A 53,758-nucleotide genomic window follows, 5' to 3' on the forward strand; every position below is an offset into this window, starting at 1 on the left:
TGCGCCCAACAACCACTGCGGCGTTCGCCGCGGTTTCCTCCCTCGGGGCTTATGCAACACCTGCCCGCCGGCATCGGTGGCCTGCGACTGCCTGCGCGCTTGGGCAGGTGTCGCACAAGCCTTAGCTATAGCTGTCGGACAGCGCCAATGCCTGAACGACAGAGCTCAGCCGTTCGGAGACACTCGGCGCCAACCACATCGCGCTGTGTATTCCTTCGATGTGCGCGGACAACCGAACTAAACCCAATATGAGTAGCGCCACCTTCTTTGTTCTGGATCTCAAGGACTGGCTTGTCGTGATCGCAACGTTGCTGAGTCCTGTCATTGCTGTTCAGGTCTCGGAGTTCCTGGGGCGCAGGCGGCAGGTACGGGACGAAGAACTCCGGATCTTTCGAACCTTGATGGCGACGCGCGCGTCAACGCTGGACATCGCTCATGTTCAAGCTCTCAACACGATCGATGTGGTCTTCAGCGGAAAGTCGGCAAAGCAAGAGGCCGTGCGTCGGCAGTGGAAGCAATACCTTGATCACCTGAATGACAAGAACTACCCCCGTGAGCACTGGGAGACTCGACGCAAGGAGCTCCTAGTCGAACTCTTGGACACGATGGGGCAGCACCTTGGCTTCAATTTCGACAAGACCCACCTGAAGAACCAGTCTTACTACCCACAAGGCTACGGAGATCTTGAGATCGAGCAAGCGGCTCTGCGTCGCGCCACCTTTGAAGTGGTTTCTGGAAAGCGCCCCCTTCCGATGTGGGTATCTAACCTGCCGCCTCAACAAGGTGAACCAAGCCTGCCTCCAGAGCCCCCGAGCAAAGATCCCGAGTGAGTCCACTTCATTTGCTTGAAAGCACCGTCACGGTGACCTCTGTGGTTCGCGCAGGCTGGAAGACTGCACTGCATCGAAGCTGCCACTCGGTAGGCCGACTTCCAATGGCGGCTCACAGCCTTGAGCAGTCATTGGCGACATCTCCATGCGCATGCGTTTCCGACCGGGTGCGTGAGGTGACGCCGCGCCCGAACATCACTTGTGTTGCGCGCACGGGATCGCATTGAGGGCGACTCGGTTGGCGCAGGTGATGGCAAACGCGCGCAGAGAGACTCTCACCCCGAACACCTCTGGGTCGGCCAACCAGCCCATCCCCACCGACGGCCGCCGCCGTCAGTCCCTCATGACCAACACCCAATACACAACCTTGCCGACCTGGCCCCACGCCTATCCGGCCAGCGGCGCCAGCGCCACGCTGAAGCTCTTCAACGAGGACTTCGTCGTCACCGAACTGCCGCTGCAGCTGCCCTCCGGTGCGGGCGAACATGTTTGGGTGGATGTGGAGAAGAACGGCGCCAACACCGTCTTCGTGGCCCAGCAACTGGCCGCGGCGGCGGGCGTGAATGAATGGGATGTGGGCTATGCCGGCCTCAAGGACCGCTACGCCATTACCCGGCAGTGGTTCAGCCTCTATCTGCCGAGCCGCAAAGAGGGTGGCGAGACGCCCGACCTGACGCAGTTGCAGCACCCCGAATTCAAGGTCCTGAGCCAGAGCCGCCACGTGAAGAAGCTGCGCCCCGGCGATCTGCTGGGCAACCGCTTCCGCATCGTGCTGCGCGAGCTGAGCGGCGATCGTGATGCGGTGGAGGCCAATCTGAAGGCCGTGGCCTCACAGGGGGTGCCCAATTACTTCGGCGCGCAGCGCTTCGGGCACGACGGCGGCAATGTCGAGCAGGGCCGGGCCATGCTGGCGCGCGAGATCCGGGTGCGCAATCCGAAGAAGAAGGGCATCTACCTGTCGGCGGTGCGCTCATTCGTCTTCAACGAGGTGCTGGCGCTGCGCATCCGGCAGGGGCTCTGGGGCAAGACCCTGCCCGGTGACGTGCTGGACGAAGCCGGCCGGCCCACCGGGCCGCTCTGGGGCCGGGGCCGCGTGAGCACCACCGATGAAGCGCAGGCGCTGGAAAACGGCGTGGCCGCGCAGCACGCTCTGCTGTGCGACGGCATGGAACACGCCGGCCTGGACCAGGAGCGCCGCGCCCTGGTGGCAAGCCCGGCGGACATGAGCTGGGAATGGCCGCAGGCCGATCAGCTGGTGCTGACGTTTTCCTTGCCTGCCGGCGCTTACGCCACGACCGTGTTGAGCGAGATCCTCGACACCACGGAGCCGGATCGGCAGACCGAGGACGAGCCGGCGGCCGTCGCATAAGGGTGGCCCATTTGCAGGCGCGGAGGTCGGTTCAGTAGCAGTTCAATTGGCTGCTGGCTGCTGGCTGCCGCCCCTATGCGCTGCCGAGAAGCGCAGCTTGGCTGGGCAGCGTGCGCAGCACGCGCTCCCAACAAACTCGGCCCGACTGTCTGAGCGGAGTGAGCGAAGCGAACGCAGCGAGTTTCGGGCCGGCTCAGCCAAGCGAGCATCGCAGGGGACCCCTTGGTGCAGCCAAGGGGCTGCGCATCAGGGCCGTGTTCTTTGCCTACTTTCTTGCACGAGCAAGAAAGTAGGTCGCCTGCCGGGGCGATATCCCGGCGGGGTCTCACGAACGCCCTTAGAGATTCAGCGCGGCCGCTCCCGCACCGGCACGCTCACGCTGCACACATCCACCACCCCATGGCTGTGCACAAACCAACCCTCACGCCAGCGCCGCGCCTGCAGCAGCGCGGTCCAGCTGGCTGAATCGGTTCGCAGCACCTGCAGCGCCGGCCGCTCGGCCTCGGGCAGGTCGGCGGCCAGCCGGACCCGCGTGATCGGCGTGCGCTGCTCGGGCTTCTCGTAAAAGCCCAGCGCCCCGCTGCCACGCGGCAGGGACGAGAGCAGTTCGATGCCCTGCAGCACCCGCCCCACCAGGGGCACATTCAGATCGAGCCCACGGGCCGGGGCGATCATGGCGTAGAGCTCGGCGCCGTTGCTGGAGTCGACCGCCATATCGCGCCCCGCGCCCACCATGCCGTAACAGTGCGAGAGCCAGGCCTGGTTGCGCTTGGGGTCGGCGGCCACCGGAAAGCCATCGATGAAGCCCTGCACCGGCGCCCAGGCGTCGCGCTCGGGCAGGGCTTGCAGCGGCAGGCCTTTGAAGGGGATGGCGAATTCGATGCCGGGCTTGGGCAGGCCGGGCGGCAGGGGCTTGGCGGCGGTGGGGTTCTTCTCGGCCTCGGGGTCGCCCCATTGCGCCACGTAGTTGTCCTGCACGCGCAGCACGGCCAGGCCGTCCCAGTAGCCGGCGCGGGCCAGGGCGCGGATGTTGGCCACGTGGCGGGGCGCAAAGCGCGGCGCCAGTTCGATCAGCACGCGGCCCTGCGGCAGCTCCATCACCAGCAGGTCTTCGGGCTTGGGCTCGCGCCAGTCGGCGGCCGGGGCGGCGGCGATGACTTCGGCGCTGCTGCGCCAGGGCTTGGGCGGCGGGGCGGCCAGGGCGGCGGCGCTGCAGGCCAGCAGCAGAGGCAAGGCGAAGAGGCGGGGCATCGGCGGCTTCCGGTGGTGCAGGGCGGCGCAGCATAGGCGCGGCCAGCAATGAAGCCGATACAAGCAGGCCCTAGGCTGCGCGGCCGTGCTCCGCTTGCCTCCGAAGTTCCCATGCGCCCTTCGTCTGCCCTGTTTGCCCTTGTTCTTGCCCTGGCCGCTTGCGCGCAGGGCCCGCAGCGGGCCCAGCCCGATGCGGCACGCGTCGAGGCCTTTCGGGCCCAGGGCTGGGCCGGCGCCAGCCACACCGCCGAGCCCGAGCGCCTGCTGAGCTGGGGCCTGCACGAGGCGGCCTTGCCTTACCGCCTGGCCCTGCCGGCAGCGCCGGGGCCGCGGCCGCTGATCGTCTACCTGCCCGGCCTGGGCGAGGGCCCCGAGGCCGGGCAGCGCTGGCGCGAGGCATGGGTGCGGGCGGGTTACGCGGTGCTGTCCGTGCAGGCCCTGGCCGAGGATGCCGAGGCCTGGCGTTCGCCGCTGGCGCGCCAGGGCGAGTTCGCGGCCCTGGCCGCCCACCACCAGGGCTTGCGTGGCGCACGGCTGAAGCGGCTGCGCGCCTTTCTGGCGGCCCTGCCCACGGCCTTGCCGGCCGAATTGGCCGGGCGCTTGGATCTGCAGCATGCCGGCCTGGCGGGCTACGACCTGGGGGCCGACGCCGCCCTGCACTTGAGCGCGGCGCCGGCCGACGGTCTGCACTGGCAGGCCCTGCTGCTGATCAGCCCGCCGGCCGAGGGGCCACTGCCGGCACCGGGCCTGCCGCTGCTGGGCATCAGCGGGCCGGGTGACGGCGACGCGCTGCGCGGTTTGGACGACGGCCGCCGCGCCGGGCGCGAGGCCCTGTTCCATGCGGCGCCGCTGCTCTGGCTGCGCCAGCTCAGCCATCTGCAGTTCAGCGGCAGCGCGGAGGCGGAACGCGCGCAATCCGAGGGCCGCTCACACGGCGGTGGCGAGCATGGGGCCGCTTCTGGCGGGCGCGGGCGCCGCGGTGGTGGCGGTGGGGGAGGTGGCGGCATGCCCGCCAAGACGGGCCGCGCGGGCGGCGACGGGCGGGACGGTCGCGACGGACCCCTGGCCCCTGTGCCGCCCGGCCTGAACGCGCAGCAGCTGACCCTGCTGAGCCAGGAGCGCCTGGCGCTGCAGGCCGTCAGCACCGCCTTCTGGGACGCCAGCCTGCGCGGCGATGCGGCCGCGCGGCGCTGGCTGCGCGAGCAGGCGCCGGCCTGGCTGGCGCCGGTGGGCCAGCTGCGCGGCGCGGCGCTTCAGGACTCCGCTTCCACCAGCCGGTAGCCCACGCCGGGCTCGGTCAACAGGCGCTGCGGCCGGGCTGGCTCGGCCTCCAGCTTGGCGCGCAGCTGGCCCATGTAGAGGCGCAGGTACTGCGTCTGCTCGGTGCACTCGGGGCCCCACACATCGGCCAGCAACTGGCGGTGCGTGACGACCTGGCCGGCGCTGCGCACCAGGCGCGCCAGCAGCTTGAACTCGGTGGGGGTGAGGTGGCAGTCGGCGCCGTGCAGGCGCACGCGGTGGGCGACGAGATCCACTTCGAGGCCGCTGTGCTGGTATCGCGTTTGTGCCGGCTGCACCGCATGGCCGCGGTGGCGTAGCGCCACGCGGATGCGCGCCAGCAGCTCGCCGATGGCGAAGGGCTTGACGAGGTAGTCGTCGGCGCCGGCGTCCAGCAGTTCGATCTTGCCGCTCTCCTGCCCGCGGGCGGAGATCACCAGCAGCGGCAGCTTGCCGCGCCAGGCCTTCAGGAGTTCGCTGCCCTCGCCGTCGGGCAGGCCCAGGTCCAGCAGGGCCAGGGCGAAGGGTTCGTGCAGGCGCTCGGCCGTCTGCCACAGGGCCAGCGCGTCGGCGCAGCTGGCGGCGGCCAGCACCTGGTAGCCCTCCACGCGCAAGGCCTCGGCCAGCAGGGCGCGCAGGGCGGCGTCGTCTTCCACCAGCAGCAGCTTCTTCATGGCGCGGCTTGTTCCGGTACGGGCAACTCCAGCTCGAAGCTGCTGCCGCCATGGCCGCGGGCGCGGTAGCGCAGCTCGCCGCCATGGGCGCGGGCGATGGCGCGGCACAGGGCCAGGCCCACGCCGGTGCCGCGGCCCTGTGCTTGTTCGCCGCGCTGGTAGGGCTCGAAGATGCGTTCGCGCTGGCCCAGGGGCACGCCGGCGCCACGGTCGCGCACGGCCAGCTGCAGGCGGTTGCCGCGCTGGCGCGCGTGCAGCTCCACCGTGCCGCCGCCGCCATGGCGCAAGGCGTTGTCGAGCAGGTTGTCGAGCAGCTGCACCAGCAGCACGGCGTCGCAGCGCAGCAGCGGCAGGTCGGGCGCCAGGTGCAGCTTGATGCGGCGCTGCGGGTCGCGTTCGCGCAGGCGCTGCAGCACGCTGCCCACCAGCTCCTCCACCGATTCCCAGTCCACGCTCAGTGCCAGACCGGGCTGGCCCAGGCGGGCGAGCTGCAGGGCGTTGTCGGTCAGGCGGGCCAGTTGCTCGGCCTCGGCCACGATGCGCTCGGCCAGGCGCTGGCGCTGCGGGGCGTCCAGGCGCTCGGCCTGGTCGCGCAGGCTGGTGGCGGCGCCCAGGATGGTGGCCAGCGGCGTGCGGTGGTCGTGCGCAATCGCCGCCAGCAGGGTGTTGCGCAGGCGCTGGCCGGCAGCCTCTTCATGCGCGGCCTGTGCCTGGGCCAGGGCCTGGGCGCGTTCCAGCGCCAGGCCGAGCTGGTCGCACAGGGCCTGGGCCTGCAGGCGGTCGGCCTCATCGAACTGCACTGGGCGTTCGCCCAGGGGCAGATGGGCGGCGCCATGGCAGCCCTGACGGCCGCGCAGGGGCAGGTACCAGGCGTCCTCGTCTTCGTGGTGGCCGCAGCCGGGGCCGAAGGCCTGGGCCTGCGTCTGGCACAGCGCCAGGCCGGCGGCGGCGCCGGGGCTGGCCTGGCCCAGCAGCTCGCCATCGCCCAGGCGCAGGCTCACCGGGCCCTGCGCCAGGGCTTGCAGATGGGGCAGCAAGGCGGCCGGGCCGGCGCCGTCGCGCAGGCTTTCCGCAAAGGCGCGCAGCTCTTCGCTGCGGCGCGCATGGGCTTGCGCCTCGCCGGCCAGGCGGCGCTGGCGCGCCATCAGGCCGGCCACCAGGGCGCTGGCGCCCAGCAGGGTGGCCAGCAGCAGCAGGTCTTGCGGGCGCTGCACGCGCAGGCTGCCCTGCGGCGGCACGAAGCGCCAGTTGAAGGCGGCCACGGCCAGCACCGCCGCCGGCAGGGCCAGGCGCGGCGGCCACCACAGCCCGGCCAGCAGCGCGCCCAGCACCATCAGCAGGGCCAGATGGGCCAGCTCCAGCTGCGGCGCCAGCACCAGCAGCAGGGTCCAGCACAGGACCCAGGTGGCGGCACCGGCCAGCAGGGGGCGCAGAGAGGGGAAGCGCATGGCGGCACCCTAGCAGGCCGGGCATCAGGATGGCATCAGGGTTGCATGTTGGGATATTGGATCCAATGCATGCGGGCGCGGGCATACTCGCGCCATGAAGCCCATCCCCGCGCTTGACCTTGAAGCCGCCCTGCGCTGGCAGCCCCCCGCAGGCTGGACCTGCATCGAGGCCCTGGACGCCCACACCGCCGGCGAGCCCTTGCGCATCATCCTGGCCGGCTGGCCGGACTTGGGGCCGGGCACGGTGCTGGCACGCCGCCGCCGCGCCCAGGCCGAACTGGAGCCGCTGCGCCGCGCGCTGATGTGGGAGCCGCGCGGCCACGCCGACATGTACGGCTGCGTGCTGCTGCCGCCGGAGCGGCCCGATTCCCATTTCGCCGTGCTCTTCACCCACAACGAGGGCTACAGCAGCATGTGCGGCCACGGCATCGTGGCGGTGGTGACGGCGGCCTTCCAGATCGGCCTGCTGCCGCGCGCGCTAACCACGGTGCGCATCGACAGCCCGGCCGGCTTGATCGAGGCCGAGCCGGTGTGGAGTGCCGACGGCGGCCGCGTGCAGGCGGTGCGCTTTCGCGGCGTGCCTTCCTGGGTGCTGTGCCTGGACGAAGCGGTGGACGTGCCCGGTCTGGGCCGGGTGCGCTACGACATCGCCTACGGCGGCGCCTTCTACGCCTATGTGGAGGCGGCGCCGCTGGGCCTGCGATTGCGCCCCGAACACGCGGGCGAGCTGATCGAGGCCGGCCGGCGCATCAAGCAGGCGGTGGCGGCGGCGCGGCCTATTGCGCACCCCGAGCATGAAGACCTGGGCTTTCTGTACGGCACGATCTTCACCGGAGCGGCCGAGGCGGCCGATGCGCACAGCCGGCAGGTCTGCCTCTTTGCCGACGGTGAGCTGGACCGCAGCCCCACCGGCACCGGCGTGTGCGGCCGCGCCGCGTTGCTGCACGCGCGGGGCGAGCTGGCGCCGGGGCGGGCGGTGGTCATTGAATCCATCCTCGGCACCCGCTTCAGCGTGCAGGCCGGCGCCGAAATGCCGCACCATGGCCGACCTGCGCTGCGGCCGCTGGTGGAAGGCTCGGCCTTCCTGACCGGCCGGCACCGCTTCTTCATCGACCCCGCCGACCCCCTGGGCGCCGGCTTTCTGCTGCGCTGATGCACTTCATCGACCGCTACGCCCTGGAGCAGGCCCTGAGCCTGGACGACGCCCTGGCCAGCCAACGCGAGGCCTTTGCGGCCGACGCGCGCGGCGAGTACGAGCAGCCGCCGCGCAGCCGCTTTGATTGGCCGAGCTTGGGCCAGCGCACCCTGGTGATGCCGGCGCTGCGCCGCGGCCAGCCCTGGCTGACGCTGAAGATCGTGCAGGTCAGCGATGCCGGCGCCGTCACCGGCCAGCTCTGGGTGCTGGACACGCGCAGCCAGCAGCCGCTGGCGCTGATGGACGCCGAGCCCATCACCCTGCTGCGCACCGCCGCGGCCTCGGTGCTCTCGGCCCAGCTCTGGGGCCCGCCGGATGCGCAGACCCTGGCCGTGCTGGGCGCCGGTGCGCAGGCCCTGGCCCATGTGCGGGCGCTGGCCGCCGCCGGCTTGGTGGCGCGGGCGCGCATCTGGGCCCGCCGAGCCGAGCAGGCCGAGGCGGCGGCCACGCAGTTGCGTGCCGAACTGGACCTGGAGGTGCAGGCCGCCCCCAGCCCGGCGGCGGCGCTGGCGGGTGCCGGGCTGGTGTGCACCTGCACGCCCGCACTGGCCCCGCTGTTCGAAGCCGGCGCGCTCGCGCCGGAAGTGCATGTGATGGCCATCGGCGCCTTCCGGCCCGAGATGTGCGAGCTGCCGCCCGCGCTGTTCGTGCAGGCCGGCGTGCTGGTGGACCGCCTGGCTACCGCCCGCAGCGAGGCCGGCGATCTGCTGCAGGCCCAGGCGCGCGGCCTGCTGGATTTCGACATCCAGGTGCATGAGCTGGCCACGCTGCTGCAGCAGGGGCCGCCCGAGCGGCCGGCGCGCACGGTGTTCAAGTCCGTGGGCCTGGCGTTGCAGGACCACGCGCTGGCCTGCCTGGCGCTCAGCCGCCTGGGGCTGCTGCCTTGACGAGGCCTTGCACAAAGGCCCGCGCCAGCGGCCGGAACTCCACGTAGCGCGGCACATGGCAGTCCCCCGGTACCAGTTCCAACCGGGCCGGGCCGCGGAAGGCCTTGTGCAGCGCGCGGGCGTGCGCCACGGGAGTGACGGGGTCCTGCTCGCAATGCAGCAGCAGCACCGGCACGGCCACCTTCGCGGCGGCGCGGTCGGCGCGGTGCGGGTCGCGCATCAGCCAGTCCACCGGCAGCCAGGGGTAGAGGTCGCGGGCGATGGCCAGCGCCGAGTCGAAGCCCGAATCGAGCAGCAGGCCGGCCACCGGCTGCTCGGCGGCCAGCATCACGGCCTGGGCGCTGCCGAGCGATTCACCGAACAGCACGATGCGCGTGGGCGCGATGCCGCGGCGCTTGAGCTCGGCGTAGCCGGCGCGCGCGTCCTCGCGCCAGCCGGCCTCGCTGGGTTCGCCGCTGCTGCCGCCGTAGCCGCGCCAGCTCAGGGCCAGCACGCCGAAGCCGTCTTCATGCAGCGCGGCCAGGCGGGGGCTGCGCGCGTCCAGATTGGCGCCATTGCCGTGCAGGTAGAGCAGCACGGCGGCCTGCTCGTTCGGCGGCGCCAACCACCAGGCCTGCAGGCGCTCGCCGTCGGCGGTTTGCAGGCGCAGGGTCTCGGCGGCTGCCGGGGCCTCGCGCAGGGGGTTGGCGTCGGGGTGGAAGAGCAGGCGGCGCTGACCCGTCCACACGCCCATGCACAGCACCAGGTAGACCAGGGCCGCGGCGGCCAGCAGCACGGCCAGGCTGCGCAGCAGGGTTTTCATCCCAGTGCCGGCCAGCCCTGGGTTTGGCGGTGCTCGTTGTCCACCGCTGCGGGGTCGATGGCGCCGTGGAAGAACAGCAGGCAGGGGGCGTCGGCAAACAGATCGCCATGCAGGCTGCCGGCCGGGGCGAACTGGAAGCCGCCCTCGGGCAGCAGCAGGTCGTCCAGGAACAGCTCGCCCTCGACCATCAGGCATTCCTCGTCCAGGCCATGCGGATGGCCAGGCACGCGGCCGCCAGCGGCAAAGCGCGCCAGCAGCGAGACCGCTGCGCCTTCGCCATGCAGCGGGCAGATCTCCACCCCGGGGCGCAGCGGCTGCCAAGCTTGCGGCGTGTGCAGCTGGGGCACGGCAGGCGCGTGGAAGGGGCCGGCGGCGCCGTGCTCGCGCCAGTACAGGCGCAGCGGGCCCGCGCTGCCCGCGCGCAGGGGCGTGCCGGGGGGCAGCAGGGCGTGGCCGCAGGCGTGCAGGGCCTGGCCGTCCTCCAGATCCAGGCTGCCGGCCAGCACCAGCAGTTCCAGCGCGCCGCTGCCGCGGCCATTCAGGCGGGCACCGGGGGCCAGTTCCAGCAACCAGCTGCCGCCATGCAGGGGGTGGGCCTGCACGCCTTCGGCCCAGGCCTCGGCTTGGCCCTGATGCAGCGGGCGGCGGCGGGTGAGCATGGGGGCATTGGCGGCGCGCTGGCCGCGCACGCGTTCCAGCAGGCGCGCACCCAGGGCGGGGGGCACGGGGCTGCTTTCGCGCAGCGCGGCACCCAGGGCACCCGCGGGCCCGGGTTCGGCGGCGCGGGCATGCGGCAAGGGCAGGGCCTGGCCGAGCGCGTCGAGAACGTCAGGGGTGTGGGCGGGCTTCATGGTGCGTCCCCCAGCAGGGGCTTGAGCGCGCCGAGGGCGCGCCGGATATGGGACTTGACGGTGCCGAGCGGCAGCCCGGTCTGGGCGGCGATTTCGTCGTGCGTAAGTCCCCTGAAAAAGGCCAGCGCGAGCAGCTGGCGCGGCAGCGCGGCGAGCTGCTGCAGCGCGGCGTGCAGGGCGGCGTGGTGGCGGCTGGCTTCGAGCAGGCTGCCGGCGTCCTGCTCGGCGTCCTCGGGCGGCTCGAAGCCGTCTTCCTGCAGCGCGTCGAGCGAAACGGTTTCCTCGCGCTCCTGGCGGCGGGCGCGGTAGGCGTCGAGCGCGCGGCTGCGCGCCAGCGTCAGCACCCAGGCCTCGGCGCAGCCGCGCGCCGGGTCGAAGCGGGCGGCCTGGCGCCAGACCTGCCAAAAGCAGTCTTCCACCGCTTCTTCGGCGGCGGCGCTGTCGCGCAGGATGCGCAGGGCCAGCGCATGCACGCGGCCGGCCAGGGCCTCGTAGAGCTGGGCGAAGGCGGCCTCGGCGGCGGCGTCCTGCTCGGCCACGGCCAGCAGCAGGGTCTGCAGGCGCAGAGAGGCGGCGTCGCGCACGGGCGCGGCGGCGTCGGTGTGCTGCGAAGGCAGGGGCTGCAGGGCGGCGAACTCGTCCATTGAAAAGGCGCCCAGGAGCGCGGGCCAGAAGGGCTGCGCTGCGCGGTGGAGGCCGGTGAGCATGGCGGACTCGCGATTCTGTCAGCGCCCCAGCATCTCGCGATGCAGGGGAGCGAGCTTGGCGAGCATGCGGTTCTGGTCCGCAAAGGCGATGCCGCGCGCCTGCATGGCGGCCTGCAGCACCTCCACCAGGGCGTTGAAGTCGGCCTTCTGCAGCTCCATGCCTTCGTGGGCGCTGGCCATGTCGGGGCCCTCGTACTTGCAGGGGCCGCCGGCCAGCTCGCACAGCTGCTCAGTGAGCTGGCTGGCCAGGTGCTGCGGGTCGGTCATCTTGAAACGGCGGCCGATGCGCTCGTGCTGGGGCAGGCGGGCCACGAAGTCGTCCATGACGGCGCGGATGCCGGGCTTCTCGCCCCAGGCGCGGTAAAGACTGTCATCGGCTTGGGCGGTGGTGCTGAGGGCGAGTAGCAGGGAGATCAGGAGCAGGCGCATGGCGGTCAGAAACTGAGCTGGACAGACAGGTAGGCGCCGCGCTGGCGGCGCGGCTGCAGGGCCGGGGCGATGTGGCCCAGATCCACCGCGGCGGCAGTGAAGCTGAGGTGCTTGTTGGGCGCGAAGGCGAGAAAGGCGTCAAACCAGTCGTCCTCGGCCAGCGCGCCGGTGCCCAGCACGCTCCGGTTCAGCGCATTCGGCTTGGCGCGTGCCTCCACGCCCAACGCCAGCTGCGGCGCCAGCAGCAGCGCTACGGAAAGTTCCGGCTGCAGGCGCCAGCGGCGGTCTTGTGCGCCTCCAAAACCCAGCAGGCCGTTCTGATTGGCCCGGGTGGCGCGCAGCGTCAGGTTGGTGAGCAGGCTGTGCTGCAGCCAGAGCTTGGTGGCGGCGGCGTAGAGCTCGGTGTCGCTGCGGCGCGCGCCCAGCGCTCCGAACAGCGCGGGGGCAAAGGCGCCCACATGGCTGCGCCGGTGCAGGGCGCCCAGGGCGATCTGGGGCATCCAGCGGTCGGCGTCCAGCACGGCGTCGCCGGCGACGCGCCACTTGGCGCCCAGGATGTCCTGCTCCAGCTGCAGCCCGCCCAGGCCCAGCGGGGCGAGGTTCTGGCGCGTGTCGAAGCGCTGGCGTGCGAGCGAAAGCTCCAGGCGTTCGTCCCAGGCGACGGCCGCGCCGGCCACGCGCAGGCCGTAGTCGCTGGTGCGGGCGGCGGTAAGAAAGGCGGTGCCGCCCCATTCGCCCGGGCCGGCGTAGCTGCCGGTCAGGGCCCAGGGCGTGAGGCCGCCGCCGGCAGCGCCATCGATGCTGGACACGCCGCCGGTGAGCAGCAGCTTGCTGCCGGCCGCCTGGGCGGGCAAGCCAAAAGCGGCCAGGCACAGGCCGGCCAGCAGAGGAAAGGGGTGCAGGTTCATGGTGAGCAGGAGGTGTTGCCAGCTGTTACGCAGGGCCTGCCCATTTGGATGCAGGCAATTCAGCTTTTGCCGCGAAATTCGCGCAGGGCTTCCAGATCCAGCACACGCACGCCGCCGTATTCCACGCGGATGGCGTTGGCCTCCTGCAGGTGCTGCAGCGCCAGGTTGACGCGCTGGCGCGAGAGCCCCACCAAGTAGGCCAGCTCCTGCTGGGTGATGCGCAGCAGGCTGCCCACGCCGGGGTAGAGCTGGGGGTGGAAGAGGGCGGCCAGATTGCGCGCCACGCGCAGGTCGGGGTCGGTGCTGCGGTCGGTCTCGCGCGCGGCGATGAACTGGCCCAGGCGTTCGTTCAGCTGGTCCAGCACATAGCGGTTGAAGGCGATGGAGCGGCCCAGCAGGGCCTCGAACTGCTCAAGGGGCAGGCCCGCCACCACCGAGCGGCGCAGGGCCTGGATGTTGTAGCGGTAGGCCTCGCGCTTGAGCAGGGTGCCCTCGCCGAACCAGCCCCCCGGCGGCAGGCCGGCAAAGGTGATGGGCGGCATGCCGGTGGCCTCGTCGTTGCTCATCTTCAACAGGCCGTCCAGCACCCCGAACCAATAGGTGGCGGCCTTGCCCACGCGGCACAGGCGCTCGCCCGGTTCGGCCACCGCCACGTGCAGCTGGGGCGCGATCTCGGCCTGCTCCTCGGGCTTCAGCAGCGGCCACCAGGGAATGGCCGCCAGCTCATCCGGCAGGGGAGGGCGGGCTCGCTGACGCAGGGTGGGGGGGGCGGCGTCCATCCGGCTCATTGAACGCTGCGACACGCTCCGTTGCATTGGGGCGTTCCCGCCCCATTTCCTGGTGGAGAGCCGTGGGGGTAAGTCCTGCCCCGATCAAACCCGCGCTTTGTCGCCAATGCGACACCTGAACGTCAAAGCGGACTCCCAGAATCGCGCACCGCTTTGGAGCTGGCCTTGGGCGCTGATTCCACTTTCCCGCATCTGCTGCTGGCGCATGCCGCCGCGCGCCCGCATGCGCCGGCCTTGCGTGAAAAGCAGCTGGGCATTTGGCAGACCCTGAGCTGGGCCGCGCTGCGCGACCTGGTGGGCGCCCTGGCCCTGGGTCTGGAAGCGGCCGGCCTGCAGCCGGGCCAGCACCTGCTGGTGGTGGGCGAGAACCGCCCGCGCCTGTACGCCGCCATGCTGGCCGCCCAAGTGCTGGGCGCCGTGCCGGTGCCGCTGTACCAGGATGCCGTGGCGGCCGAATACCGCTTCCCCGTCGAGCTGACCGAGGTGCGCCACGCGGTGGTGGAAGACCAGGAGCAGCTGGACAAGCTGCTGGAGCTGCGTGGCGAGTTGGGGAACGGCTTGTTGGCACAGATCTGGGTGGACGACCCGCGGGGTCTGCGCCATTACCGCGACGAAGGCTTCGAGCTGCTGGACGCCCTGCTGGCGTGCGGTCAGGCGCTGTTCGAGGCCAACCCCCTGTGCCTGAGCGGCCTGGTGAACGAGCGCCGGCCCGAGGAAACGGCCGCGCTGTTCTTCACCAGCGGCACCACCGGGGTCCCGAAGGGCGTGGTGCACACCCACGCCAGCCTGCTGGACCGCGCCCGCGCCGGCCAGGCTTTCGACCGCCTGACCGAGCGCGAGGAGGTGCTGGCCTACCTGCCGCCGGCCTGGATCGGCCAGAACATCTTTTCCTTCGCGCAGTGGCTGCAATGCGGCTATGTGGTGAACTGCCCGGAGTCGCCCGCCACGGTGGCGATCGACCTGAAGGAGATCGGCCCAAGCTACTACTTCGCCCCGCCACGCGTGTTCGAGGGCCTGCTCACCAGCGTCAGCATCCGCATGGAAGACGCCAGCGCCCCGAAGCGCTGGCTGTACGCGCGCTGCATGGCATGGGCGCGCGCCATCGGCCCGCGCCGCATGGCGGGTGAGCCGCTGGGCCTGGGCGAGCGCCTGCGCTACGACCTGGGCGAGCTGCTGGTCTACGGGCCCTTGCGCAACGCCCTGGGCCTGAGCCGGGTGCGCGTGGCCTACACGGCCGGCGAGGCCATCGGCCCCGATCTGTTCAGCTTCTTCCGCGCCATCGGTGTGAACCTCAAGCAGCTCTACGGCTCGACCGAGACGGCGGTGTTCGTCTGCCTGCAGCCTGACCACGAGGTGCAGCCCGATACCGTGGGCGTGCCCATCGACGGTGTGGAGATCCAGGTGGCCGAGGGCGGCGAGGTCTGGGTGCGTTCACGCGGGCTGCTGCAGGGCTATTACCGCAATCCCGAGGCCACGGCCGAGGTGCTGACGGCCGAGGGTTGGTATCGCACCGGCGACGCCGGCTTCATCGGCGCCGACGGCCATCTGAAGATCATCGACCGCGCCAAGGATGTCGGCCGCTTGGCCAGCGGTGCGATGTTTGCGCCCAAGTACATCGAGAACAAGCTGAAGTTCTTCCCGCAGATCAAGGAGGCGGTGGCCTTTGGCGACGGGCGCGAGCAGGTCTGCGTGCTGCTGAACATCGACTTCGAGGCCGTGGGCAACTGGGCCGAACGCCGTGGTCTGCCTTATGCCGGCTATGTGGACCTGGCCGGCAAGCCCGAGGTGCTGGAGCTGATGCGCGGCTGCGTGGAGCAGGTGAACGCCGACCTGGCACGCGACGAGCGCCTGGCCGGCTGCCAGGTGGCGCGCTTTCTGGTGCTGCACAAGGAACTGGACGCCGACGACGGGGAGCTGACGCGCACGCGCAAGGTGCGGCGGGGGTTCATTGGCGAGAAGTACGCCGTGCTGGTGGATGCGCTGTATGGGGGTTTGAGTGAGCAGTTTGTGCGGACGCAGGTGCGATTTGAGGATGGGCGGGAGGGCGAGGTTGCCGCCACTTTGAAGATCGTGGATGTGAAGCGGTTCCCGGTTGTGGGGGCGGCGGCATGAAGCTTGGGTTGTTTGTGAGAGCCCGCAGGGGCTTCACCCCTGCACCCGACCTTCTTTCTTTGCTTCGCCAAAGAAAGAAGGCAAAGAAAGGCGACCCCGATGCCTGCGCCGTCCGCCTGCGGCGGCCGGTTCCCTGCGGTGCTCGAAACCCAGGGCGCGGCCCGAAACTCGCTGCGTTCGCTTCGCTCACTCCGCTCAGACAGTCGGGCCGAGTCAGTTCACGAAGCGCGCTGTCGCGCGCCGCCCTGGGCTTCTGTGCTCCTCGGCTTGGCATAGGGGGAACTCCAAACAGCCAACAGCCGAACAGCCCGGACTTCAACCAACGCGCCGTTTCCTGGCTGTTCGGGCTGCTGCCCCTATGTGCTGCCGAGAAGCGCAGCTTGGCTGGGCAGCGTGCGCAGCACGCGTTCCCATCTGACTCGGCCCAACTGTCTGAACGGAGTGAGCGAAGCGAACGCAGTGAGTTTTGGGCCGGCCCAGCCAAGCGAGCATCGCAGGGGACCCCTTGGCGAAGCCAAGGGGCTGCGCATCGGGGCTTGACCTTTTGGTTCCTTTTGGGTCAAGCCAAAAGGAACTCGCCTGCCGGGGCGAGACCCGGCGGGCTCTCACTCAGGACCACCAGCCCATGAGCGAGCAAACAGTCATCCTCGACGTCCAAAACATCTCCCTCTCCTTCGGCGGCGTCAAGGCCCTCACGAACATCAGCTTCGACGTCCGCCAGGGCGAGGTGCGCGGGATCATTGGTCCGAACGGTGCGGGCAAGAGCTCGATGCTGAATTGCATCAACGGCGTCTACCGCCCGCAGCAGGGCGAGATCACGCTGGCCGGTCGACACTTCCATGCGATGAACCCGCGCCAGGTGGCCGAGATGGGCATCGCCCGCACCTTCCAGAACCTGGCCCTGTTCAAGGGCATGAGCGTGCTGGACAACATCATGACCGGCCGCAACCTGCGCATGAAAACCGGCCTGCTGGCCCAGGCCTTCCACTGGGGCCCCGCGCGGCGCGAGGAGATCGCCCAGCGCGAGAAGGTCGAGCAGATCATCGACTTCCTCGAAATCCAGGCCTGGCGCAAGACCCCGGTGGGCCGGCTGCCCTACGGCCTGCAAAAGCGCGTGGACCTGGGGCGTGCGCTGGCCATGGAGCCGCAACTGCTGCTGCTGGACGAACCTATGGCCGGCATGAACCTGGAGGAGAAGCAGGACATGTGCCGCTTCATCCTGGATGTGAACGACGAGTTCGGCACCACCATCGTGCTGATTGAGCACGACATGGGGGTGGTGATGGACCTCTGCGACCGTGTGGTGGTGCTGGACTACGGCAAGAAGATCGGCGACGGCACGCCGGCCGATGTACGCAGCAACCCGGACGTGATTGCGGCTTACCTTGGAGCCGCCCACTGATGGCGTTTTTTCTAGAAGCCCTCTTTGGCGGCCTGATGGCCGGCATGCTCTACGCGCTCATCGCGCTGGGCTTTGTGCTGATCTTCAAGGCCAGCGGCGTGTTCAATTTCGCGCAGGGCGCGATGGTGCTGTTCGCCGCGCTGGCTATGGCACGCCTGTCCGAGTGGATCCCGGGCTGGACCGGGCTCACCGGCAAGCTGGCCGTCAATCTGCTCGCCTTTGCCGGCGCCTTTGCGCTGATGATCGGCGTGGCCTGGGCGATCGAGCGCTTCGTGCTGGCCAAGCTGGTCAACCAGGAGCCCATCGCGCTCTTGATGGCGACCCTGGGCATCGCCTATTTCCTCGATGGCTTCGGCCAGACCCTGTTCGGCTCCGACATCTACAAGATCGATGTCGGCATGCCCAAGGATCCGATCTTCCTGCTCGAAACGGTGTTCGAGGGCGGTGTGCTGATCAGCCAGGAAGACCTGATTGCCGCCGGCATTGCGGCTGCGCTGGTCATCGCCCTGGCCCTGTTCTTCCAGGTCACCGCCACCGGCCGCGCGCTGCGCGCCGTGGCCGACGACCACCAGGCCGCGCAGTCCATCGGCATTCCGCTGGAGCGCATCTGGGTCATCGTCTGGAGCGTGGCCGGTTTCGTCGCCCTGGTGGCGGGCATCGTCTGGGGCAGCAAGCTGGGCGTGCAGTTCTCGCTCTCGCTGGTGGCGCTCAAGGCCTTGCCGGTGGTGATCCTGGGCGGGCTGACTTCGGTGCCGGGCGCCATCGTCGGTGGGCTCTTGATCGGCGTGGGCGAGAAGCTGTCCGAGATCTATCTTGGGCCGTACTTGGGCGGCGGCATCGAGATCTGGTTTGCCTATGTGCTGGCGCTGCTGTTCCTGCTGGTGCGGCCGCAAGGCCTCTTCGGCGAAAAGATCATCGATCGGGTCTGAGCATGTTCTACCGAGAGAACGGCCAGTTCAAAACCTCCTACGCGGCGGATCAGCAGATCCTGCCGATCCGCCAGGACCGCTGGTTCCTGGCTCTGCTTCTGGGCTTCGCGCTCATCGGCGTGCCGCTGTTGGCCGATGAATACCTGCTGCGCGCCATCCTGATCCCTTTCCTGATCCTGAGCCTGGCCGCCCTGGGCCTGAACGTGCTGGTGGGCTATTGCGGGCAGATCAGCCTGGGCTCGGGCGCCTTCATGGCGGTGGGGGCCTACGCGGCCTACAACTTCTTCGCGCGTGTGCCCGAGTTGCCGCTGCTGGCCTCGCTGCTGCTGGGCGGCCTGTGCGCCACCGCCGTGGGCCTGCTGTTCGGCCTGCCCAGCCTGCGCATCAAGGGCCTTTACTTGGCCGTGGCCACGCTGGCGGCGCAGTTCTTTGCGGACTGGGCCTTTCTCCGCATCAAGTGGTTCACGCTGGATTCGGCCTCGGGTTCGGTCAGCGTCGGCGCGCTCACTGTGTTCGGCCTGCCGCTGCAGTCGCCGCAGCAGCGCTACCTCTTCTGCCTGCTGCTGGTGATCCTGTTCGCACTGGCGCTGAAGAACCTGGTGCGCGGCCACATCGGCCGCAGTTGGATGGCGATGCGCGACATGGACGTCGCCGCGGCCGTCATCGGCATCCGCCCCATGCACGCCAAGCTCTCGGCCTTTGCGGTCAGCAGCTTCGTCGTCGGCGTGGCCGGCGCGCTCTGGGGCTTCGTGCACCTGGGCGCCTGGGAGCCGGCGGCCTTCAGCATCGACCGCTCGTTCCAACTGCTCTTCATGGTCATCATCGGCGGCCTGGGTTCCATCCTGGGCGCCTTCCTGGGCGCGGCCTTCATCGTGGTGCTGCCGATCGCGCTGAATCAGCTGCTGCCTTGGGCTGGCCAACTCGCCGGACGCAGCGTGGATACCGCACTGATCAGCCATGTGGAGAGCATGGTGTTCGGCGCCCTGATCGTGTTCTTCCTGATCAAGGAGCCCCATGGCCTGGCGCGGCTTTGGGCGACTGCAAAAGAGAAATTGCGCCTCTGGCCTTTCCCGCACTAGGAGACCCGTGATGAAGCTCAAGACCCTCGCCTTGCTGGCCCTCGCGGCCGGCCTGTCCACCCAGGCCCTGGCCCAGGCCAAGGAACAGTTCTTCCCGGTGCTGGTCTACCGCACCGGTGCCTATGGCCCCAACGGCGGGCCCTGGGCGAATGGCTATCTGGACTACCTGAAGCTGACCAACGCCAACGGCGGCATGAACGGCGTCAAGATCAGCTACGAGGAATGCGAGTTTGGCTACGCCACCGACCGCGGCGTCGAGTGCTATGAGCGCCTCAAGGGCAAGGGTGCCACGGTGTTCCAACCCTTGAGCACCGGCGTGACCTTCGCGCTGACCGAGAAGGCCCCGGCCGACAAGATCCCGCTCATCACCGCCGGCTATGGCCGCAGCGAAAGCCAGGACGGCGGCGTGTTCACCTGGAACTTCCCACTCATCGGCAGCTACTGGATGGCGGCGGATGTGCTGGTGCAGCACATTGCCAAGCAGGCCGGCGGTTACGACAAGCTCAAGGGCAAGAAGTTCACCCTGGTGTTCCACGACAGCCCCTATGGCAAGGAGCCCATCCCCATGCTGACCGAGCGCAGCAAGATGCATGGCTTTGACCTGAACCTGATCCCGGTGGCGCACCCCGGCGTGGAGCAGAAGAGCGCCTGGCTGCAGATCCGCCAGAACCGGCCCGATTACGTGCTGCTCTGGGGCTGGGGCGTGATGAATACCGCCGCGTTGAAGGAAGCCCAGGCCACCGGCTTCCCGCGCGACAAGATGTATGGCGTGTGGTGGGCCGGCGCCGAGCCCGATGTGAAGGACGTGGGCGAGGGCGCCAAGGGCTACCACGCGCTGACCATGCAGCACGGCGTGCACCCGGATGCCAAGGTGGTGCAGGACATCCTGGCCAAGGTGCATGCCAAGGGCCAGGGCACGGGGCCGAAGGACGAAGTGGGCCAGGTGCTCTACATGCGCGGGCTCATCTCCGCCATGTTGGCGGTGGAAGGCGTGAAGCGCGCGCAGGAGCGCTTTGGCAAGGGCAAGGTGATGACGGGCGAACAGACCCGTTGGGGCCTGGAGAACCTGGCGCTGGACCAGAAAAAGCTCGACGCCCTGGGCTTTGCCGGTGTGATGCGGCCGGTCTCCACCAGCTGCCAGGACCACATGGGCTCGGCCTGGGCGCGCGTGCACACCTGGGATGGCAAGAAGTGGGTGTTCTCGTCGGACTGGCTGCAGGCGGACGAGGCGATCTTGAAGCCGATGGTGAAGCAGGCCGCCGACAAGTACGCGGCGGAGAAGAAGCTCACTCGTCGGACTCCGGCTGAGTGTCAGAGCTGATTTAGTGGGTGTTGCTGTGTTTGCGTTGCAGCCCGCAGGGGTCTTCAACCCCAGCACCCCGACCCGCATTTCTTTGTCTTGCCAAAGAAACGCGGGGCAAAGAAAGGCGCCAACCCACACAGTCGCCCTAGGGGCGAACTGTGATGGCGGTGCTTGGGCTCACACTGACACGAGCCCCCATCTGACTCCGACGGTCAGGACAACGAAGGCGCCCGGAGTACCGGTCGTCCCGGGCACCCAGGACCATGGCCTCCAAGCTCCGAAGAACAGACCCCCATCCAGCTTCAGCCCAAGCCAAAACACCCGGTGGGGGTCTGTTCATCGCAGAAAGCCCGCAATGGTTTGCAGTGGTCTAGTCGGCCGGTACTCCGGCCAGCTTAGCGGGCAGGTTTTCGCAGTCCCAGGAGGGGTGTGGGAGCCATGTGAGCCAGCCGTGCAATCGCGGCCGGCCCGAGGCCGGCTGCGTGCATTGGCGCCTTTCTTTGCCCCGCGTTTCTTTGGCAAGACAAAGAAATGCGGGTCGGGGCGTGGGGGTGAGGCCCCCACGGGCTCTCACGCAGGCAGATAGAGCCATGACAGCCATGACAGCCGCAAGCATCCTCCTCGACGTCAACGGCATCGAAGTCATCTACAACCACGTCATCCTGGTCCTCAAGGGCGTGTCCCTGCAGGTTCCGGAAGGCCGCATCGTGGCCCTGCTGGGCGGCAACGGCGCCGGCAAGACGACCACCCTGCGGGCGGTGTCGAACCTGCTGCAGGGCGAGCGCGGCGCAGTGACCAAGGGCCGCATCGAACTGCGCGGCGAGCGCATCGACAACCTCAGCCCCGCTGCCCTGGTGCAGCGCGGCGTCGTGCAGGTCATGGAAGGCCGCCACTGCTTCGCCCACCTGACGATCGAGGAGAACCTGCTGACGGGGGCGTTCTCGCGCAAGGACGGCAAGGCCGCGCTGCGCGAGTCGCTGGAGAAGGTTTATCACTACTTCCCGCGCCTGAAGACCCGCCGCAGCAGCCAGGCCGCCTACACCTCGGGCGGCGAGCAGCAGATGTGTGCCATCGGCCGCGCGCTGATGGCCAAGCCGCGCCTGGTGTTGCTCGATGAACCCAGCATGGGCCTGGCACCGCAGATCGTCGAGGAGGTGTTCGGCATCGTGCAGACGCTGAACCAGCAGGAGGGCGTGAGCTTTTTGGTGGCCGAGCAGAACACCACCGTGGCCCTGCGCGTGGCCGATCACGGCTACATCCTGGAAAGTGGCCGCGTGGTGCTGGACGGCAGCGCCGCCGAGCTGGCCGAAAACCAGGACGTCAAAGAGTTCTACCTGGGTATGGGCGGCGGCGAGCGGCGCAGCTTCCGCGACAGCAAGTCCTACAAACGAAGAAAGCGTTGGCTGGCATGAGCGAAGAAGAATCCTGGGGCTTTGCCCCACCGCCCTTCAAGGCGGCGGAAGCCCTGGTGCAACTGCAGCGCGCGCTGCGCGACCAGGGTCTGAAGGAGCGTGAGCAGGGCTTCGAGCAGGCTGGCAAGCGCGTGCTGGAGTACGAGCTGGGCGAGGGGCAGATCGCCATCCGCCTGGCGCAGCGTCTGCAAACGAATACGCCGAACTGGGACCGCTTCACGCTCAAGAGCGCGGCGGACCAGCGCAAGCTGCTGGACGAAGTGAAGAAGCGCCTGGCGCGCTGGCGCGATGAAGACTGAACCCGGCGCCGGCTTCTTTGACCGGCTGGAGCAGCGCCCGCCCGCCGAGCGCGAGCAGGCGCAGTTTGCGCAAGCGCGCGCGCTGCTGCTGCGCCTGCAGGCCCACACGGCCTACGGGCAGGAGCAACTCGCCGGTTTCGATGCCGCCGCCCTGCAGGGCCCTGCCGACCTGGCCTGCCTGCCCGTGCTGCGCAAGGCCGACATCGCCGCGCGCCAGAACGCGCTGCGTCCCTTCGGCGGCCTGACCCTGCCCGATGCCGCGCCGCGCAAGCTGTTCCAGTCCCCCGGACCGATCTACGAGCCCGAGGGTGCGGGCCCCGACCCCTGGCGCCTGGCGCGGGCGCTGTTCGCGGCCGGCTTTCGCGCCGGTGATGTGGTGCACAACAGCTTCAGCTACCACCTCACGCCAGCCGGCTCCATGCTGGAGGGCGGCGCCCTGGCGCTGGGCTGCTGCGTGCTGCCGGCCGGGGTGGGCCAGACCGAGCTGCAGGTTCAGGCCGCGCGCGAACTGGGCTGCAACGCCTACACCGGCACGCCAAGCTTTCTGCGCATCCTGCTGGAGCGCGCCGGCGACGCGCCGCTGGGCTTGCGCAAGGCCCTGGTGAGCGGCGAGGCCTTTCCGCCCGGCCTGCAGGACTGGGTGGCGGCGCGCGGCGTGCAGGCCTACCAGTGCTACGCCACGGCGGACTGCGGGCTGATCGCCTTTGAAACCTCAGCACGCAGCGGCCTGGTGGTGGACGAAGGGGTGATCGTCGAGATCGTGCGCCCGGGTTCGGGCGAGCCTGTGGCCGAGGGCGAGGTGGGCGAGGTGGTCGTCACCCGGCTGGATGCGGCCTACCCCTTGATCCGCTACGCCACCGGCGACCTGTCGGCCTTTCTGCCCGGTCCCAGCCCCTGCGGGCGCAGCAACCGGCGCCTGCGCGGCTGGCTGGGCCGAGCCGACCAGAGCGCCAAGGTGCGTGGCCTGTTCGTGCATGCCGGCCAAGTGCAGCAACTGCGCGAGCGCTTCCCCGAACTCACCGGCCGCATGCGCTGGGTCATTGAAGGCCAGGACGCGCAGGACCGCTTCACCGTGCTGCTGGAAGCCGCCGAACCCGCCGACGGCTGGGCCGAGCGCCTGCTGCAAGCCGTGCGCGACATCACCAAGCTGCGTGCGGAGTTGCGCTGCGTGCCTGAGTTGCCCAACGACGGCCGGCTTATCGACGACCGGCGCTGAGTAGCATCGGGCGCATGGTGGCAGCAGCGGATGGGTGGATGCGCAGGAGAACGGCATGGCGGGCCTGAACCCGCTGCGCCTGGCGTGCCGCGTCTGGACGCTCGGTCTGACCCTGTTGGCAACCCAGGCGCCGGCTGCCGAGGGGCCGCTGCGCCTGTGCATGGCCGAATCGGCCGCGCTGCCGGCCCGGGTGTGGCAGGAAGCGGGGCTGGACGAGCCCGCGCAGCGCCAGCTCGACGTCTTCACCGCCGCGCTGCTGGCCCGCCAGGCCGAGCGGCCCGTGCTGGCCCTGGTGCTGCCCTGGCGGCGCTGCCTGCTGGAGGTGCAAAGCGGCCGGGTGGATGGCGTGCTGGGCCTGAGCTACACGCCCGAGCGGGCCGAATGGGCCGTGTTTCCGCTGCGCCAGGGCCGGCCGGACGACGCCTTGCGCCTGCGCCGCGACGCCTACCACTGGTACGTCAACACCACCCAACCGCCGCGCTGGGATGGCGCGCGCCTGCAGGGCGACAAGCCCCTGCGCCTGGGCACCGTGGCGGGTTATTCCGTGGTGGCCCTGCTGCACCAGCAGGGCTACGAGTTGGACACCCAGACCGCCAACAGCGCCGCCACCCTGCGCATGCTGGCCCTGGGCCGGCTGGATGCCGCGGCGCTGTTGCCCGGGGAAGTGGAGCCCTGGCTGGCGCGCGAGCCGACCTGGTCCCGCCACATCCAGCGCCTGGATCCGCCACTCGAACAGCGCAGCTACTTCCTGGCCTTCAGTCAGGCCTATGCCCAGCGCGAGCCCGAGCAGCTCGTGCGCATCTGGCAGGCCCTGGCGGTGGTGCGGGATTCAGCCCTGCAGCGCCGCGCGGAAGCGGACGCGGTGGGCGGCTGAGCGCGCTTCAGAACTGCATCGGGATGGTGACCGGCCCGTCGTTCACCAAATGCACCTGCATGTCCGCCGCAAACACGCCGCTGGCCACCTGCGGGTGAAGGGCGCGGGCCTGGCGCAGCAGGTCCTCATAGAGCTCGCGGGCCTGCGCCGGCGGCGCCGCACTGGAAAAGCTCGGGCGGTTGCCGCCGCTGCAGTCGGCCGCCAGCGTGAACTGCGAGACCAGCAGCAGGCCGCCCTGGACATCCACCAGGCTGCGGTTCATCTTGCCTTCGGCGTCGGAAAAGATGCGCAGCTTCAGCAGCTTGGCCAGAAAGCGCGCGCCCGTCTCAGGGGTGTCTGCCGGCTCGGCGCACACCAGCGCCAGCAGGCCCGGGCCGATGGCCCCGACCACCGCGCCGGCCACCTCCACGCGCGCCTCGCGCACCCGTTGCAGAACCACCTTCACAGCGCATTCCTCTCGTCGTCAAAGTGCGCCTCCACATCGGACGGCAGCAATTGGATGGTGGCGCGCAGGCCCGGCACGGCGGCCATCAGGGCCTGCTCCACCGAGCCGCGCAGCGCGGCAGCGCGGCCCAGGGTCCAGCTTGCGGGCATGTGCATGTGCAGGTCGGCGTAGCGCCGGCTGCCGGCGCGGCGGGTGTGCAGATGGTCGAAGCGGATCGTGGGGTGCGCGAATTCGGCCAGGGTGCCGTGGATGCGTTCCACCCATTCGGGCTCCAGCGCGCGGTCCATCAGCCCGTCCACGGCCGCACGCATCAGCTTGAAGCCCTCGCGCCCGATGTGCAGGGCCATCAGCAGGGCGGCGGCGGCGTCCAGCCACAGCCAGCCCGTCAGGTGCACCATCAGCAGGCCCGCCACCACGCCGGCCGAGGTCCAGACATCGGTAATCAGGTGCCGCGCATCGGCTTCCAGCGCAATCGAGTGGTGTTCGCGCGCCGCGCGCAGCATGCCCCAGGCCAGCGCGCCGTTCAGCGCCGAACTCAGCACCGAGAGCAGCAGGCCCAGGCCCAGGTCCTCCAGCGGCTGCGGCTGCAGCAGGCGCTGCACTGCGGCCGCGCCCATGGCCAGTGCGGCGCCCAGGATCAGCAGGCCCTCGAAGCCCCCGCTGAAGTACTCGGCCTTGTGGTGGCCATAGGGGTGCTCCTCGTCCGGCGGCTGGGCGGCCAGGATCACCATGGCCAGGGCGAACAGCGCGCCGGCCAGATTGACCAGGGACTCCAGCGCGTCCGAGAGCAGGCTGATCGACCCCGTGGTCCACCAGGCGCCGGTCTTCAGGGCCATGGTGGCCAGCGCCACCGCCACGGAAAGCTTGAGGTAAGAGCGCGGCTGCATGCTGGCATTGTGGGCGGAGGGCTGATGCACCCGCTTCCTAGAATCCCCCGCAGCTGCACCTTTCTTGATGCCGGTTCAACCTTCCTTCTTTCGCGCACCGCGCCGCTGGGCCCTGGCTCTGCTGCTGGGGGCTGCGGCCGGCCTGGCGCCGGCCGCGCCGCTGCGCGTCTGCATGACCGACGTGCCGCACGCCCCCTGGCGCCTGCCGGACGCCGACGGCCGCGTGCGGGAGGCCGGACTGGACTTCCGGCTGCTGCGCGAGTTCGAGCGCCTGGGTGGCTGGCAGGTGGAGGTGCAGCTGCGCCCCGGCAAGCGCTGCCTGCTCGACCTGCAGCACGGCATGAGCGACGCCACGGTAGGCCTGAGCCACAACAGCGAGCGCGCCGACCTGTTCGTCTACCCGCTGCGCCAGGGCCAGCCCGATGCGCGCCTGGCGCTGCGCTTCGACAGCTACTCGCTCTACCGCCTGCCGCGCACCGAGCTGCACTGGGACGGCCTGCAGCTGGTGCTGCCCAAGGGTGGTGCCATCCTTTCCCAGCCCGGGCATACCTCCTCGCTGTTCCTGCGCGAGCGGGGCGTGGCCGTGGACGAGCGCCTGCGCAGCGCCGAGGCGCTGCTGCGTGCCGTGCTGGCGGGCGAAGCGGCGCTGGCCGCGCTGCACACCACCGAGGCCGAGTCCCTGCGCGCCCAGCACCCCGAACTGGCCGGCCTGGTGCAGGTGCAACCCCGCTTGATTCAGAAACCCTACTTTGTGGTTTTTTCGAAGGCCTTCGCGCAGCGCCATCCCAACCAGCTGGGCGCGCTGTGGCAGCAGTTCCAGCGCGCCGCCCAATTCCCGGACTACCAGCGCGCCGCGCAAGAAGGGGCCGTGCAGGGGGCTCCCTAGAATCGCCCGACCCCTTTCGAGCGAGCGCGCGAGCCCCCCATGAGCAGTTCCGTCCAAGCCCCCGACGTCACCCACATCGCCCCGCGCGAGAAGGCCGAGATCCTCAGCCAGGCGCTGCCCTACATCCAGCGCTTCCACGGCAAGACCGTCGTCATCAAATACGGCGGCAATGCCATGACCGATCCGGAGCTGCAGCAGGACTTCGCCGAGGACGTGGTGCTGCTCAAGCTCGTCGGCCTGAACCCGGTGGTGGTGCACGGCGGCGGCCCGCAGATCGAGAACGCGCTCAACAAGCTCGGCAAGAAGGGCCACTTCATCCAGGGCATGCGCGTCACCGACGACGAGACCATGGAGGTCGTCGAGTGGGTGCTGGCCGGCCAGGTGCAGCAGGACATCGTCGGCCTGATCAACAAGGCCGGTGGCAAGGCCGTGGGCCTGACCGGCCGCGACGGCGGCATGATCCGCGCCAAGAAGCTCAAGATGGTCGACCAGAAGGACCCGACCATCGAGCACGACGTCGGCCTGGTGGGTGACATCGAATCCATCGACCCCTCGGTCGTCAAGGCCCTGCAGGACGACGCCTTCATCCCGGTGATCTCGCCCCTGGGCTTCGGCAAGGACAACGAGAGCTACAACATCAATGCCGATGTGGTGGCCGGCAAGCTGGCCGAGGTTTTGAAGGCCGAGAAGCTGGTGCTGCTGACCAACACGCCGGGTGTGCTGGACAAGGCCGGCAATCTGCTGACCGACCTGACGGCGCGCGAGATCGACGCGCTGTTCGAGGACGGCACGCTCTCCGGAGGCATGCTGCCCAAGATCGCCTCGGCCCTGGATGCCGCGCGTTCGGGCGTGCATGCGGTGCACATCATTGACGGCCGGGTGCCGCATGCCCTGCTGCTGGAGGTGCTGAGTGATCAGGCCTACGGCACCATGATCCGTTCGCACTGAGCCGATCGTGCACCTGGTCCAGCCCGCGCCCGAGCCGGCCAAGCCGGCGCGGCTCAAGCCCGGCGAGCGGCGCGCGCAAATCTTGCGCGTGCTGGCTGCCATGCTGGAAGACCCGCGCGGCGAGCGCGTGACCACGGCGGCGCTGGCCGCGCGCCTGCAGCTTTCCGAAGCGGCGCTGTACCGCCACTTCGCCAGCAAGGCGCAGATGCTGGAGGCGCTGATCCAGCAGGCCGAGGAACAGCTGCTGGCCCAGGCCGAGCAGATCGCCGGCCTGGCACAGCCGGCCGAGGAGCGCGCGCAACGCCTGATGCTGGCCCTGCTGCGCTTCGGCGAAGCCCAGCCCGGCTTGGCTCGTGTGCTGGTGGGCGACGCCCTGGTGGGTGAGCACGAGCGCCTGGCCCAGCGTGTGGAGCAGCTGTTCCAGCGACTTGAGGCCACGCAGCGCCACTGGCTGCGCGAGGGCGACCTGGACAGCGCCCAACCCGGCGCCGATGCCCAGGGCCGCGCCGCCGTGTTGATGGGCTTTGCGCAGGGGCGCCTGCTGCGCTTCGTGCGCTCCGGCTTCAAGCGCGCCCCCACCGAACATTTGGAGCAATGGCGGCGCTGGCTGCCTGGATGAGATGGACCTGATCAGCCCTGCCGACCTGCTGGAGCGCTGCGTGCAGCTGCTCGAGCGCATCTATGCCCGCCAGGCCGGCGGCCTGCTCGAACCCGATTGGGGCGCGGCGCGCGCCTGGCGCCTGCGCCGCCTGGGCACCGCCCTGCAGCTGCAGCCCATCCAGCAGCTCGCGCCCTTGCGCTTTGCTGATTTGTTGGAGATCGAGCCGCAGAAGGCGCGCTTCCAGCGCAATCTGGCCCAGTTCGCGGCCGGTCGCCCGGCCAACCATGTGCTGCTCTCGGGTGCGCGGGGTTGCGGCAAGAGCTCGCTCGTCAAGGCCGCGCTGAACGAATGGCCGGAACTGCGCCTGATCGAGGTGGACAAGGACGATCTGCACGAACTGCCGCTGCTGACCGAAGCGCTGGCGCGCCGCCCTGAGCGCTTTCTGGTGTTCTGTGATGACCTCAGCTTCGAAGCCGGGGAGGGCGGCTACAAGGCCTTGAAGTCCGTGCTGGACGGCACCGTGGCCGCCGGCTCGGAACGCCTGCTGGTAGTGGCTACCAGCAACCGCCGCCACCTGATGCCCGAGCAGATGAAGGACAACCTTGAAGCCCGCGGCCGTGGCCCCGATGGCGAGATACACCCCGGCGAGGCGGTGGAGGAAAAGATCTCGCTGTCCGAGCGCTTCGGCCTCTGGGTCAGCTTCTACCCCTTCAGTCAGGACGAGTACCTGACCATTTGCGCCCAGTGGCTGCAGGGCTTCGGCCTGACGATGAGCGACGAGCTGCGTGCCCAGGCCCTGGTGTGGGCGCTGGAACGCGGCTCGCGCAGCGGCCGTGTGGCCTACCAATTTGCCCGCGATGCCGCGGGCCGCTCGAATGTCTGACGTGAAACAACCGACCGATGTGGCGGTGGGCGTGCTGCTGCGCGCCGCCGACCAGGAATTTCTGCTGACCTCGCGCCCGCCTGGCAAGGTCTACCCCGGCCACTGGGAGTTCCCGGGCGGGAAGTTCGAGCCTGGCGAAGACGCCCATCAGGCCCTGGCGCGCGAGTTGCACGAGGAGCTGGGTATCACCATCGGCGCCAGTGAACCTTGGCGCATCGAGACCATCGCCTACCCGCACGCCACCGTGCGCCTGCACTTCCTCAAGGTGCGCGATTGGCAGGGCGAGCTGCACATGCGCGAGGGCCAGCGCATGGCTTGGCAGCGCCTGCCGACGAGCGTGTGGCCGGTGCTGCCCGGCACCGTGCCGGTGCTGGACTGGCTGGCCGCCGAGCAGGGGCACAAGGGTGCCACCTATTCGAAGGAGTCGCCCACCGCCCCGGCCTGGCTGGACACGGTGCGCTGGGACGAGCGTGGCCTGGTGCCGGTCATCGCTCAGGAGCAGGGCAGCAACGATGTGCTGATGGTGGCCTGGATGAACCGCGAGGCCCTGCTGCAGACCTGGGCGCGTGGCCAGGCCGTGTACTGGAGCCGAAGCCGCAACAAGCTCTGGCACAAGGGCGAGGAAAGCGGCCATGTGCAGACCGTGCACGACATCCGCCTGGACTGCGACCAGGACGTCATCCTGCTCAAGGTGAAGCAGGAGCACGGCATCGCCTGCCATACCGGCCGCCATTCCTGCTTCTATCTCCAGCTCGATGGCGAAGGCTGGCAGGCCGTGGAGCCGGTGCTCTGCGACCCCGAGAGGATCTACCGATGAATGACCAGGTGCTGGCCCGCGTGGCCGACACGATCGAGGCGCGCCGCGCCGCCGCCGACCCCGGCAGCAGCTATGTGGCGAAGCTCGCCGCCAAGGGCCTGGACGCAATGCTGAAGAAGGTTGGCGAAGAGGCCACCGAGTTCGTCATGGCCGCCAAGGATGGCGACGCCCAGAAGTTGACCTACGAAGCCGCCGACCTCTGGTTCCACAGCCTGCTGGCCCTGGCCGAGCTGGGCGTGCGCCCCGAGGCCGTGCTGGCCGAGCTGGCGCGCCGTGAAGGGCTCTCAGGCCTGGCCGAGTTTGCTTCCCGACCCAAGGAGTGAGCGATGAACCCGCAGGAACAAGGCCTCTACAACGTCAGTCTGGTCAGCTATGTGCTGCACGCCATCGTCGCCATTGGTGCGGTGCTGCCGGGCTTCCAGCCCGGCGTGGTGCTGCTGCTGGTGGCGGTGGTGATTGATCTCGTCAAGCGCGGCGAGGCGCAGGGCAGTTGGCTGGAGTCGCATTTCCGCTGGCGATTGCGCTCGGTGCTGTTTGCCGGCCTGGCCTATTTGTTGACGAGCTGGATGTGGTTCTTGCTCATCGTGCCCGGCTGGATCGCCTGGTTCTGCATCTCGCTCTGGTTCCTTTATCGCATCGTCACCGGCTGGAGCGCGCTGCAAGGCCGGCGCCCCATGGCCACTTCCTGAAAGATTCCCCATGAGCCACGACCCGAACTGCATCTTCTGCAAAATCGTTGCCGGCCAGATTCCCTCCAAGAAGGTGTTCGAGGACGAGGACCTGATCGTCTTCCACGACATCCAGCCCTGGGCGCCGGTGCATGTGCTGATCGTGCCCAAGCTGCACATCGTCAGCCACGCCGAACTCGGGCCGGAGCACCAGGGCATGGCGGGCAAGATGATGGTGCTGGCCCCGCAGCTGATGCGCGACTTGGGCGTGAGCGGGGGCTTCCGCACCCTGATCAACACCGGGCGTGATGGTGGGCAGGAGGTGATGCACCTGCACATGCACGTGATGGGCGGGCCGCGTCCTTGGGCCAAAGGCTGAGCAAGGACCGAGCAGAGCCCTGAGGGCTCTGCGACGCCTTGCGAAGGACAGGCCCCGTCATGCGGGGCCTGGCTGGGGCGCTGGGGCAGTCAAAGGAAGCGACGCTACCCACCGCCCCACCCCTGACAAACCTGTCCCCCGTCAAATCCACGCCATACACCGCGACCTAGAATCGCACTCTCTATCTCTGGAGCATGTAATGGGTGGTTTGAGCATTTGGCACTGGCTGATCGTGCTGTTGGTGGTCGTGCTGGTGTTTGGTACCAAGAAGCTCAAGAACGTGGGCTCCGATCTCGGTGCGGCCGTCAAGGGTTTCAAGGACGGCATGAAGGACGGCAGTGCGCCCGCTCCGAACGATCCGCAGCAGCGGGTCGGCCAAGCGAATGACGCCAACACGGTGGACGTGCAGGCGACCGAGAAGAAGACCCATTCCTGAGCGGTTCGCCGCTCCTAGCACGCAAAGGCGCCCATGCTGGACCTGGGTCTGGACAAGCTCGCCATGATCGGCGTGGTGGCGCTCATCGTCATCGGGCCGGAGCGCCTGCCCAAGGTGGCGCGTACGGCGGGCCACCTGCTGGGCAAGGCGCGCCGCTATGTGGCGGACGTCAAGGCCGAGGTGAACCGTTCGATGGAGCTCGATGAGCTCAACAAGATGAAGTCGCAATTCCAGGAGGCCGCGGCGGAAGTCAGCGGCAGCCTGAACGAAGTGCAGACCACCTTCAACGAAACCTGGGCCAGCGGCGAATCCGCCGAACCCAGCTGGAGCCCGGCGCCCTACAAGCCGCCGCGCAAGAACTGGCGCATCCGGCGCTCCAATACGCCGGTCTGGTTCAAGCAGCGCAACGGTGTGCGGCGCCATGTTCAATCCGGCGCCGCGCGCGTGGCCCGCCACCGCCCCCGTCGATGAGCTCCAAACCGCAAGACCCTGACGACGAACTGGCTGGTACCGAGCAGCCCTTCGTCGAGCACCTGATTGAGCTGCGCGACCGCCTGGTGCGCGCGCTGCTGGCCATCGGCCTGGGTTTTGGCCTGCTCTGCCTGTGGCCGGGCCCGGCTGGCTTGTATGACCTGCTGGCCGAGCCGATGACGCGCAGCCTGCCCACGGGCACCAAGCTGCTCGCCACGGGCGTGTTCTCCGGCTTCATGGTGCCGCTGAAGATCACGCTCATGGGCGGCTTCCTGATCGCCTTGCCCTTTGTGCTGTACCAGCTCTGGGCCTTCGTGGCCCCGGGCCTGTACTCACACGAAAAGCGCTTCGTGCTGCCCCTGGTGGTCAGCAGCACGCTGCTCTTCTTCGTCGGCGTGGCGTTCTGCTACTTCATCGTGCTGCCGGCCCTGAGCAAGTTCCTGGTGGCGGTGGCGCCCACGGCGATCCAGGTCGCGCCGGACATCGAACAGTATTTCGGCACCGTGCTCACGCTCTTCCTGGTGTTCGGCATCGCCTTCGAGGTCCCGGTGGCCGTGGTGGTGCTCGCGGCCCTGGGCATCGTGTCGGTGGAAAAGCTCAAGGAGTGGCGCGGCTACTTTGCCGTCGCGTCCATCGTGGTGGCGGCCATCGTCACGCCGCCGGACGTGATCTCGCAGCTGTCGCTCTTCATCCCGATGTGCGTGCTGTACGAGATCGGCATCTGGACCGCAGTGCTGCTGCGCCGCAACAAGAGCGGCGACAAGACTCAGTCCTCGACGTCCGGCTGATCCGGCTGGTCCGCGCGCGGCCGCACGCCCACCTGAACCTGTACATCCAGCGCCTTGCTGCCGCGCAGGAGGCTGAGACGGGCGGGCTTGTCCGGGGCCAGCGCGGCCACACGCTCCAGCAACTGCTCCGGGCTGCGCACCGCCTGACCGGCGACCGCCTGCAGCACATCGCCGGCTTTCACGCCGGCCTGGGCGGCAGGTGCTCCAGCCACCACGCCACTGACCAGCACGCCCTCCGAGCTGCCCAGCTTCAAGGCCTCTACCAGTTCGGGTGTCAACGTGCGGGTCTGCACGCCGATCCAGCCGCGGATGACGCGGCCGTCGCGCTGCAGGGCCAGCAGCACTTCGCGCGCCAACTCGGCTGGGATCGCGAAGCCCACACCCAGGCTGCCACCGCTGCGCGAGTAGATCGCGCTCGGAATGCCGACCAGCCGGCCCTCGCGGTCCACCAGCGCGCCGCCGGAGTTGCCGGGGTTGATGGCCGCATCGGTCTGGATGAAGTTCTCGAACACATTGATGCCGAGCTGGCGGCGTTGCAGCGCGCTCACGATGCCGGCCGTCACGGTCTGGCCGACGCCGAAAGGGTTGCCGATGGCCAGCACCGGGTCGCCCACGCGCAGGTCCTTGGAGTCACCCCAGCGCGCCACCGGCAGGCCGGGCAACCGGATGCGCAGCAGGGCCAGATCGGTCTCGGGGTCGCTGCCCACGCGTGTGGCCTCCGCGCGGCGGCCGTCCTGCAGTTCCACCTCGATGCGGCGCGCGCCCTGCACCACATGGTGATTGGTCAGCACCAGGCCCTGGCCATCGACGATCACCCCGGAGCCCATGCCCGCGCCCTGCTCGCCGCGCTGCTGCTCCACATCGATGGCCACCACGGCCGGTGCGGCCCGCCGTGCGGCCAGGCTCAGCTCGCCGGCGCCGGTGGCAGGTGCCGGTGCCGCGCGTTCGAACCACTGCGGCTTCAGCGTCAGCAACACGAAGCCGGCGGCCAGAAGCACCGTACAGGCCTGGGCGAAAATCAACCACAGCCGCTTCAGCAAGGATCCCCCTCATGGTCGAACGCACGGAACTCGAGCGTTACCTCAGCGACGCCCTGTGCGTGAATCAGTTTAAGGACTACGGACCGAATGGCCTGCAGGTCGAAGGCCGGCCACGGGTGCAGCGCCTGATGGGGGGCGTGACGGCCAGCCGGGCGCTCATCGAGCAGGCGCTGGACTGGCGCGCGGATGCGCTGCTGGTGCACCACGGCCTGTTCTGGCGGGGCCAGGATGGCCGCCTGACCGGCTGGCTGCGCCAGCGCGTCGGGCTGCTGCTCGGGGCGGATCTGAACCTGTTGGCCTATCACCTGCCGTTGGATGCCCACCCCGAATGGGGCAACAACGCCGCCCTTGGGGCGCGCCTGGGCTGGGTGGCGGACCAACGCCTGGGCGAGCAGCAGCTGGTGTTTGCGGGTGCGCTGCCGCAGGCTCTGTCGGCCGAAGGCCTGCAGCAGCAGTTGCAGGCGGCGCTGCAGCGCCCGGTGACCCTGCTGCCTGGCGATGGTCGCCCGCTGCGCCGCGTGGCCTGGTGCACCGGCGGTGCACAGGGCTATTTCGAAGCGGCAATTGAGGCGGGCGCGGATGCCTTCGTCACCGGTGAGATGAGCGAGCCCCAGCTGCACCTGGCACGAGAGACCGGCGTGGCCTTCTATGCCTGTGGCCACCATGCTAGCGAGCGCTACGGCGTGCAGGCCCTGGGGGCGCATCTGGCGCAACGTTTTGCGCTCGACTGGCAGTTCTGCGATCTGGACAACCCGGCATGAAGCCCATCCTCCTGACCCAGGGCGATGCGGCCGGCATCGGCCCGGAGCTGATCGTCAAGGCCTGGGCGCAGCGTCCGCTCGGGCCGGCCACGGTGGTGGGTTCGGCGGCGGTACTGCGCCGCGCGTTGGCCCAATGTGGCTTGCACCGACCCCTGGCCGTGCTGGACACGCCCGACGAGTCACCACCACCCGGTGCGCTGGCGGTCTGGGAGCCGCCCGGCCTGCCGGATTCACTGCTGGCGGGTGAGCAAGGGCAGGTGCGCGCCGATTGCGGTCGGGCCGCGGCGCGCTGCATCGAGGCCGCCGTGGCGGCCATCCAGGGGGGGCAGGGCGGCGGGCTGGTGACTGCCCCCATCCACAAGGAGGCCCTGCACGCCGCGGGGGTGGACTACCCCGGCCACACCGAGATGCTGCAGGCCCTGGCGAGCGTGCCTGAGGTGCGCATGATGCTGGTGAACGAAGAGCTCCGCGTCGTCCTGGTGACCGTGCACGTGGCGCTGCGCGAAGCGGTGAACCTCGTCACCCGTGCGTCGGTGCGAGACACGGTAAAGATGCTGGATGCCGCCCTGCGCGGCCCTTTCGGCCTGGCGGCGCCGCGCATCGCGGTGGCGGGGCTGAACCCGCACGCGGGCGAGGGCGGACTGTTTGGCGACGAGGAACTGCGCGAGATCGCGCCGGCCGTGGCCGACTGCCGCGCCGCGGGAATCAAGGCGCAAGGCCCCTTCGCGCCGGACACCGTGTTCATGCGCGCGCGCGCTGGAGAGTTCGATGCCGTGGTGGCGATGACGCACGACCAGGGCCTGATCCCCATCAAATACCTGGGCCTGGACGAGGGCGTGAACCTGACCCTGGGTCTGCCCTTCGTGCGCACCAGCCCGGACCACGGCACCGCCTTCGACATCGCGGGCCGCGGGCTGGCCGACCCGCGCAGCCTGCTGGCGGCCTGGCGGCTGGCCGCACGCCTGGCGGATCAGCGGGCGGCGCCCGCTTTCGCCGCCGGTAGCAAGGCCGCCAGCTGATTGCGTGCGCGTGCGGTGGCGCGCTCCAGCAGGAAGGCGTTTTCCACTGTGCGCAGACGTTCGGTCTCGCACAGTCGGCGCAGCATGCGCGCGGTCATCGTCACCGTTTTCGGGAACTGCTCGCCCTCGGTAAAGATGAAGAAGCTGCGCTGCGCGCTGATGTGGGTCAGCTTGACCTTCTTCCAGTCCGTACCGGTGTGGATGCGGTAGGCACAGCCCAGTTGCAGATGGTCGAACAGGGCGGTGCCCGAAGTCGGCTCGGGCGCCTCGGCCTCGGGCAGGCCATCGATGCTGATGTCCACCGCCTGCAAGGGTGCCTCGGGCTCGGCGCCCAGGTCGATGTCGACCTGCCCGTTCCAGGCCACCTGCGCCTCGGCCACCAGCCCGACCTGGCTGGCCTCTTCAGGGGCGAAGACCTGTTCGAGGTCGATGTCCAGCGTCGCCGTAGCGCGCAGTGCCTCCGCTTCGCCTGGCACTGCCAGACCGAAGGCCGCCTCGATGCGCTTGACCAGCAGGTTGTGGTCCAGCGGTGAGAGGCTTGGCGTCTTGAGCGACTCGGCATGCACGGGCAGCAGGTCGGCGAACAGCTGCTTGCGGATCGCCTCCGGGCTGCCCACCGTGTCCAGGCCAAGGTTGACGCCACGCACCAGCAGCGGCAGCTGAGCCAGGAAGTCCTTGCGCGCGGGCGAGCCGCCCTTGGGCAGCACCGAGACCGCCAGATCACGGCCCTGGCGGCGCGCCATCAGTTCCTGCGCTTCGCCCTTGGTGGAGGCCTCGACGATCACCGGCCCCCAGTCGCGCGCCAGGAAGCGGCGCAGGAACTCAGGCAGTGGCAGATCGCCCAGCGCCTTTTCCAGCTGCTTCTGATACTGCAGACGCTGACGCGCCAAGGCTTCCTTTCGCTCCAGCAGCGCGGCGGTGTCCTGGCCTTGCGCCTGCAGGGTCTGCTGGGCCTGACCGGCGATGAAGGCGTCGAGCTGGTCGAGCTGGTTCTCGTAGGTCTTGATGCGCTCGAAGTCGCCGCCGGCGATCTCCTCGACCAGCTCGGAGACGCGCTTCAGGAAGCCCAGACCGGGGTCGCGGCTGAAATCCTCGAACGAGCAGGCCAGTGAAGCCAGGCGATTGACGAAGCGGCGCACCGGGTGGTTGCGCTTGGCAAAGAAGCTGGTGTCGCCCAGTGCGGCGCGCAGCACCGGGAGCTGCAGGCGTCCGAGCAGGCGCGCCATCTGGGGCGGCACCTTGGGGTCGGCCAGGATGGCATCGAAAAGGCTCGCCACCACGTCGATCACCATGTGGTCGAGCGGCGTGTGGGTGGCCTGGCGCAGCTCGTCACGGTGCTGGTGGATCAGATTGCCCGGCATGGCCGCCGTGGCACTCGGATCGGCCAGTGCCGCCATGCTGACCGCTGGTGTGGCGACATGCAGGCGCCGCAGCAGGTCCATCACCACCGGTTCGACATAGCCAAGTCCGCCCTGCGCACCTATGGGTGCTGGTGCCACGGCCTGGCCACCGGGGCCGGTCGGCATCGCCGCCCCGGCCGGCCCTCCCATCGGCGCCGCGGGCCCCGCGTTCGCCATGGCAGGCGCGGGCCCGCGGGGGGCAGCGTCGCTGGTCAGCGGGCGCAGATCTTGGGCTTTGAGCCCGCGCTGGCGGAACTGAATGGCCAGATCGGCGTAGCAAAGCTTCATTTGCAGCGACAGGCTGCGGGTGATTTCTTCGCTCAGGGTCTGGCGCAGGCTGGCCTGGTCGGTGAGTTCATCGACCGCATGCATCAGCGCCCGGGCGACGATCTCAGGGCGCACCGGATTGCGGTCCGGGCCCGCGTCGTCGTCGTTCAGCAACGCGCCAACGAAGGACTCGACGTCGCGCAATTCCCACTCGCAACCATGGCCTAGGGCCTTGCCGATGCGGTCCGCCGCCACCAGGGCATCCACAGCGGAATCGTCCATGAGAGACAGCTCACCCCAGGCGGAGGGGCGGTTGCGCACGGGTTCTCCGACTGTTTGCGCTTGCTCCCACTGGTGTCTCAGGCTGTGCTCAAAGTTGCCAATGCACTGCGCGTGCTGCTGCCGCAAAAGTGCCTGGGTGAGCAGCAGCTCGTCGCGTCGCGCGGCTTTGAGCGCCGAGCCGGCCAACTGGCCAGTCACTTCCTGTGTGCGCTCGAGTGCCTGCTCAAAGGCCTGGCCGAGGCGCTGCAAGGCCAACTGCAGATGGGGAGTCAGGGGAGTAGGCATGGTTTGAAACGGCGCGAGAAAGCGAGAGGGCGCCCAGGGGCGCCCATCATGCCGGAAGAGCGGGCCGTTTCAGCGCTTGAGGCTGTCGCGGATCTCGCGCAGCAGCACGATGTCTTCCGTGGTTGGCGCAGGCTCGGCCGGGGCTGCGGCGGGCGCCTCGCGCTTGAGGCGGTTGATCTGCTTGACCATCAGGAAGATCACAAAGGCCAGGATCAGGAAATTCAGGGCCACCGTGATGAAGCTGCCGTAGGCCAGCACGGCGCCGGCCTTCTTGGCCTCGGCCAGCGTGGCGGCCGTCTGGCCGGCCAGCGGGATGAAGTAGTTGCTGAAGTCAAGGCCGCCGAAGATCTGCGAGATCACGGGCATGATGACGTCGCCCACCAGCGAGTCGACGATCTTGCCGAAGGCGCCGCCGATGATGACGCCGACCGCCAGGTCGATCACATTGCCCTTGACGGCGAATTCCTTGAATTCGGAGAAAAAGCTCATGGCCTGGACCTCTTGGATGGGGAGGGGCGCATTGTGAGCATGACCGCGGGGCGGCTTGTGGCGACTTTCCCGAGGGCGCCCCCAGGAAGGCCTTGACCCTGCCGCTAGAATCCGCGCCGCTTTGCGAGCGTGCTTGCCCTTTTGCAGCATGTTCAGTGCGCCTGCCCCCTCGCCCGAGGGGCTCCGGACCCTCCGGAACGGCGTGCCCGAAGAATCAGAAAACCCGCCAGAGGATGCTCATGAGCGATGTGGATAACAGCAAGCGCACGTGGATGATCGCCACGGGATGCGCGGGCGCAGTGGGCGGGGTGGCGGTGGCCGTCCCGTTTGTGAAGACCTTCAGCCCCTCCGAGCGCGCGCTGGCCGCCGGGGCCGCCGTCGAGGTGGACATCGGCGCCATGAAGCCGGGCGAGAAGCTCACGGTGGAATGGCGCGGCAAGCCGGTCTGGATCGTGCGCCGCACGCCCGAACAACTCGAGGCCCTGAAGAAGACCACGCCCCAGGTGGCCGATCCAGATTCCAAGCGCACGGCCTACCCGACGCCGGACTACGCCAAGAACGAGTACCGCTCGATCAAGCCCGAGTACTTCGTGGCCGTGGGCATCTGCTCGCACCTGGGTTGCTCGCCGTCCGACAAGTTCCAGACCGGCGCCCAGCCCTCGCTGCCCGATGACTGGAATGGCGGCTTCCTCTGCCCCTGCCACGGCTCGACCTTCGACATGGCCGGTCGCGTGTTCAAGAACAAGCCGGCGCCGGACAACCTGGAAGTGCCCCCGCACATGTACCTGTCCGACACCAAGCTGCTGATCGGCGAAGACAAGAAGGCATAAGGACCCAACATGGCCGAATTCAAGGAAGCGCCCGCGGGCGCCTCGGTGGGCGTGAAGACCATGACCTGGCTGGAGAACCGGTTCCCGACCGCGTTCGACGCCTACAAGGTCCACATGTCGGAGTACTACGCGCCGAAGAACTTCAACTGGTGGTACATCTTCGGTTCCCTGGCCCTGCTGGTGCTGGTGATCCAGATCGTCACCGGCATCTTCCTGGTGATGCACTACAAACCCGACGCGAATCTGGCCTTCGCCTCGGTCGAGTACATCATGCGCGACGTGCCCTGGGGCTGGCTGGTGCGCTACATGCACTCGACCGGTGCTTCGGCGTTCTTTGTCGTCGTCTACCTGCACATGTACCGCGGCCTGATCTACGGCAGCTACCGCAAGCCGCGTGAGCTGGTTTGGATCTTCGGGTGCGCGATCTTCCTGTGCCTGATGGCCGAGGCCTTCATGGGCTACCTGCTGCCCTGGGGCCAGATGAGCTACTGGGGTGCCCAGGTGATCGTCAACCTGTTCTCGGCCATTCCCTTCGTGGGGCCGGACCTGGCGCTGATGATCCGTGGTGACTTCGTTGTGTCGGACGCCACCCTGAACCGCTTCTTCAGCTTTCACGTGATCGCCGTGCCGCTGGTCCTGCTGGGCCTGGTGGTGGCGCATTTGCTGGCGCTGCATGACGTGGGTTCGAACAACCCGGACGGCGTGGAGATCAAGAAGCACAAGGATGCAAACGGTCGTCCGCTGGATGGCGTGCCCTTCCACCCCTACTACACGGTGCACGACATCTACGCCGTGTCGCTGTTCCTGATGGTGTTCTGCGCCATCGTGTTCTTCTCGCCGGAACTGGGTGGCTACTTCCTGGAGTTCAACAACTTCATCCCGGCCGATCCGCTGAAGACGCCGGCGCACATCGCTCCGGTCTGGTACTTCACGCCCTTCTACTCGATGCTGCGTGCCACCACTTCGGCCTTCATGCCCTTCATGTGGCTGTTCTTCGTGCTCGTGGGCCTGATCTCGGTGCGTCGCTCCAGCCTGCCTGCCTGGTTCAAGAGCGGCTACTGGGGCTTGATGGCGGTGCTGTTCTTCCTGTTCGGCGTGCCGGCGGTGCTGGGCGGCTGGATGGGCATGGAGATCACCAACCCGCTGCTGGCCGGCTTCGACGCCAAGTTCTGGGGCGTGGTGGTGATGGGCGGTACCGTGGTGATCCTCTTCTTTCTGCCCTGGTTCGACAAATCGCCGGTGAAGTCGATCCGCTACCGCCCGGACTGGAACAAGTGGCTCTATGCCGTGTTCGTTGTGGTCTTCCTGATCCTGGGCTATTTGGGCGTGCAGCCGCCGAGCACGGCCGGCACCATCGTGTCGCAGATCGGCACGCTGTTCTACATGGGCTTCTTCCTGCTGATGCCCTGGTGGAGCGTCAAGGGCGAGTTCAAGACTCCGCCCGACCGCGTGACCTTCCACGCCCACTGATCGCCCGGAGACGAACAACCATGAAGAAAATCCTCGCCTCCCTGATGACTGCCCTGAGCCTGAGCGCCTTCGCTGCAGGCGGCGGCGTGGCCTGGGATCGCTTCCCGACGGAGAAGATGAGCGACATGGCGGCGCTGCAAAACGGTGCCAAGCTGTTCGCCAACTACTGCCTGAATTGCCACAGCGCGGCCTACCACCGCTTCAACCGGCTGCAAGAGATTGGCCTGACGACGGAGCAGATCAAGGACAACCTGATGTTCACCACCGACAAGGTGGGGGAGCAGATGAAGTCCGCGATCGATCCGAAAGAAGCCAAGGCCTGGTTTGGCGCCACGCCGCCGGATCTGACCCTGGTCGCCCGTTCGCGGGCCGATGGTGCCAAGGGCACCGGGGCCGACTACCTCTACACCCTGTGGCGCAGCTACTACCGCGACGACACCAAGGCAACGGGCTGGGACAACCTGGTCTTCCCTTCAATCGGCATGCCCCATGTGCTTTGGGAGCTGCAGGGCGAGCGCAAGCCGGTGTTCGAGGAGCGTGAAGAGCATGGCCACAAGGTCCATGTCTTCACCGGCCGTTGGGATGTGGTGAAGCCCGGTCAGATGAGCGCCCAGCAGTACGACAGCGCGGTCGGCGACCTGGTGGCCTATCTGAACTGGATGGCCGAGCCGCAGCAGAAGCAGCGCTTCAGCCTCGGCGTGGGCGTGCTGGTGTTTCTGGGCATCTTTGCCCTGTTCGCCTGGCGCCTGAATGCGGCTTATTGGAAGGATGTGAAGTAAGCCCCTGCGCCTACTTCCCGGCGCAGTGCGGGGCCTCGGTGAGTCCGGCCGCGCACTGCGTCTTTGTTTTTTGATCTGACTTCGGAGTCCAGCACCATGATGGTCCTCTACTCGGGCACGACCTGCCCTTACTCGCACCGCTGCCGCTTCGTCCTGTTCGAGAAGGGCATGGACTTCGAGATCCGCGATGTGGACCTGTTCGCCAAGCCCGAAGACATCGCGCTGATGAACCCGTACAACGACGTGCCCATCCTGGTGGAGCGCGATCTGATCCTGTACGAAAGCAACATCATCAACGAGTACATCGACGAGCGCTTCCCGCACCCGCAGCTGATGCCCGGCGACCCGCTCGCCCGCGCCCGCGTGCGCCTGTTCCTGCTGAACTTCGAAAAGGAACTGTTTGCCTACGTGAACATCCTGGAGAACCGCAGCGGCGGCCCCAAGCCCACCGACAAGCAGCTCGAGAAGGCACGCAGCCAGATCCGCGACCGCCTGACGCAGCTGGCGCCGATCTTCCTGAAGAACAAGTTCATGCTGGGCGATGACTTCTCGATGCTTGACGTCGCCATCGCTCCGCTGCTGTGGCGCCTGGACTACTACGGCATCGACATGAGCAAGAACGCCGCGCCGCTCCTGAAGTACGCCGAGCGCATCTTCTCGCGTCCGGCCTATATCGAGGCGCTGACGCCCTCCGAGAAGGTGATGCGCCGCTGATCGGCCGACGATGCAAGAGACGCCCGACGATCTGCCCTCGACACGGCCCTATCTGATCCGCGCGCTGCACGAGTGGTGCTGCGACAACGGCTTCACGCCCTACCTGGCCGTGCAGCTGGGTGTCGGCGTGCGCGTGCCCATGGAGTTTGTGCGCGATGGGCAGATCACACTGAACGTCGGTCTGGAGGCCACGCAAGGCCTGCAGATCGGCAATGAGTGGATCGAGTTCAAGGCCCGCTTCGGCGGCGTGGCGCGCGAGGTGCAGGTGCCCGTGGGTCAGGTGCTGGCGATCTACGCCCGCGAGAACGGCCAGGGCATGGCCTTTCCGGCGCCAGAAGCGCCCGCGGAGGCCGGCCAGGAACCCGAAGCGCCCGCGCTGCGCTTGGCGCCTCAGCTAAGCAAAGGCGCCGAGAAAAGCGGTGACAATCCGCCGCCCGAAGACCCGGGGCCGCGCCCGACCCTGAAACGGGTCAAGTAAGCGCACCAGGCCTGCCGCGCAGGCCTTAGCCGGCTTAGCTCAGTTGGTAGAGCACCCGCCTTGTAAGCGGAAGGTCGTCCGTTCGATTCGGACAGCCGGCACCACATCACGCCATCACGCGGATGCGCAAGTTCTCTTCAGGCCCGTAGCGCTCCTTGAGCAGCATCTCCAGATGGGGCTTGAGCTGGCGCAGTTTGGCGGCCGCGGCGGCATTGCGCACCAGCAGGCTCCAGCCCTCGGCATCCAATGGGCCGGGCAGCAGGGCGCCATGCAGACTGCGCGGCACGGCGGCCTTTACGCATTCCAACCGGGCTCGCGAGCCGGCCATCAACTCGCCCAGGTGCACGAGCTGGTTGCTGGCGCGCAAGGCCTGACCGACCGTCAACGGGGCCGGAACGCTGGGCTTGACTCGGCGCGGCTGGACCATGGGATCAGTGTAGGGGCCGCTGCTAACATCGCGCGCTTTGCCCGAGCCCCGTGCCGGGTTTGCCGCCCTTGTGAAGCGGCGTTCCGCCCCAAACTGGCGCGGCTTGCCGAACCGGCACCCCTAGAACAGCGATCACCCATGTTGCCCAAGCTCCTCACCTCCATCTTTGGTAGCCGCAATGAGCGCCTGCTGCGTCAGTACCGCAAGACGGTGCAGGCCATCAACGCGCTGGAGCCCCAGATCGAGGCCTTGAGCGACGAGGCGCTGCGTGCCAAGACTGCCGAGTTCAAGCAGCGGGTGGCCGCTGGGGAAAGCCTGGACAACCTGCTGACCGAAGCCTTTGCCGTGTGCCGCGAGGGTAGCAAGCGCGTGCTCAAGATGCGCCACTTCGATGTGCAGCTGATCGGCGGCATGGTGCTCCATGCAGGCAAGATCGCCGAAATGCGCACCGGTGAAGGCAAGACCCTGATGGCCACGCTGCCGGTCTACCTGAATGCGCTGACGGGCAAGGGCGTGCATGTGGTGACGGTGAACGACTACCTCGCCCGTCGCGACGCCGAATGGATGGGCAAGCTGTACAACTTCCTGGGTCTGACGGTCGGCATCAACCAGAGCCATGTGCCGCGCGAGACCAAGCAGGAGGCCTACAACGCCGACATCACCTACGGCACGAACAACGAGTACGGCTTTGACTACCTGCGCGACAACATGGTGCAGATGACCGAGGACCGCGTGCAGCGCGGCCTGGCCTATGCCATCGTGGACGAGGTGGACTCGATCCTGATCGACGAGGCGCGCACGCCGCTGATCATCTCGGGTCAGGCCGACGACCACACCGATGTCTACCTGCGAATCAACGCCATCGCACCGCAGCTGAAAAAGCAGATTGGCGAGGCCGATCCGCGCACCGGCGAAGGCGTCATCGAGCCGGGCGACTTCACGGTGGACGAGAAGTCGCACCAGATCTTCCTGACCGAGGCCGGTCACGAAAGCGCCGAGCGCCTGCTGAACCAAGCCGGGCTGCTGCCCGAGGGCGCGAGCCTCTACGACCCCAGCAACATCTCGCTGGTGCACCACCTGTACGCGTCCTTGCGCGCCCACCATGTGTTCCAGCGCGACACGCATTACGTGGTGCAGAACGGCGAAGTCATCATCGTGGACGAGTTCACCGGCCGCCTGATGACGGGCCGGCGCTGGAGCGACGGCCTGCACCAGGCCGTCGAGGCCAAGGAAGGCGTGGCCATCCAGGCCGAGAACCAGACCCTGGCCTCGATCACCTTCCAGAACTACTTCCGCATGTACGGCAAGCTGGCCGGCATGACGGGCACGGCCGACACCGAGGCCTACGAATTCCAGGAGATCTATGGCCTGGAAACGGTGGTCATCCCGCCCAACAAGCCGACCATCCGCAAGGACGAGCTGGACCTGGTCTACAAGACCACGAAGGAAAAGTACGAGGCGGTCGTCAAGGACATCCGCGCGGCGCACGAGCGGGGCCAGCCGGTGCTGGTGGGCACGACCTCGATCGAGAACTCCGAGATCGTCTCCACCTTGCTGGACAAGGCCAAACTGCCGCACAACGTGCTGAACGCGAAGCAGCACCAGCGCGAGGCCGAGATCATTGCCCAGGCCGGTCGTCCGGGTCAGATCACCATCGCCACCAACATGGCCGGTCGTGGTACCGACATCGTGTTGGGCGGCAACGTCGAGAAGCAGGTGCAGATCCTCGAAGCCGACGAGTCGATCCCCGCCGCCGAGAAGGAAGCGCGCATCCGCAAGCTGCACGACGAATGGCAGGGTCTGCATGAGCAGGTCAAGGCCGCCGGGGGTTTGCGCGTGGTCTCGACCGAGCGCCATGAGAGCCGCCGCATCGACAACCAGCTGCGTGGCCGTTCGGGCCGCCAGGGCGACCCGGGTGCATCGCGCTTCTACCTCTCGCTGGACGATCCGCTGATGCGCATCTTTGCCGGTGAGCGCGTCAAGGCCATCATGGAGCGCCTGAAGATGCCCGATGGCGAGGCCATCGAGGCCGGCATCGTCAGCCGTTCGCTGGAGAGTGCGCAGCGCAAGGTCGAGGCGCGCAACTTCGACATCCGCAAGCAGCTGCTGGAGTACGACGACGTTGCCAATGACCAGCGCAAGGTCATCTACCAGCAGCGCAACGACATCCTCGAAGCCGCCGACCTGATGCCGCAGATCACGCATCTGCGTGAGGGCGCCATCACCGACGTGGTGCGGGCCCATGTGCCGCCCGAGAGCCTGGAAGAGCAGTGGGATCTGCCCGGTCTGCAGCGCGTGCTGAAGGACGAGTGGCAGCTGGACCTGGACCTGCTGGGCATGACCCAGGCCTCGGACTCGATCACCGACGAGGACATCCTCGCCAAGGTCATCCAGACCGCGCATCAGGCCTTCAACGCCAAGGTCGAGGCCATCGGCGCCGATCAGTTCATGCCCTTCGTGCGCATGGTGCTGCTGCAGAGCATCGACCACCGCTGGCGCGAGCACCTGGCGGCGCTGGACTACCTGCGCCAGGGCATCCATCTGCGCGGCTATGCGCAGAAGAACCCCAAACAGGAGTACAAGCGCGAGGCCTTCGAGCTGTTCGCCCAGTTGCTGGATGCCGTGAAGCTGGAAGTGACACGCGTGCTGATGAACGTGCGCATCCAGACCGAGGCCGAGGCCCAGGCCGCTGCTGAGGCCGCGGCCCGTGCGGCGGCCGCCGAAGCGCCGCGCAACATGACCTACACGCATCCGAACGAGGACGGCTCGGTCTCGCAGGAAGCCGAGCCGAACCAGTATGCCGGCGTTGGTCGCAACGATCCCTGCCCCTGCGGCAGCGGGCAGAAGTTCAAGTTCTGCCACGGAAAGCTGGCTTGACCCCCCCCCCCGAAGCGGCCCAAGGGGCCGCCTCCGCCCAGGGGGCGGCACCAGCGGCCCGGCGGAGCCGGTTCCGCGGTGCCACTGGATCTCCTTTGACTTCTTCTGACCTGGCCGCCCGATGGCGGCCTTGTCGTTTCTAGAATCCGCGGCCCCTCAGGAGTCCACCATGCCCGTCGATCTGCAAGCCCCCAATCCTGCCGACCTCTTGCCCGTGCCGGGGGTGCGCATCGGCTCCACCATGGCGGGCATCCGCAAGCCGGGGCGGCGGGATCTGTCGGTGTGGTTGCTGGATGAAGGCGCGGCCGTGGGCGGCGTGTTCACGCAGAACCGCTACTGCGCCGCTCCCGTGCAGCTGTGCCGCGAGCACCTGCAGCGCCCGGGCATCCGGGCCTTTCTGATCAACACCGGTAATGCCAATGCCGGCACCGGTGCCGATGGCTTGGCGCGTGCCAAGCGCAGCTGCGTGGCGCTGGCGGCCCGTTTGGGCGTCCAGCCCGAGCAGGTGCTGCCGTTCTCTACCGGCGTGATCATGGAAACCCTGCCGGTCGAGCGCATCGAGGCCGGGCTGGACGCCGCGATTGCCGCCGCTGCCCCCGCGCAGTGGTTCGAGGCTGCCCAGGCCATCATGACCACGGACACCCTGCCCAAGGCGGCCTCGCGCACGATCGAGATCGAGGGCCGCCCGGTCACCCTGTCCGGCATCGCCAAGGGCGCCGGCATGATCCGTCCCAATATGGCGACCATGCTGGGCTTCATCGCCACCGATGCCTGTGTTGACCCCGGCCTGTTGAACGCGCTGGCGCGCGAGGCGGCCGATGCCAGCTTCAACCGCATCACCGTCGACGGCGACACCAGCACCAACGACAGTTTCGTCGTGGTGGCCACGCAGAAGGCCGGCCATGCGCCCATCACGGACCTGAACAGCCCCGCCGGCCAGGCGCTGCGCACCGCACTGAACGACCTGGCCGTGCAGCTGGCCCAGGCCATCGTGCGCGACGGCGAGGGCGCCACCAAGTTCATCCGCGTGCAGATCGACGGCGGGCGCGACGAAGCCGAGTGCCGCCTGGCGGCCTATGCCATCGCCCACTCGCCCCTGGTCAAGACGGCCTTTTTCGCTTCCGACCCCAACCTTGGCCGCATCCTCGCTGCGGTGGGCTACGCCGGTATTGCCGATCTGGACCAGAACCGCATTGAGATGCACCTGGGCGACGTGCATGTGGTGACCCAGGGCGGCCGCCACCCTGCCTACGTGGAGGCCGAGGCCGCCAAGGTCATGGCCGGCAGCGACATCTTGGTGCGCGTGCACCTCGGCCGTGGCGCGGCCAGCAGCACGGTTTGGACCTGCGACTTCAGCGAAGACTACGTCCGCATCAACGCGGACTATCGGTCCTAAAAGTCCACCGCGCGGGTCTTCCAGCCGCGCGCCACCATGGTGGCGTTGACGATCTGGGCTTCCTCGCGCGTGCCGAAGGGCCAGACCGCGGCGCGCCAGCCTTGCGGGGTCTCAAACACCTCGGCCTGCAGCAGCGCGGCGTCGCTGACGATCGTCCTCACATGGGTGCGCATGCGCTCCAGCTGGGCTTCTGCCTCGGCCTTGTTGGCAAAGCCAGGGCTCACCAGGGCCACTTGCGGGCCGGCCGCGGCACTCTGCAGGCGCAACTGCTCGGGCGTGGCGGCGCCGCGGTAGGGTGCACTGGCGCCAGCAGGCGGGCTGGCTGGGCTGCTGGCGGGTGCGGCGCTCACGGGGTTGCTGGGCGCGTTGGCCTTGCCCTGCAGCACTTCGCGAGGGCTGCGGCGCACGGGCCCAAGGCGCGGCCGGATGTCGGGAATGCCGGAGGCGGCCTCCGAGGCCGGCTCCGAGGCCGCCTCCGGAGCGACGGCCGAGGCGGGCATCGACGCAGCTTCGGCCGGTGCTGCCGCGCTGGCCGATGCCGCACTGGCCGGGGCTGAGGCGGGCAAGGAGGCCGAAGCCGCCGCTGAGGCGGCGCTGGCGGCGGGAGCAGGGGCGGGGGCCTGGGCTGTGCCGGCGGGCCAGAGCAGCCAGGCCAGCGCCAGGGCCGCAAAGGCCGCCAAGGCTCCCGCAATCGCCAGGCGCGGCCGCTCCCAGTGGCGGGTGCTGCCCAGCACGGCCAAGCGGCCCTGGTGCTCGCCCACCAGCACGCGCAGGCGTTCGCCCTGGTGGTCGACGGCGGCGGCCACCAGCCAGCGTTCGGTGGGCCAGGCGCCGGGGCAGGCCTCGGCCAGCGCGCTGTCCACCTCCACGCGGCGCTGCGGCCATTCCGAGCCATCGTCGAGCGGCTGGTGCCAGGCATGCAGGGCGGCAAAGGCGGCCACGCGGCGCGGTTTCAAGCCTTCGATGAAGGTTTCGCTGAACACAGGCCAGGGTCCGCTGCCGCGCGCCTGGCGGCGCGTCCAGTTCGGCAGCTGCCAGCGTGGTCGCGGCTCCACCAGGGTGGGCGCCTCGCTGGCCGCTGCATCGAGCGAGGGCTCCTGCGCCTGCGCGGCCTTCATGAAGGGCAGCGCCACCCAGCCCACGCTGTGCACCGCTTCCGCGCCGATGCGCGCCGCCAGCGGGTGACGGTTGTGCCAGGCGCAGACGGCGGCCTGGATGTCCTCAAGCGGCAAGGGCATGGTGGGCGGCAGGTGGGGAAGGGGGGATGCTACGGCGCGGACAATTCAGCCCATGAGTGAACAGGATCTGGCGCTGGAGCGCTTTTGGCAGTTGTGTGCACCGGCGCTGCACGAGGACGCGGGCTTGGAGCTTCAGCTCAGTGCCCCCACGGCCCAGGCGGGCGACCTGCAGCGCCTGCTGCTGCGCCCGGTGCAGCTGAAGCAGGGCCGAGCGCTGCAGTTGGTGTTCCGCCATGCCACCAAGGACATCACCCGCAACCTCAGCCCCGACGAGGCGCTGGCGGTGCTGCAGGCGCATCTGGGCCCGCTGCTGCGGGCGGCGCGCCTGCAGGGCGCGGCGGGGCATTGGCAGCTGGACTTCAACCGCAAGGGCCGCGCTCGCCTGGTGCAGCACGCGAAAGGTTCTGCGCCGGTCGCCGCGGCGCCCGCCCACAACCGCGAGAAGCCGCGCTGGCTGCACCTGGAAGCGCCCGTCTGGCAGGCCCTGGGCCTGGCGCAGATCGGTCGTGGCGGCGAGGTCGAGCTGGTGCCGGCGATGGCGCGCAAGTGGCGGCAGATCAACCACTTCGTCGAGATCTTCGATGCCGGTCTGCGCGCCGCCGGCCTCCATCCGGGCCAGCCCGTGCGTGTGGCCGACTTCGGCTGCGGCAAGGCCTACCTGACGTTTGCGGTGCACGAGCATCTGCAGCGTGGCGGCTGGCTGCCGCAGGTGCGCGGCGTGGAGCTGCGCCAGGAGCTGGTCGATCAGACCGAGGCCATCGCGCGCCGCTTGGGGCTGGAAGGATTGAGCTTCAGCCAGGGTGACGTAGGCCATGAGCAGGTGCTGCCCCTCGACGTGATGATCGCCCTGCACGCCTGCGACACCGCCACCGACCACGCGCTGCACCACGGCCTGCGTGCCGGAGCGCGCCTGATCCTCAGCGCCCCCTGCTGCCACAAGCAGCTGCGCGGCCAGCTGCAGCCGCCGGGCGTGCTGCGCCCGCTCTTCAAGCACGGTGTGCACCTGGGCCAGGAGGCCGAAATGCTGACTGACGGCCTGCGCGCGCTGCTGCTGGAAAGCCAGGGCTACGACACCCAGGTGTTCGAGTTCATCGCCCTGGAGCACACGCAGAAGAACAAGATGATCCAGGCCGTGCGCCGGGCGCAGCCCAGCCCGGAGCGCCAGCAGCAGGCCGCCGAGCAGGCGCGGGCGCTGAAGGATTTCTGGGGCGTGCGCGAGCAGGCGCTGGAGCGCTTGCTGGTGGGCCAGACCTGAGCAAAACGCTGGCCTGCCCCGGGGATGCGGCCCCGGGGCAAGCACAGCGGCCACCATGGACTCGCCCTTTGACGCGGATGCGTGGGGCTGCGAGACCGGCAGTGGCGCAATCGACGATTGCGGCGTCGATGGACAGACGCAGGCCGGCCCGCGGCGCAGCGCCAGGGCTTGCCGCGGCCCTGCAGAAACCTGCTGGGGGCTGCGCGTCGTCATGGGGCGGCAGTTTCGCGATCGGGCTCGGGCCCCAAGCGCGGAGAACCGCCGCCATGCCGGCGCTACTTACTGGCTGGCTTTCCGCGTGCTTTTTCCAGCGCCTGCAGCTGCGCGCTGCTGGGCTGCCCCAGGGCGAACAGCGGCGTCTGGCCCGGACGCAGCAGCGCCAGATAGGGCGTGATGCCCTTCCACTGCGGGTTCACGGCATGGCGCAGGGCCAGCTCATGGCCCTCGAAGCGCCAGCGGCGCTCGGCCGGCAGCGGGTGGGTCTCCTCGCCGTCGTCCGTCAGCACCAGCCACAGCGGCATGTCGGGGTGCTGGCGGCGCAGGCCGGCCACCACGGCGGGGCAGTTGCCGCAGTAGGTGGCGCTGAAGACCAGCCAGGTGGGGCCCTGCACCTGCTGCTGCAGTTGCTGAAAGGTCTGCGGGCCGAAGGCTTCCTCGGCGGCGGTGCAGGGTAGGGTGGGCAGCGCGAGGGCCAGCGCCAAGAGGAGTGCTTTACGCATGGACTTCAAGGACGCGCACGCCCTGGGTGTCGCGCCACACGGCCCACAGCTGCTCGCCGTGGCGCAGCAGGCGCGGGTGGTCGTTGGGGTGGGGGCTCTGGGCCAGTTCCAGGGCCTGCCAGCGGCGGCCATCATCCTTCGAAACCAGCGCCTGCAGCCGGGTCTGGCGGCCGTCGAACTGGCGCCAGACCAGGGCCACCCGGCGGCCGGCACTGATCAGGTCCGCATGCTCGGCCTCGGGCAGAGCGCGCGGGGTGTCATGTAAGCGGTCGGTCGGGCGCCCTGATTCATCCAGCCGACCCAGGCGCACCGCGGGTTCGCCGGCGCGCTGGCCGTACCAGCAGGCATGCCAGCCGCCATCGGCCGCGGCGGCCAGGCCGGGGCCGTGGTGCGGGCAGGCGTCAATCGCCCAGCGGTCCAGACTGGCGCGCACGGGGGCACTGCCATCCAGCCAGGCAAAGGCGTGGTCGCGCTCATGAGCAAACGAAGGGCCGCTCCCGAGTTTGCTCACCCCCTCGGGGGGCGGACGACGCGCGGCGTCGGCCTGGGGGCGTTCATCGGGCTCGAACACATGGCGCCACAGCGCGGCCAGGCGGCCATCCGCCGCGGGGCTGAAGGCGATGCGGCAGCACTCGCAGGCATGGTCGGCCAGCTTGATGTCCGGGCCGAAGCTGGCGCCGCCGTCCGTGCTGACATTGCGGTACACCGCCGCGCCGCGGTAGGGCTGGCCTGCGGCCTTGGCGGCTTCCAGGTCGCGCTTGTCGATCCAGGCCAGGTGCAGATTCCCCTTGCCATCAAAGGCCATGGCCTGGAAACGGTGCGTGATGGGCTGGCGGTCCTGATGCACCGTGACTGCGGCAGCGAAGCGGGCGCCGCCGTCGACCGATCGCAGCAGGCGCACGTCGCCTGTGTAGGGCTTCAGACCGGCGCGCACGTAGCTGAGCAGCACCAGCCCGTCGGCGCCGAAGAGCAGGCGCGGCGTGGCCTCACCATCGGCGGCCACGCGGTCCTCGCCCACGTCCAGGCCTTGGCCTTCCTCCAATGGGCCGGCGCCTTGGCGCAGGCGCAGCCGGCCGGCGCGGTCCAGCCCGGCCAGCCAGAGTCTGCCGGCGGGATCGAAGGCGGCCGTGGTGGCCAGTTGCGGACGCGGGGTCTTCTGCGCCCAAGCGGGGGCCAGCAGGCCGGCCGCGCCGGCGAGCAGGGCGTTTCGTCGGTTCAGCATCACAAGCTCCAGCGCAGTTCGGCCAGCAGGGTGCGGCCGGGATAGGGGTGGCTCTGATAGGCGCGCTGGTCCAGCGCGTTGTTCAGGCCCAGGGCGAGTTCGATGCCGTGGTCCAGCTGCCAGCCGCCGCGCAGGTCCACCAGGGTGTGGGCGGAGATGCCGCCATAGACATCGCTGTTGAAGTCGGTGTTGTTGCTGGTGCCATAGCTGCGGCTGCTGTGGCGCAGGCCCAGCGACGCAAAGGGTTGGCTCTGCAGGGCACGCCAGCGGTAGCTGGCGAGCAGATTGGCCCGAACCTTGGGGATGCGCGGCCACTGCTTACCCACCTGGGCGGGGTCGCGCCGGTTGGCGCGCACCACGGCGTCGGCCAGGGTCAGGTTCGCGTCCAGGCTCAGGCCCTTGATCCCGAAGTTCTGCGCCTGCCACACCAGCTCCAGCGCCTGCGTGCGCACGCGGTCCACGTTCGAGACGCGGGTGACTGCCGGGAACACCGTGGCATCGCTCTGGCGCAGGATGGCGTCGCGCACCTGGTCGTTCACCAGCGCGATGCGCAGCTTGTGGCCGGCCTCGGGCTGCCATTCGGCGCTGAGCTCCAGCACATCGCCGCGCTCGGCGCGCAGTTCGGGGTCGCTGAGGGTCTGGCTGGTGGCGCTGAAACTGGCGTTGTAGAGCTCCTCCACATTCGGGAAGCGGACGCCGCGGCCGGCGCTGAGCTTCAGCAGCCAGTCGTCCGAAACCGTCCAGGCCAAGGTGGCTTTCGGCGATTCGCCCTGCAAGCGGCGCTCGGCATAGGCCAGGCTGCGCAGGAACTGGCCATCGGCCTGTTGCTCGCAGCGAATGCCGGCCTCGGCGCGGCAGCTCGCGGCGCGCAGCAGCTGCTCGCCGTCGAAGGCGCGGAAGCGCTCGCTGCGCCAGCCGAGGGTCAGGGTCCAGTCGGGGTCGAAGGCCCAGGCGTCCTGGGCGTAGAGCGAGGCGACCTCGGTGCGGCCGCGGTAGGCCTGGTTCAGCGTCGTGCCCTCGATGCGCCAGTCGCTGCTGGCGTAGGTCGGGCTGTCGAGCCGGTAGCGGTTGTGGTGCGCGCCCAGGGCCACGCGATGGGCCGTGCCGCGCCACAGGGCTTGCAGCTCCAGCGTGCCCCAGCCGGTGCCGTCGCGCCGGGTCACGGAGCCGGGGCCGCCTTCGCTGAAGGCGCGTGGGTCGGGCAGGGTGGCCTGGTGGGCGCGGTCCCGGTCAATCTCGTAGCCCGATGCCACCAGCGATGCATTCCAGCCAGCCGCCGGCTGGGTCTTGAGCGATAGGCCCCATTGCTGATGCTGCTCCGCGCGGGTGCTGGGCGCGAAGGCGCTGCTGGGGATGACAAAGCCGCGCTCGGGGTTCGTGGCGTCGCGCACCGCGCCGGCCCAGATCGTCTGCCCCTGCGCGTCGCGCAGGAAGCTACGGTTGTGGGCGTCGCTGTGCTGCTTCCAGCCCGCCCACATCAGGCTGGCACGCCAGCGGCTGCCCAGTGGCGCGCCCAGCTTGAGCTTGGCGGTGGCTTGCTCGGTGTGGTCGTAGGCACCGGCGTTGGCGCCGAACACGGCGCGCGGCTGGCCGTTGGGGTCAAGGTCGTACTGGATGCCGTGCACGGCCACGGCATTGGCTGCGGGCTGGCTCCATCCTTTGGTCCCGGCCAGCAGATTGAAGTACTGCATGGGCTGCGAGTCCGCCACCTGGTGGTTCAGGCTCAAGCTGGCCCAGAGGCCGGACTGCCAGCGCTGCGCCAGGTAGGCACTGGCCTGCTGGCTGCCCAGGCGGTCGCGCTGGCCGTAGAGCGTGAAGCCCTGCTCGTGGCGGCTCAGGCGCGCGGCGGCCTCGAAGCGCAGCGGTTCGCGCTCCGTCACCAGGGCCGTGGCGCCGATGGAATTGCCCGGCAGCAGGGCCGAGAAGGGCCCCTGCAGCAGGTCCACGCGGGCGATCGCCTCGGGCGTCAGCATGTTCCAGCGCGGGGCATCGAAGCGGCCGAGGAAGTTGGAGATCAGATAGCCGTCCACATAGGCCAGCGCGCGCGAGGGCTGCAGGGTGCCGAAGCTGCGTCCGCCGAGCAGGGCATTGCGGTCGCCCACATAGCGTTTGCGCACGGTCAGCCCCGGCAGCTGGGCCAGAGCGTCCTCGGGGTTGATGAGGTTTTGCAGGCGCAGCTCCTCGGCGCTTCGGCCGCTGAGATTGCCGGGCACATCGGTGGGCAATTGCGCGCGCAAGGCGCGGCCGAGCAGCACCACGGTTTCGAGTTGGGCATCGCTGGCCACGCCTTGGGCGCAGGCAACGGAGTGGGCGGCCAGGGCCGCGCTGAGTGCGAGCAGTCGCACCCTGAAATGGGAGTTCATGGAGATTCAGGCAGCAGTGAAGGGCGCCGGCCCCTACAGGGCGGCGAGCGGCTTCAAGCGGCCTGAGGAGGGGCGCGGGCCGGCGGCCGCAGCCGGGGCTGGGCCTGGCTGGGAGTGGCCGCCGCCGGCGCGACCAGCACCGGGCGCAAGCCGGGCGGTGGCAGCAGCAGGACGGGGCTGGGCGGGGCGCCAAGG

55 protein-coding genes, 1 tRNA gene and 1 pseudogene (1 of these 57 cut by a window edge) are annotated in these 53,758 nt (G+C 69.1%); 37 read left to right on the forward strand and 20 right to left on the reverse strand.

What is annotated here, in order from left to right; translation table 11 throughout:
• The first annotated feature begins 248 nt into the window (after positions 1–248).
• Positions 249–830, forward strand: a complete 582-nt coding sequence (locus tag ACE3QP_RS00005; protein WP_374432571.1) for a DUF6680 family protein — start codon at positions 249–251, stop codon at positions 828–830.
• A gap of 343 nt (positions 831–1,173) precedes the next feature.
• The gene (gene truD / locus ACE3QP_RS00010) at positions 1,174–2,199 is read left to right on the forward strand and encodes a tRNA pseudouridine(13) synthase TruD (RefSeq protein ID WP_374432572.1); all 1,026 of its coding nucleotides are present in this window, start codon (positions 1,174–1,176) and stop codon (positions 2,197–2,199) included.
• A gap of 345 nt (positions 2,200–2,544) precedes the next feature.
• Here the strand turns inward: truD and ACE3QP_RS00015 are convergent, their stop codons facing one another.
• Positions 2,545–3,450 carry a peptidylprolyl isomerase gene (locus ACE3QP_RS00015; protein WP_374432573.1) on the reverse strand — a complete coding sequence of 302 codons (906 nt, stop codon included), beginning with the start codon at positions 3,448–3,450 and terminating at the stop codon, positions 2,545–2,547.
• 111 nt (positions 3,451–3,561) lie between these two features.
• Between ACE3QP_RS00015 and ACE3QP_RS00020 the strand changes: the two genes are divergently transcribed.
• Positions 3,562–4,731, forward strand: coding sequence for a hypothetical protein (locus ACE3QP_RS00020; protein ID WP_374432575.1), 1,170 nt, complete (start codon positions 3,562–3,564; stop codon positions 4,729–4,731).
• Here ACE3QP_RS00020 and ACE3QP_RS00025 read toward each other — a convergent pair.
• Positions 4,704–5,402, reverse strand: a complete 699-nt coding sequence (locus ACE3QP_RS00025) for a winged helix-turn-helix domain-containing protein (RefSeq protein ID WP_374432576.1) — start codon at positions 5,400–5,402, stop codon at positions 4,704–4,706. The two genes, ACE3QP_RS00020 and ACE3QP_RS00025, sit on opposite strands and share 28 nt — an antisense overlap.
• On the reverse strand, positions 5,399–6,850 hold the full coding sequence (locus tag ACE3QP_RS00030) for an ATP-binding protein (RefSeq protein WP_374432578.1): 1,452 nt from the start codon (positions 6,848–6,850) through the stop codon (positions 5,399–5,401). Before ACE3QP_RS00030 ends, ACE3QP_RS00025 begins: the two co-directional genes overlap by 4 nt.
• A gap of 94 nt (positions 6,851–6,944) precedes the next feature.
• On the opposite strand from ACE3QP_RS00030, the gene ACE3QP_RS00035 reads away from it, so the two are divergent.
• Positions 6,945–8,003 carry a proline racemase family protein gene (locus ACE3QP_RS00035; protein ID WP_374432579.1) on the forward strand — a complete coding sequence of 353 codons (1,059 nt, stop codon included), beginning with the start codon at positions 6,945–6,947 and terminating at the stop codon, positions 8,001–8,003.
• Positions 8,003–8,932 (forward strand): ornithine cyclodeaminase family protein, encoded by a 930-nt coding sequence (locus ACE3QP_RS00040; RefSeq protein WP_374432581.1) that lies wholly within the window; start codon positions 8,003–8,005, stop codon positions 8,930–8,932. Before ACE3QP_RS00035 ends, ACE3QP_RS00040 begins: the two co-directional genes overlap by 1 nt.
• Here the strand turns inward: ACE3QP_RS00040 and ACE3QP_RS00045 are convergent.
• The 6 genes from ACE3QP_RS00045 to ACE3QP_RS00070 are packed head-to-tail and all read right to left on the reverse strand — an operon-like array spanning position 8,907 to position 13,408.
• The gene (locus tag ACE3QP_RS00045) at positions 8,907–9,734 is read right to left on the reverse strand and encodes an alpha/beta hydrolase (protein ID WP_374432583.1); all 828 of its coding nucleotides are present in this window, start codon (positions 9,732–9,734) and stop codon (positions 8,907–8,909) included. The two genes, ACE3QP_RS00040 and ACE3QP_RS00045, sit on opposite strands and share 26 nt — an antisense overlap.
• Positions 9,731–10,585: a cupin domain-containing protein gene (locus ACE3QP_RS00050; protein ID WP_374432585.1), complete on the reverse strand. Its 855-nt coding sequence runs from the start codon at positions 10,583–10,585 to the stop codon at positions 9,731–9,733. Before ACE3QP_RS00050 ends, ACE3QP_RS00045 begins: the two co-directional genes overlap by 4 nt.
• Entirely contained in the window at positions 10,582–11,292 is a 711-nt protein-coding gene (locus ACE3QP_RS00055; protein ID WP_374432587.1) for a sigma-70 family RNA polymerase sigma factor, read from the reverse strand. Before ACE3QP_RS00055 ends, ACE3QP_RS00050 begins: the two co-directional genes overlap by 4 nt.
• Before the next feature lie 18 nt (positions 11,293–11,310).
• The gene (locus ACE3QP_RS00060) at positions 11,311–11,721 is read right to left on the reverse strand and encodes a group 1 truncated hemoglobin (RefSeq protein ID WP_374432588.1); all 411 of its coding nucleotides are present in this window, start codon (positions 11,719–11,721) and stop codon (positions 11,311–11,313) included.
• A 5-nt stretch (positions 11,722–11,726) separates the two neighbouring features.
• Positions 11,727–12,629, reverse strand: a complete 903-nt coding sequence (locus ACE3QP_RS00065; RefSeq protein ID WP_374432590.1) for a DUF3034 family protein — start codon at positions 12,627–12,629, stop codon at positions 11,727–11,729.
• Positions 12,630–12,688: 59 nt separating this feature from the next.
• Positions 12,689–13,408 carry a Crp/Fnr family transcriptional regulator gene (locus ACE3QP_RS00070; protein WP_374432592.1) on the reverse strand — a complete coding sequence of 240 codons (720 nt, stop codon included), beginning with the start codon at positions 13,406–13,408 and terminating at the stop codon, positions 12,689–12,691.
• A gap of 174 nt (positions 13,409–13,582) precedes the next feature.
• Here ACE3QP_RS00070 and ACE3QP_RS00075 point away from each other — a divergent pair, with 174 nt between their 5' ends.
• The 9 genes from ACE3QP_RS00075 to ACE3QP_RS00115 all read left to right on the forward strand — a co-directional run bounded on the left by ACE3QP_RS00075 (position 13,583) and on the right by ACE3QP_RS00115 (position 24,043).
• Positions 13,583–15,529: a long-chain fatty acid--CoA ligase gene (locus tag ACE3QP_RS00075; protein ID WP_374432594.1), complete on the forward strand. Its 1,947-nt coding sequence runs from the start codon at positions 13,583–13,585 to the stop codon at positions 15,527–15,529.
• Between the two features lie 625 nt (positions 15,530–16,154).
• On the forward strand, positions 16,155–16,931 hold the full coding sequence (locus ACE3QP_RS00080; protein ID WP_374432595.1) for an ABC transporter ATP-binding protein: 777 nt from the start codon (positions 16,155–16,157) through the stop codon (positions 16,929–16,931).
• Positions 16,931–17,860, forward strand: a complete 930-nt coding sequence (locus tag ACE3QP_RS00085) for a branched-chain amino acid ABC transporter permease (RefSeq protein WP_374432596.1) — start codon at positions 16,931–16,933, stop codon at positions 17,858–17,860. Before ACE3QP_RS00080 ends, ACE3QP_RS00085 begins: the two co-directional genes overlap by 1 nt.
• Positions 17,861–17,862: 2 nt before the next feature.
• Positions 17,863–18,939, forward strand: a complete 1,077-nt coding sequence (locus ACE3QP_RS00090; RefSeq protein ID WP_374432598.1) for a branched-chain amino acid ABC transporter permease — start codon at positions 17,863–17,865, stop codon at positions 18,937–18,939.
• A gap of 10 nt (positions 18,940–18,949) precedes the next feature.
• The gene (locus ACE3QP_RS00095; RefSeq protein WP_374432599.1) at positions 18,950–20,260 is read left to right on the forward strand and encodes an ABC transporter substrate-binding protein; all 1,311 of its coding nucleotides are present in this window, start codon (positions 18,950–18,952) and stop codon (positions 20,258–20,260) included.
• Positions 20,261–20,841: 581 nt separating this feature from the next.
• Complete coding sequence (locus ACE3QP_RS00100; RefSeq protein WP_374432600.1) at positions 20,842–21,654, forward strand: ABC transporter ATP-binding protein; 813 nt, start codon at positions 20,842–20,844, stop codon at positions 21,652–21,654.
• Positions 21,651–21,953, forward strand: a complete 303-nt coding sequence (locus ACE3QP_RS00105; RefSeq protein WP_374432601.1) for a hypothetical protein — start codon at positions 21,651–21,653, stop codon at positions 21,951–21,953. Before ACE3QP_RS00100 ends, ACE3QP_RS00105 begins: the two co-directional genes overlap by 4 nt.
• On the forward strand, positions 21,943–23,169 hold the full coding sequence (locus ACE3QP_RS00110) for a phenylacetate--CoA ligase family protein (protein ID WP_374432602.1): 1,227 nt from the start codon (positions 21,943–21,945) through the stop codon (positions 23,167–23,169). Before ACE3QP_RS00105 ends, ACE3QP_RS00110 begins: the two co-directional genes overlap by 11 nt.
• A gap of 55 nt (positions 23,170–23,224) precedes the next feature.
• On the forward strand, positions 23,225–24,043 hold the full coding sequence (locus tag ACE3QP_RS00115; protein ID WP_374432604.1) for a substrate-binding periplasmic protein: 819 nt from the start codon (positions 23,225–23,227) through the stop codon (positions 24,041–24,043).
• A gap of 7 nt (positions 24,044–24,050) precedes the next feature.
• Here ACE3QP_RS00115 and dtd read toward each other — a convergent pair whose 3' ends face one another.
• Positions 24,051–24,488, reverse strand: coding sequence for a D-aminoacyl-tRNA deacylase (gene dtd / locus ACE3QP_RS00120; RefSeq protein ID WP_374432605.1), 438 nt, complete (start codon positions 24,486–24,488; stop codon positions 24,051–24,053).
• On the reverse strand, positions 24,485–25,375 hold the full coding sequence (locus ACE3QP_RS00125) for a cation diffusion facilitator family transporter (protein WP_374432607.1): 891 nt from the start codon (positions 25,373–25,375) through the stop codon (positions 24,485–24,487). Before ACE3QP_RS00125 ends, dtd begins: the two co-directional genes overlap by 4 nt.
• 67 nt (positions 25,376–25,442) lie before the next feature.
• Between ACE3QP_RS00125 and ACE3QP_RS00130 the strand changes: the two genes are divergently transcribed.
• The 12 genes and pseudogenes from ACE3QP_RS00130 (at position 25,443) to tatC (ending at position 32,252) form a co-directional block, all read left to right on the forward strand.
• Positions 25,443–26,261, forward strand: coding sequence for a hypothetical protein (locus ACE3QP_RS00130; RefSeq protein WP_374432608.1), 819 nt, complete (start codon positions 25,443–25,445; stop codon positions 26,259–26,261).
• 39 nt (positions 26,262–26,300) lie between these two features.
• Complete coding sequence (gene argB / locus ACE3QP_RS00135) at positions 26,301–27,209, forward strand: acetylglutamate kinase (RefSeq protein WP_198111307.1); 909 nt, start codon at positions 26,301–26,303, stop codon at positions 27,207–27,209.
• Between the two features lie 7 nt (positions 27,210–27,216).
• A complete protein-coding gene (slmA, locus tag ACE3QP_RS00140; RefSeq protein WP_374432611.1) occupies positions 27,217–27,828 on the forward strand; it encodes a nucleoid occlusion factor SlmA in 612 nt (203 codons plus the stop codon).
• 1 nt (position 27,829) lies between these two features.
• Entirely contained in the window at positions 27,830–28,693 is an 864-nt protein-coding gene (locus tag ACE3QP_RS00145) for an ATP-binding protein (RefSeq protein WP_374432612.1), read from the forward strand.
• Positions 28,686–29,000 (forward strand): annotated as a pseudogene (locus ACE3QP_RS00150) (NUDIX domain-containing protein); the annotation flags it as partial. The gene ACE3QP_RS00145 and the pseudogene ACE3QP_RS00150, both read left to right, overlap by 8 nt.
• Positions 29,001–29,138: 138 nt before the next feature.
• Positions 29,139–29,510, forward strand: a complete 372-nt coding sequence (gene hisI, locus ACE3QP_RS00155; protein ID WP_374432846.1) for a phosphoribosyl-AMP cyclohydrolase — start codon at positions 29,139–29,141, stop codon at positions 29,508–29,510.
• Positions 29,507–29,833: a phosphoribosyl-ATP diphosphatase gene (locus ACE3QP_RS00160; protein ID WP_374432614.1), complete on the forward strand. Its 327-nt coding sequence runs from the start codon at positions 29,507–29,509 to the stop codon at positions 29,831–29,833. The genes hisI and ACE3QP_RS00160 overlap by 4 nt, the downstream gene beginning before the upstream one ends.
• A gap of 3 nt (positions 29,834–29,836) precedes the next feature.
• Positions 29,837–30,199 (forward strand): DUF4870 family protein, encoded by a 363-nt coding sequence (locus ACE3QP_RS00165; RefSeq protein ID WP_374432616.1) that lies wholly within the window; start codon positions 29,837–29,839, stop codon positions 30,197–30,199.
• 10 nt (positions 30,200–30,209) lie between these two features.
• Complete coding sequence (locus tag ACE3QP_RS00170; protein WP_374432617.1) at positions 30,210–30,557, forward strand: histidine triad nucleotide-binding protein; 348 nt, start codon at positions 30,210–30,212, stop codon at positions 30,555–30,557.
• 199 nt (positions 30,558–30,756) lie between these two features.
• Entirely contained in the window at positions 30,757–30,993 is a 237-nt protein-coding gene (gene tatA, locus ACE3QP_RS00175) for a Sec-independent protein translocase subunit TatA (RefSeq protein ID WP_198111312.1), read from the forward strand.
• A gap of 33 nt (positions 30,994–31,026) precedes the next feature.
• Positions 31,027–31,464 carry a Sec-independent protein translocase protein TatB gene (gene tatB, locus ACE3QP_RS00180; RefSeq protein ID WP_374432619.1) on the forward strand — a complete coding sequence of 146 codons (438 nt, stop codon included), beginning with the start codon at positions 31,027–31,029 and terminating at the stop codon, positions 31,462–31,464.
• A complete protein-coding gene (gene tatC / locus ACE3QP_RS00185; protein ID WP_374432620.1) occupies positions 31,461–32,252 on the forward strand; it encodes a twin-arginine translocase subunit TatC in 792 nt (263 codons plus the stop codon). The genes tatB and tatC overlap by 4 nt, the downstream gene beginning before the upstream one ends.
• Here the strand turns inward: tatC and ACE3QP_RS00190 are convergent.
• Positions 32,231–33,289 carry a S1C family serine protease gene (locus ACE3QP_RS00190; RefSeq protein ID WP_374432847.1) on the reverse strand — a complete coding sequence of 353 codons (1,059 nt, stop codon included), beginning with the start codon at positions 33,287–33,289 and terminating at the stop codon, positions 32,231–32,233. The two genes, tatC and ACE3QP_RS00190, sit on opposite strands and share 22 nt — an antisense overlap.
• 14 nt (positions 33,290–33,303) lie before the next feature.
• Between ACE3QP_RS00190 and ACE3QP_RS00195 the strand changes: the two genes are divergently transcribed.
• The gene (locus ACE3QP_RS00195; protein ID WP_374432622.1) at positions 33,304–34,053 is read left to right on the forward strand and encodes a Nif3-like dinuclear metal center hexameric protein; all 750 of its coding nucleotides are present in this window, start codon (positions 33,304–33,306) and stop codon (positions 34,051–34,053) included.
• Positions 34,050–35,072, forward strand: coding sequence for a 4-hydroxythreonine-4-phosphate dehydrogenase PdxA (pdxA, locus tag ACE3QP_RS00200; protein ID WP_374432624.1), 1,023 nt, complete (start codon positions 34,050–34,052; stop codon positions 35,070–35,072). The genes ACE3QP_RS00195 and pdxA overlap by 4 nt, the downstream gene beginning before the upstream one ends.
• On the opposite strand, the gene ACE3QP_RS00205 is transcribed toward pdxA, so the two are convergent.
• Positions 35,024–37,306, reverse strand: a complete 2,283-nt coding sequence (locus ACE3QP_RS00205) for a DUF1631 family protein (RefSeq protein WP_374432626.1) — start codon at positions 37,304–37,306, stop codon at positions 35,024–35,026. The two genes, pdxA and ACE3QP_RS00205, sit on opposite strands and share 49 nt — an antisense overlap.
• Before the next feature lie 69 nt (positions 37,307–37,375).
• Positions 37,376–37,795 carry a large conductance mechanosensitive channel protein MscL gene (gene mscL, locus ACE3QP_RS00210; RefSeq protein ID WP_374432627.1) on the reverse strand — a complete coding sequence of 140 codons (420 nt, stop codon included), beginning with the start codon at positions 37,793–37,795 and terminating at the stop codon, positions 37,376–37,378.
• A gap of 239 nt (positions 37,796–38,034) precedes the next feature.
• On the opposite strand from mscL, the gene petA reads away from it, so the two are divergent.
• From petA to ACE3QP_RS00240, 6 genes are all read left to right on the forward strand, one after another.
• The gene (petA, locus tag ACE3QP_RS00215; protein ID WP_374432628.1) at positions 38,035–38,625 is read left to right on the forward strand and encodes a ubiquinol-cytochrome c reductase iron-sulfur subunit; all 591 of its coding nucleotides are present in this window, start codon (positions 38,035–38,037) and stop codon (positions 38,623–38,625) included.
• 9 nt (positions 38,626–38,634) lie between these two features.
• Positions 38,635–40,095 (forward strand): cytochrome bc complex cytochrome b subunit, encoded by a 1,461-nt coding sequence (locus ACE3QP_RS00220; RefSeq protein WP_374432630.1) that lies wholly within the window; start codon positions 38,635–38,637, stop codon positions 40,093–40,095.
• A gap of 20 nt (positions 40,096–40,115) precedes the next feature.
• The gene (locus tag ACE3QP_RS00225; RefSeq protein ID WP_374432632.1) at positions 40,116–40,874 is read left to right on the forward strand and encodes a cytochrome c1; all 759 of its coding nucleotides are present in this window, start codon (positions 40,116–40,118) and stop codon (positions 40,872–40,874) included.
• 96 nt (positions 40,875–40,970) lie between these two features.
• Positions 40,971–41,588, forward strand: coding sequence for a glutathione S-transferase N-terminal domain-containing protein (locus tag ACE3QP_RS00230; RefSeq protein ID WP_127684191.1), 618 nt, complete (start codon positions 40,971–40,973; stop codon positions 41,586–41,588).
• A gap of 10 nt (positions 41,589–41,598) precedes the next feature.
• Positions 41,599–42,066: a ClpXP protease specificity-enhancing factor gene (locus tag ACE3QP_RS00235; protein ID WP_374432633.1), complete on the forward strand. Its 468-nt coding sequence runs from the start codon at positions 41,599–41,601 to the stop codon at positions 42,064–42,066.
• A 28-nt stretch (positions 42,067–42,094) separates the two neighbouring features.
• A tRNA-Thr gene (locus ACE3QP_RS00240) sits at positions 42,095–42,170 on the forward strand.
• 2 nt (positions 42,171–42,172) lie between these two features.
• Here ACE3QP_RS00240 and ACE3QP_RS00245 read toward each other — a convergent pair.
• A complete protein-coding gene (locus tag ACE3QP_RS00245) occupies positions 42,173–42,493 on the reverse strand; it encodes a hypothetical protein (protein WP_198111323.1) in 321 nt (106 codons plus the stop codon).
• A gap of 138 nt (positions 42,494–42,631) precedes the next feature.
• Here ACE3QP_RS00245 and secA point away from each other — a divergent pair, with 138 nt between their 5' ends.
• The gene (gene secA / locus ACE3QP_RS00250; protein ID WP_374432634.1) at positions 42,632–45,370 is read left to right on the forward strand and encodes a preprotein translocase subunit SecA; all 2,739 of its coding nucleotides are present in this window, start codon (positions 42,632–42,634) and stop codon (positions 45,368–45,370) included.
• Between the two features lie 169 nt (positions 45,371–45,539).
• Positions 45,540–46,766: a bifunctional glutamate N-acetyltransferase/amino-acid acetyltransferase ArgJ gene (gene argJ, locus ACE3QP_RS00255; protein WP_374432636.1), complete on the forward strand. Its 1,227-nt coding sequence runs from the start codon at positions 45,540–45,542 to the stop codon at positions 46,764–46,766.
• Here the strand turns inward: argJ and ACE3QP_RS00260 are convergent.
• Positions 46,763–48,004 (reverse strand): hypothetical protein, encoded by a 1,242-nt coding sequence (locus ACE3QP_RS00260; RefSeq protein ID WP_374432638.1) that lies wholly within the window; start codon positions 48,002–48,004, stop codon positions 46,763–46,765. The genes argJ and ACE3QP_RS00260 overlap by 4 nt on opposite strands.
• Positions 48,005–48,056: 52 nt before the next feature.
• On the opposite strand from ACE3QP_RS00260, the gene ACE3QP_RS00265 reads away from it, so the two are divergent.
• Entirely contained in the window at positions 48,057–49,259 is a 1,203-nt protein-coding gene (locus ACE3QP_RS00265) for an SAM-dependent methyltransferase (RefSeq protein ID WP_374432640.1), read from the forward strand.
• 275 nt (positions 49,260–49,534) lie between these two features.
• On the opposite strand, the gene ACE3QP_RS00270 is transcribed toward ACE3QP_RS00265, so the two are convergent.
• The 4 genes in view from ACE3QP_RS00270 to ACE3QP_RS00285 are tightly spaced (at most 53 nt apart) and all read right to left on the reverse strand, a layout consistent with a single transcriptional unit that may run on beyond the window.
• On the reverse strand, positions 49,535–49,978 hold the full coding sequence (locus ACE3QP_RS00270; protein ID WP_374432642.1) for a hypothetical protein: 444 nt from the start codon (positions 49,976–49,978) through the stop codon (positions 49,535–49,537).
• Entirely contained in the window at positions 49,971–51,200 is a 1,230-nt protein-coding gene (locus ACE3QP_RS00275; RefSeq protein WP_374432643.1) for a hypothetical protein, read from the reverse strand. Before ACE3QP_RS00275 ends, ACE3QP_RS00270 begins: the two co-directional genes overlap by 8 nt.
• Positions 51,200–53,563, reverse strand: a complete 2,364-nt coding sequence (locus ACE3QP_RS00280) for a TonB-dependent receptor (protein WP_374432645.1) — start codon at positions 53,561–53,563, stop codon at positions 51,200–51,202. The genes ACE3QP_RS00275 and ACE3QP_RS00280 overlap by 1 nt, the downstream gene beginning before the upstream one ends.
• Before the next feature lie 53 nt (positions 53,564–53,616).
• Positions 53,617–53,758, reverse strand: partial view of a hypothetical protein gene (locus ACE3QP_RS00285; protein WP_374432647.1) — the 3' end only. It continues 197 nt past the right edge of the window; only the last 142 of its 339 coding nucleotides appear in the window; its start codon lies off the right edge, out of view — the gene reads right to left on this strand; its stop codon occupies positions 53,617–53,619.

This window comes from Inhella sp., assembly GCF_041912635.1.
Taxonomy (GTDB): Bacteria; Pseudomonadota; Gammaproteobacteria; order Burkholderiales; family Burkholderiaceae_C; genus Inhella.

Bases quoted from the DNA above. Each gene is read 5' to 3' on its own strand.
- ACE3QP_RS00055 (WP_374432587.1), bottom strand. From the start codon at position 11,292: ATGCTCACCGGCCTCCACCGCGCAGCGCAGCCCTTCTGGCCCGCGCTC.
- ACE3QP_RS00205 (WP_374432626.1), bottom strand. From the start codon at position 37,306: ATGCCTACTCCCCTGACTCCCCATCTGCAGTTGGCCTTGCAGCGCCTC.
- ACE3QP_RS00030 (WP_374432578.1), bottom strand. From the start codon at position 6,850: ATGCGCTTCCCCTCTCTGCGCCCCCTGCTGGCCGGTGCCGCCACCTGG.
- ACE3QP_RS00045 (WP_374432583.1), bottom strand. From the start codon at position 9,734: ATGAAAACCCTGCTGCGCAGCCTGGCCGTGCTGCTGGCCGCCGCGGCC.
- ACE3QP_RS00065 (WP_374432590.1), bottom strand. From the start codon at position 12,629: ATGAACCTGCACCCCTTTCCTCTGCTGGCCGGCCTGTGCCTGGCCGCT.
- ACE3QP_RS00040 (WP_374432581.1), top strand. From the start codon at position 8,003: ATGCACTTCATCGACCGCTACGCCCTGGAGCAGGCCCTGAGCCTGGAC.
- ACE3QP_RS00265 (WP_374432640.1), top strand. From the start codon at position 48,057: ATGAGTGAACAGGATCTGGCGCTGGAGCGCTTTTGGCAGTTGTGTGCA.
- ACE3QP_RS00100 (WP_374432600.1), top strand. From the start codon at position 20,842: ATGACAGCCGCAAGCATCCTCCTCGACGTCAACGGCATCGAAGTCATC.
- ACE3QP_RS00275 (WP_374432643.1), bottom strand. From the start codon at position 51,200: ATGCTGAACCGACGAAACGCCCTGCTCGCCGGCGCGGCCGGCCTGCTG.
- ACE3QP_RS00035 (WP_374432579.1), top strand. From the start codon at position 6,945: ATGAAGCCCATCCCCGCGCTTGACCTTGAAGCCGCCCTGCGCTGGCAG.
- pdxA (WP_374432624.1), top strand. From the start codon at position 34,050: ATGAAGCCCATCCTCCTGACCCAGGGCGATGCGGCCGGCATCGGCCCG.
- ACE3QP_RS00235 (WP_374432633.1), top strand. From the start codon at position 41,599: ATGCAAGAGACGCCCGACGATCTGCCCTCGACACGGCCCTATCTGATC.
- tatA (WP_198111312.1), top strand. From the start codon at position 30,757: ATGGGTGGTTTGAGCATTTGGCACTGGCTGATCGTGCTGTTGGTGGTC.
- ACE3QP_RS00060 (WP_374432588.1), bottom strand. From the start codon at position 11,721: ATGCGCCTGCTCCTGATCTCCCTGCTACTCGCCCTCAGCACCACCGCC.
- ACE3QP_RS00260 (WP_374432638.1), bottom strand. From the start codon at position 48,004: ATGCCCTTGCCGCTTGAGGACATCCAGGCCGCCGTCTGCGCCTGGCAC.
- ACE3QP_RS00090 (WP_374432598.1), top strand. From the start codon at position 17,863: ATGTTCTACCGAGAGAACGGCCAGTTCAAAACCTCCTACGCGGCGGAT.
- ACE3QP_RS00245 (WP_198111323.1), bottom strand. From the start codon at position 42,493: ATGGTCCAGCCGCGCCGAGTCAAGCCCAGCGTTCCGGCCCCGTTGACG.
- ACE3QP_RS00025 (WP_374432576.1), bottom strand. From the start codon at position 5,402: ATGAAGAAGCTGCTGCTGGTGGAAGACGACGCCGCCCTGCGCGCCCTG.
- ACE3QP_RS00270 (WP_374432642.1), bottom strand. From the start codon at position 49,978: ATGCGTAAAGCACTCCTCTTGGCGCTGGCCCTCGCGCTGCCCACCCTA.
- argJ (WP_374432636.1), top strand. From the start codon at position 45,540: ATGCCCGTCGATCTGCAAGCCCCCAATCCTGCCGACCTCTTGCCCGTG.
- ACE3QP_RS00015 (WP_374432573.1), bottom strand. From the start codon at position 3,450: ATGCCCCGCCTCTTCGCCTTGCCTCTGCTGCTGGCCTGCAGCGCCGCC.
- ACE3QP_RS00050 (WP_374432585.1), bottom strand. From the start codon at position 10,585: ATGAAGCCCGCCCACACCCCTGACGTTCTCGACGCGCTCGGCCAGGCC.
- ACE3QP_RS00105 (WP_374432601.1), top strand. From the start codon at position 21,651: ATGAGCGAAGAAGAATCCTGGGGCTTTGCCCCACCGCCCTTCAAGGCG.
- ACE3QP_RS00145 (WP_374432612.1), top strand. From the start codon at position 27,830: ATGGACCTGATCAGCCCTGCCGACCTGCTGGAGCGCTGCGTGCAGCTG.
- secA (WP_374432634.1), top strand. From the start codon at position 42,632: ATGTTGCCCAAGCTCCTCACCTCCATCTTTGGTAGCCGCAATGAGCGC.
- ACE3QP_RS00115 (WP_374432604.1), top strand. From the start codon at position 23,225: ATGGCGGGCCTGAACCCGCTGCGCCTGGCGTGCCGCGTCTGGACGCTC.
- petA (WP_374432628.1), top strand. From the start codon at position 38,035: ATGAGCGATGTGGATAACAGCAAGCGCACGTGGATGATCGCCACGGGA.
- ACE3QP_RS00160 (WP_374432614.1), top strand. From the start codon at position 29,507: ATGAATGACCAGGTGCTGGCCCGCGTGGCCGACACGATCGAGGCGCGC.
- mscL (WP_374432627.1), bottom strand. From the start codon at position 37,795: ATGAGCTTTTTCTCCGAATTCAAGGAATTCGCCGTCAAGGGCAATGTG.
- ACE3QP_RS00125 (WP_374432607.1), bottom strand. From the start codon at position 25,375: ATGCAGCCGCGCTCTTACCTCAAGCTTTCCGTGGCGGTGGCGCTGGCC.
- ACE3QP_RS00095 (WP_374432599.1), top strand. From the start codon at position 18,950: ATGAAGCTCAAGACCCTCGCCTTGCTGGCCCTCGCGGCCGGCCTGTCC.
- truD (WP_374432572.1), top strand. From the start codon at position 1,174: ATGACCAACACCCAATACACAACCTTGCCGACCTGGCCCCACGCCTAT.
- ACE3QP_RS00110 (WP_374432602.1), top strand. From the start codon at position 21,943: ATGAAGACTGAACCCGGCGCCGGCTTCTTTGACCGGCTGGAGCAGCGC.
- ACE3QP_RS00170 (WP_374432617.1), top strand. From the start codon at position 30,210: ATGAGCCACGACCCGAACTGCATCTTCTGCAAAATCGTTGCCGGCCAG.
- ACE3QP_RS00005 (WP_374432571.1), top strand. From the start codon at position 249: ATGAGTAGCGCCACCTTCTTTGTTCTGGATCTCAAGGACTGGCTTGTC.
- ACE3QP_RS00070 (WP_374432592.1), bottom strand. From the start codon at position 13,408: ATGGACGCCGCCCCCCCCACCCTGCGTCAGCGAGCCCGCCCTCCCCTG.
- ACE3QP_RS00225 (WP_374432632.1), top strand. From the start codon at position 40,116: ATGAAGAAAATCCTCGCCTCCCTGATGACTGCCCTGAGCCTGAGCGCC.
- ACE3QP_RS00165 (WP_374432616.1), top strand. From the start codon at position 29,837: ATGAACCCGCAGGAACAAGGCCTCTACAACGTCAGTCTGGTCAGCTAT.
- ACE3QP_RS00230 (WP_127684191.1), top strand. From the start codon at position 40,971: ATGATGGTCCTCTACTCGGGCACGACCTGCCCTTACTCGCACCGCTGC.
- ACE3QP_RS00280 (WP_374432645.1), bottom strand. From the start codon at position 53,563: ATGAACTCCCATTTCAGGGTGCGACTGCTCGCACTCAGCGCGGCCCTG.
- argB (WP_198111307.1), top strand. From the start codon at position 26,301: ATGAGCAGTTCCGTCCAAGCCCCCGACGTCACCCACATCGCCCCGCGC.
- tatB (WP_374432619.1), top strand. From the start codon at position 31,027: ATGCTGGACCTGGGTCTGGACAAGCTCGCCATGATCGGCGTGGTGGCG.
- ACE3QP_RS00195 (WP_374432622.1), top strand. From the start codon at position 33,304: ATGGTCGAACGCACGGAACTCGAGCGTTACCTCAGCGACGCCCTGTGC.
- ACE3QP_RS00085 (WP_374432596.1), top strand. From the start codon at position 16,931: ATGGCGTTTTTTCTAGAAGCCCTCTTTGGCGGCCTGATGGCCGGCATG.
- tatC (WP_374432620.1), top strand. From the start codon at position 31,461: ATGAGCTCCAAACCGCAAGACCCTGACGACGAACTGGCTGGTACCGAG.
- ACE3QP_RS00220 (WP_374432630.1), top strand. From the start codon at position 38,635: ATGGCCGAATTCAAGGAAGCGCCCGCGGGCGCCTCGGTGGGCGTGAAG.
- ACE3QP_RS00130 (WP_374432608.1), top strand. From the start codon at position 25,443: ATGCCGGTTCAACCTTCCTTCTTTCGCGCACCGCGCCGCTGGGCCCTG.
- ACE3QP_RS00080 (WP_374432595.1), top strand. From the start codon at position 16,155: ATGAGCGAGCAAACAGTCATCCTCGACGTCCAAAACATCTCCCTCTCC.
- ACE3QP_RS00020 (WP_374432575.1), top strand. From the start codon at position 3,562: ATGCGCCCTTCGTCTGCCCTGTTTGCCCTTGTTCTTGCCCTGGCCGCT.